38 protein-coding genes and 1 pseudogene are annotated in these 41,398 nt (G+C 67.5%); 20 read left to right on the top strand and 19 right to left on the bottom strand.

What is annotated here, in order from left to right:
- Positions 1 to 69: 69 nt before the first annotated feature.
- From JHD63_RS08560 to JHD63_RS08570, 3 genes and pseudogenes are all read left to right on the top strand, one after another.
- Positions 70 to 1,053: pseudogene (locus JHD63_RS08560) on the top strand (efflux RND transporter periplasmic adaptor subunit); the annotation flags it as partial.
- Positions 1,054 to 1,065: 12 nt separating this feature from the next.
- The gene (locus tag JHD63_RS08565; protein WP_198970329.1) at positions 1,066 to 4,167 is read left to right on the top strand and encodes an efflux RND transporter permease subunit; all 3,102 of its coding nucleotides are present in this window, start codon (positions 1,066 to 1,068) and stop codon (positions 4,165 to 4,167) included.
- A gap of 179 nt (positions 4,168 to 4,346) precedes the next feature.
- Positions 4,347 to 5,567 carry an HD-GYP domain-containing protein gene (locus JHD63_RS08570; protein WP_198970330.1) on the top strand — a complete coding sequence of 407 codons (1,221 nt, stop codon included), beginning with the start codon at positions 4,347 to 4,349 and terminating at the stop codon, positions 5,565 to 5,567.
- 18 nt (positions 5,568 to 5,585) lie between these two features.
- On the opposite strand, the gene JHD63_RS08575 is transcribed toward JHD63_RS08570, so the two are convergent.
- The gene (locus JHD63_RS08575) at positions 5,586 to 6,413 is read right to left on the bottom strand and encodes an acyl-ACP desaturase (protein WP_198970331.1); all 828 of its coding nucleotides are present in this window, start codon (positions 6,411 to 6,413) and stop codon (positions 5,586 to 5,588) included.
- Positions 6,414 to 6,598: 185 nt separating this feature from the next.
- Between JHD63_RS08575 and JHD63_RS08580 the strand changes: the two genes are divergently transcribed.
- The 5 genes from JHD63_RS08580 (at position 6,599) to JHD63_RS08600 (ending at position 11,810) form a co-directional block, all read left to right on the top strand.
- Entirely contained in the window at positions 6,599 to 7,177 is a 579-nt protein-coding gene (locus tag JHD63_RS08580; RefSeq protein WP_198970332.1) for a glutathione peroxidase, read from the top strand.
- A gap of 331 nt (positions 7,178 to 7,508) precedes the next feature.
- Positions 7,509 to 8,798: an NAD(P)/FAD-dependent oxidoreductase gene (locus tag JHD63_RS08585; RefSeq protein ID WP_198970333.1), complete on the top strand. Its 1,290-nt coding sequence runs from the start codon at positions 7,509 to 7,511 to the stop codon at positions 8,796 to 8,798.
- A complete protein-coding gene (locus JHD63_RS08590) occupies positions 8,795 to 9,589 on the top strand; it encodes a DUF1365 domain-containing protein (RefSeq protein ID WP_198970334.1) in 795 nt (264 codons plus the stop codon). Before JHD63_RS08585 ends, JHD63_RS08590 begins: the two co-directional genes overlap by 4 nt.
- A 70-nt stretch (positions 9,590 to 9,659) precedes the next feature.
- Positions 9,660 to 10,517 (top strand): UDP-2,3-diacylglucosamine diphosphatase, encoded by an 858-nt coding sequence (locus JHD63_RS08595; protein WP_198970335.1) that lies wholly within the window; start codon positions 9,660 to 9,662, stop codon positions 10,515 to 10,517.
- Between the two features lie 72 nt (positions 10,518 to 10,589).
- The gene (locus JHD63_RS08600; RefSeq protein ID WP_198970336.1) at positions 10,590 to 11,810 is read left to right on the top strand and encodes an SAM-dependent methyltransferase; all 1,221 of its coding nucleotides are present in this window, start codon (positions 10,590 to 10,592) and stop codon (positions 11,808 to 11,810) included.
- 9 nt (positions 11,811 to 11,819) lie between these two features.
- Here JHD63_RS08600 and JHD63_RS08605 read toward each other — a convergent pair whose 3' ends face one another.
- Positions 11,820 to 12,437, bottom strand: coding sequence for a glutathione S-transferase N-terminal domain-containing protein (locus JHD63_RS08605; protein ID WP_198970337.1), 618 nt, complete (start codon positions 12,435 to 12,437; stop codon positions 11,820 to 11,822).
- A gap of 114 nt (positions 12,438 to 12,551) precedes the next feature.
- On the opposite strand from JHD63_RS08605, the gene purB reads away from it, so the two are divergent.
- Both purB and JHD63_RS08615 read left to right on the top strand, forming a co-directional pair.
- On the top strand, positions 12,552 to 13,958 hold the full coding sequence (gene purB / locus JHD63_RS08610) for an adenylosuccinate lyase (RefSeq protein WP_198970338.1): 1,407 nt from the start codon (positions 12,552 to 12,554) through the stop codon (positions 13,956 to 13,958).
- Between the two features lie 71 nt (positions 13,959 to 14,029).
- Entirely contained in the window at positions 14,030 to 14,590 is a 561-nt protein-coding gene (locus tag JHD63_RS08615; RefSeq protein ID WP_198970339.1) for a YaeQ family protein, read from the top strand.
- A 22-nt stretch (positions 14,591 to 14,612) separates the two neighbouring features.
- On the opposite strand, the gene JHD63_RS08620 is transcribed toward JHD63_RS08615, so the two are convergent.
- Positions 14,613 to 15,065 carry a DUF3717 domain-containing protein gene (locus tag JHD63_RS08620; protein ID WP_198970340.1) on the bottom strand — a complete coding sequence of 151 codons (453 nt, stop codon included), beginning with the start codon at positions 15,063 to 15,065 and terminating at the stop codon, positions 14,613 to 14,615.
- Between the two features lie 504 nt (positions 15,066 to 15,569).
- On the opposite strand from JHD63_RS08620, the gene JHD63_RS08625 reads away from it, so the two are divergent.
- The 3 genes from JHD63_RS08625 (at position 15,570) to JHD63_RS08635 (ending at position 17,267) form a co-directional block, all read left to right on the top strand.
- Positions 15,570 to 16,313, top strand: a complete 744-nt coding sequence (locus JHD63_RS08625) for a TerC family protein (RefSeq protein ID WP_198970341.1) — start codon at positions 15,570 to 15,572, stop codon at positions 16,311 to 16,313.
- 56 nt (positions 16,314 to 16,369) lie between these two features.
- The gene (locus JHD63_RS08630; RefSeq protein ID WP_198970342.1) at positions 16,370 to 16,825 is read left to right on the top strand and encodes a hypothetical protein; all 456 of its coding nucleotides are present in this window, start codon (positions 16,370 to 16,372) and stop codon (positions 16,823 to 16,825) included.
- Between the two features lie 88 nt (positions 16,826 to 16,913).
- On the top strand, positions 16,914 to 17,267 hold the full coding sequence (locus tag JHD63_RS08635) for a phage holin family protein (RefSeq protein ID WP_198970343.1): 354 nt from the start codon (positions 16,914 to 16,916) through the stop codon (positions 17,265 to 17,267).
- Here JHD63_RS08635 and JHD63_RS08640 read toward each other — a convergent pair.
- Entirely contained in the window at positions 17,235 to 18,824 is a 1,590-nt protein-coding gene (locus JHD63_RS08640) for a M48 family metalloprotease (RefSeq protein ID WP_198970344.1), read from the bottom strand. The two genes, JHD63_RS08635 and JHD63_RS08640, sit on opposite strands and share 33 nt — an antisense overlap.
- Positions 18,825 to 18,877: 53 nt before the next feature.
- Between JHD63_RS08640 and moaC the strand changes: the two genes are divergently transcribed.
- Positions 18,878 to 19,387 carry a cyclic pyranopterin monophosphate synthase MoaC gene (gene moaC, locus JHD63_RS08645; protein ID WP_198970345.1) on the top strand — a complete coding sequence of 170 codons (510 nt, stop codon included), beginning with the start codon at positions 18,878 to 18,880 and terminating at the stop codon, positions 19,385 to 19,387.
- Positions 19,388 to 19,445: 58 nt separating this feature from the next.
- Here the strand turns inward: moaC and JHD63_RS08650 are convergent, their stop codons facing one another.
- The 12 genes from JHD63_RS08650 to sucC form a co-directional block, all read right to left on the bottom strand.
- The gene (locus tag JHD63_RS08650) at positions 19,446 to 20,030 is read right to left on the bottom strand and encodes a BPSL1445 family SYLF domain-containing lipoprotein (protein ID WP_198970346.1); all 585 of its coding nucleotides are present in this window, start codon (positions 20,028 to 20,030) and stop codon (positions 19,446 to 19,448) included.
- 299 nt (positions 20,031 to 20,329) lie between these two features.
- Positions 20,330 to 21,013 (bottom strand): class I SAM-dependent methyltransferase, encoded by a 684-nt coding sequence (locus JHD63_RS08655; protein ID WP_198970347.1) that lies wholly within the window; start codon positions 21,011 to 21,013, stop codon positions 20,330 to 20,332.
- A 163-nt stretch (positions 21,014 to 21,176) separates the two neighbouring features.
- On the bottom strand, positions 21,177 to 21,974 hold the full coding sequence (locus tag JHD63_RS08660) for a glycosyltransferase (RefSeq protein ID WP_198970348.1): 798 nt from the start codon (positions 21,972 to 21,974) through the stop codon (positions 21,177 to 21,179).
- Positions 21,974 to 24,973 carry an O-linked N-acetylglucosamine transferase, SPINDLY family protein gene (locus tag JHD63_RS08665; RefSeq protein WP_198970349.1) on the bottom strand — a complete coding sequence of 1,000 codons (3,000 nt, stop codon included), beginning with the start codon at positions 24,971 to 24,973 and terminating at the stop codon, positions 21,974 to 21,976. Before JHD63_RS08665 ends, JHD63_RS08660 begins: the two co-directional genes overlap by 1 nt.
- Before the next feature lie 17 nt (positions 24,974 to 24,990).
- Entirely contained in the window at positions 24,991 to 25,317 is a 327-nt protein-coding gene (locus JHD63_RS08670; RefSeq protein WP_198970350.1) for a hypothetical protein, read from the bottom strand.
- Positions 25,318 to 25,694: 377 nt separating this feature from the next.
- A complete protein-coding gene (locus JHD63_RS08675; RefSeq protein WP_198970351.1) occupies positions 25,695 to 26,132 on the bottom strand; it encodes a pilin in 438 nt (145 codons plus the stop codon).
- Positions 26,133 to 26,341: 209 nt separating this feature from the next.
- Positions 26,342 to 28,579, bottom strand: a complete 2,238-nt coding sequence (locus JHD63_RS08680) for a CHASE2 domain-containing protein (RefSeq protein ID WP_198970352.1) — start codon at positions 28,577 to 28,579, stop codon at positions 26,342 to 26,344.
- Positions 28,580 to 28,605: 26 nt separating this feature from the next.
- Positions 28,606 to 29,313 carry an FHA domain-containing protein gene (locus JHD63_RS08685; RefSeq protein ID WP_198970353.1) on the bottom strand — a complete coding sequence of 236 codons (708 nt, stop codon included), beginning with the start codon at positions 29,311 to 29,313 and terminating at the stop codon, positions 28,606 to 28,608.
- A gap of 42 nt (positions 29,314 to 29,355) precedes the next feature.
- Positions 29,356 to 30,141, bottom strand: a complete 786-nt coding sequence (locus tag JHD63_RS08690) for a PP2C family protein-serine/threonine phosphatase (RefSeq protein ID WP_198970354.1) — start codon at positions 30,139 to 30,141, stop codon at positions 29,356 to 29,358.
- A gap of 52 nt (positions 30,142 to 30,193) precedes the next feature.
- Positions 30,194 to 30,883, bottom strand: coding sequence for a TerC family protein (locus tag JHD63_RS08695; RefSeq protein ID WP_198970355.1), 690 nt, complete (start codon positions 30,881 to 30,883; stop codon positions 30,194 to 30,196).
- Positions 30,884 to 31,030: 147 nt separating this feature from the next.
- Positions 31,031 to 31,924 (bottom strand): succinate--CoA ligase subunit alpha, encoded by an 894-nt coding sequence (gene sucD / locus JHD63_RS08700; RefSeq protein WP_198970356.1) that lies wholly within the window; start codon positions 31,922 to 31,924, stop codon positions 31,031 to 31,033.
- Positions 31,925 to 31,933: 9 nt separating this feature from the next.
- Positions 31,934 to 33,094 carry an ADP-forming succinate--CoA ligase subunit beta gene (gene sucC / locus JHD63_RS08705; RefSeq protein ID WP_198970357.1) on the bottom strand — a complete coding sequence of 387 codons (1,161 nt, stop codon included), beginning with the start codon at positions 33,092 to 33,094 and terminating at the stop codon, positions 31,934 to 31,936.
- A gap of 197 nt (positions 33,095 to 33,291) precedes the next feature.
- Between sucC and argC the strand changes: the two genes are divergently transcribed.
- On the top strand, positions 33,292 to 34,215 hold the full coding sequence (gene argC / locus JHD63_RS08710; protein ID WP_198970358.1) for an N-acetyl-gamma-glutamyl-phosphate reductase: 924 nt from the start codon (positions 33,292 to 33,294) through the stop codon (positions 34,213 to 34,215).
- Positions 34,216 to 34,321: 106 nt separating this feature from the next.
- On the opposite strand, the gene JHD63_RS08715 is transcribed toward argC, so the two are convergent.
- The 3 genes from JHD63_RS08715 to recA form a co-directional block, all read right to left on the bottom strand.
- Entirely contained in the window at positions 34,322 to 35,263 is a 942-nt protein-coding gene (locus JHD63_RS08715) for a bestrophin family protein (RefSeq protein ID WP_198970359.1), read from the bottom strand.
- Positions 35,264 to 35,330: 67 nt separating this feature from the next.
- A complete protein-coding gene (gene recX, locus JHD63_RS08720; protein WP_198970360.1) occupies positions 35,331 to 35,783 on the bottom strand; it encodes a recombination regulator RecX in 453 nt (150 codons plus the stop codon).
- Between the two features lie 98 nt (positions 35,784 to 35,881).
- The gene (recA, locus tag JHD63_RS08725; RefSeq protein ID WP_198970361.1) at positions 35,882 to 36,943 is read right to left on the bottom strand and encodes a recombinase RecA; all 1,062 of its coding nucleotides are present in this window, start codon (positions 36,941 to 36,943) and stop codon (positions 35,882 to 35,884) included.
- A gap of 144 nt (positions 36,944 to 37,087) precedes the next feature.
- Between recA and JHD63_RS08730 the strand changes: the two genes are divergently transcribed.
- The 5 genes from JHD63_RS08730 to JHD63_RS08750 form a co-directional block, all read left to right on the top strand.
- Complete coding sequence (locus JHD63_RS08730) at positions 37,088 to 37,570, top strand: MarR family winged helix-turn-helix transcriptional regulator (protein ID WP_198970362.1); 483 nt, start codon at positions 37,088 to 37,090, stop codon at positions 37,568 to 37,570.
- A gap of 177 nt (positions 37,571 to 37,747) precedes the next feature.
- The gene (locus tag JHD63_RS08735) at positions 37,748 to 39,088 is read left to right on the top strand and encodes a GGDEF domain-containing protein (RefSeq protein ID WP_198970363.1); all 1,341 of its coding nucleotides are present in this window, start codon (positions 37,748 to 37,750) and stop codon (positions 39,086 to 39,088) included.
- Between the two features lie 245 nt (positions 39,089 to 39,333).
- Positions 39,334 to 40,149: a substrate-binding periplasmic protein gene (locus JHD63_RS08740; protein WP_198970364.1), complete on the top strand. Its 816-nt coding sequence runs from the start codon at positions 39,334 to 39,336 to the stop codon at positions 40,147 to 40,149.
- A 101-nt stretch (positions 40,150 to 40,250) separates the two neighbouring features.
- A complete protein-coding gene (locus JHD63_RS08745; protein ID WP_198970365.1) occupies positions 40,251 to 40,925 on the top strand; it encodes a response regulator in 675 nt (224 codons plus the stop codon).
- Between the two features lie 73 nt (positions 40,926 to 40,998).
- Positions 40,999 to 41,398 (top strand): sensor histidine kinase N-terminal domain-containing protein (locus tag JHD63_RS08750; protein ID WP_198970366.1); only part of this gene is annotated, 400 nt, incomplete at its 3' end.

Consider the following 41,398-nt stretch of genomic DNA (forward strand, 5'->3'; position numbering starts at 1 on the left):
CCCCCCCCCCCCCCCCCCCCCCCCCCCCCCCCCCCCCCCCCCCCCCCCCCCTTTTTTAGATGTGTATAAGAGACAGGCATCGGCGCGCAGGTCAACGGCCTGCGCCTGGCCGAAGTGCGGGTGAACGTGGGCGACGTGGTCCAGGCCGGCCAGGTGCTGGCCACCTTCGCGCCGGAGACGGTCAAGGCCGCGCTGGCCCAGGCCCGCGCCAGCCTGCTGGAGGCCGAGGCCAACGCCGCCGAGGCGCATGCCAACGCCGAGCGCGCGCGCACGCTGGCGACCACCGGCGCGCTCAGCGCGGCCCAGATCGCGCAGTACCAGACCAGCGCCCAGACCGCCGACGCGCGCGTGGCCGCCGCGCGCGCCAGCTATGACGCGCAGCGGCTGCAATTGGGCTTCACCGAGGTGCGCGCGCCCGACAGCGGCGTGATCTCCGCGCGCAGCGCCACCGTGGGCGCGGTGCTCGGCGCCGGCACCGAGCTGTTTCGCATGGTGCGGCGCGGCCGCCTGGAGTGGCGCGCCGAGGTGACCTCGGCCGAGCTGGGCCGCATCCAGCCCGGCGCCCGGGTCGAGGTCACGGCGGCCAGCGGCGCCCAACTCGAAGGCAAGGTGCGCATGGTCGGCCCCACGGTCGATCCGCAGACGCGCAACGGGCTGGTCTACGTCGATCTGCCGGCGACGGCCGGCAATGGCCTGCCGGCCAAGGCGGGCATGTTCGCCCGCGGCGAGTTCCTGCTCGGCAGCAGCCCGGCGCTGACCGTGCCGCAGCAGGCCGTGGTGGTGCGCGAGGCCTTCAGCTACGTCTTCGTGCCCGGCCCGCCCGAGGGCCCGGCCGGCGAGCGGCGCGTGGCCCAGCGCAAGGTGCAGACCGGCCGGCGCGTGGGCAACCAGGTGGAGATCACCGGCGGCCTGCAGCCCGGCGAGGCGGTGGTGGCGCAGGGCGCGGGCTTTCTCAACGACCGCGATCTCGTGCGCGTGGTGCCGGCTGCCGACGGTTCTGCACAAAAACCGCCTCAAGCCCAGGATTTACCTGGGCTTGCAGCTACGAAATAAGGAGCATTCGACATGAATGTCTCGTCCTGGTCGATCCGCAACCCGATTCCGGCGGTGATGCTGTTCGTGCTGCTGAGCTTTGCCGGCGCGCTGTCCTTCAACGCGATGAAGGTGCAGAACTTTCCCGACATGGACCTGCCCATGGTCACGGTCACCGCGCTGCTGCCGGGCGCCGCGCCGGGGCAACTGGAGACCGACGTGGCGCGCAAGATCGAGAACTCGATCGCCACGGTGCAGGGCCTGAAGCACATCCACAGCACGCTGCAGGACGGCTCGGCCACCATCACGGCCGAATTCCGCCTGGAGAAGCCGGTGCAGGAAGCGGTGGACGACGTGCGCTCGGCGGTCAACCGCGTGCGCGCGGACATGCCGGCCGACCTGCGCGACCCGATCATCACCAAGGTCGACCTGGCCGGCGCGCCGATGCTGGCCTTCGCCATCCAGTCCAGCGAGCTGGACGAGGAAGGTCTGTCCTGGTTCGTGGACGACACGCTGGCGCGCCGGCTGCTCGCGGTGCCGGGCGTGGGCGCGGTCAACCGGGTGGGCGGGGTGCAGCGCGAGGTGCGCGTGGCGCTCGACCCGCAGCGCATGCAGGCGCTGGGCGCGACCGCGGCCGAGGTCTCGCGCCAGTTGCGCCAAGTGCAGAACGAGAACGCCGGGGGCCGCGCCAACCTGGGCCAGAGCGAGCAGCCGGTGCGCACGCTGGCCACGGTGCGCTCGGCCGAGGAACTGGGCAACCTGCAGCTCTCCATCGGCGGACGCCGGGTGCGCCTGGCCGACCTCGCCAGCGTGACCGACACCGTGGCCGAGAAGCGCGCCGCCGCGCTGCTCGACGGCAAGCCGGTGGTGGGCTTCGAGGTCGCGCGCAGCCGCGGCGCGAGCGAGATCGAGGTCGGCGCGGGCGTGCACAAGGCGCTGGCCGAACTGAAGGCGCAGCACCCCGACATCGCGCTGACCGAGGCCTTCAACTTCGTGCAGCCGGTGGCCGAGGAATACGCGGGCTCGCTGCACCTGCTGTACGAGGGCGCCATCCTCGCGGTGGTGGTGGTGTGGCTGTTCCTGCGCGACTGGCGCGCCACCTTCGTCTCGGCCGTGGCGCTGCCGCTGTCGGTGATCCCGGCCTTCATCGGCATGTTTCTGCTGGGCTTCTCGGTCAACGTGATCACCCTGCTGGCGCTGTCGCTGGTGGTCGGCATCCTGGTGGACGACGCGATCGTCGAGGTGGAGAACATCGTGCGCCACCTGCGCATGGGCAAGACGCCCTACCAGGCCGCGATGGAGGCGGCCGACGAGATCGGGCTGGCGGTGGTCGCCACCACCTTCACGCTGATCGCGGTGTTCCTGCCCACGGCCTTCATGAGCGGCATCGCCGGGCGCTTCTTCAAGCAGTTCGGCTGGACCGCGGCGCTGGCGGTGTTCGCCTCGCTGGTGGTGGCGCGGATGCTCACGCCGATGATGGCGGCCTACCTGCTCAAGCCGGTCGCCGGCGCCGAGCGCGAGCCGCGCTGGATGCGGCTGTACCTGCGCTGCGCCGCCTGGAGCCTGCGCCACCGGCTGGCGACCATGGCGCTGGCCACGCTGTTCTTCTTCGGCTCGATCGCGCTGATCCCGCTGCTGCCCACCGGCTTCATTCCGCCCGACGACAACTCGCAGACCCAGGTCTACCTGGAGCTGCCCCCCGGCAGCACGCTGGCCGAGACCACGGCCAGCGCCGAGGAGGCGCGCCGCCGGCTGATGCGGGTGCCGCACGTGCGCAGCGTCTACACCACCATCGGCGGCGGCAGCGCGGGCAGCGACCCGTTCGCCGGCAGCGCGGCGCCCGAGCCGCGCCGCGCCACGCTCACGCTGCAACTGGACCGGCGCGGCGAACGGCCGCGCAAGCAGGGCATCGAGGCCGCCATCCGCACCGCGCTGGAGACGCTGCCCGGCGTGCGCATCAAGGTCGGCCTGGGCGGCAGCGGCGACAAGTACGTGCTGGTGCTCTCCGGCGACGACCCGCAGGCGCTGCTGCCGGCCGCGCGCGCCGTGGAGCGCGACCTGCGCACCCTCCCCGGCCTGGGCAACATCGCCTCCAGCGCCAGCCTGGTGCGCCCCGAGATCGCGGTGCGCCCGGACTTCGCGCGCGCGGCCGACCTGGGCGTGACCAGCGCGGCCATCGGCGAGACCCTGCGCGTAGCCACCGTGGGCGACTACGACGTGGCGCTGCCCAAGCTCAACCTGGCGCAGCGCCAGGTGCCGATCGTGGTGCGCCTGGACGACGCCGCGCGCGAGAACCTGGACACCCTGCGCCGCCTGGCCGTGCCCGGCACGCGCGGCCCGGTGATGCTGGGCGACGTCGCCACGCTGGAGGTGGCCGGCGGCCCGGCCGTCATCACCCGCTACGACCGCGCGCGCAACGTCAACTTCGACGTCGAGCTGGCCGGCCAGCAACTGGGCGACGTGGCCAAGCGGGTGAAGGACCTGCCGGCCGTGAAGAACCTGCCGCCCGGCGTGCGCGTGACCGAGGTCGGCGACGCCGAGGTGATGGGCGAGCTGTTCGCGAGCTTCGGCCTGGCCATGCTCACCGGCGTGCTGTGCATCTACATCGTGCTGGTGCTGCTGTTCAAGGACTTCCTGCACCCGGTCACGATCCTGGCGGCGCTGCCGCTGTCGCTGGGCGGCGCCTTCGTGGGCCTGCTGATCGCGCAGAAGAGCTTCTCGATGCCCTCGCTGATCGGGCTGATCATGCTCATGGGCATCGCCACCAAGAATTCCATCCTGCTGGTGGAATACGCGATCCTGGCGCGGCGCGAGCACGGCATGGGCCGCACCGAGGCGCTGCTCGACGCCTGCCACAAGCGCGCGCGCCCGATCGTCATGACCACCATCGCCATGGGCGCGGGCATGCTGCCGATCGCCACCGGCTTCGGCGCGGCCGACCCGAGCTTCCGCTCGCCGATGGCCGTGGCAGTGATCGGCGGGCTGATCACCTCCACCGTGCTGAGCCTGCTGGTGATCCCGGCGGTGTTCACCTACGTCGACGACCTGGAGCAGTGGCTGGTGCGGCAGTTGCGGCGCGGCAGGCCGGCCGCGCCGCAGCCGGCAGCCCGCGCGAAACCTCTTGATGCTACATAAAGTATAGCTACATGCCAAGGTGCACTCTTGGCTTCAGGCCTTTTTTCATCGATTCACCGGGGCGATTCCCTGGTCGACTTTCAGCCAGGCTCTGAGGTCCTTCCTGTGCTTGCCACCCCGTACCACACATTACGACGCCAAGCGCTTGCGAGCCTGCGCCGCGCAATAATGGCCGCGCCATGAATCTGGTACCGCTCAAGCCCGACACGCTGCGCCTCGGCCAGCCGCTGCCTTTCTCGCTGCGCACCGCCACCGGCACGCTGCTCGCGGCCCGCGGCATGGTCCTGGATTCGCGCAGCCAGCTCGACCAACTGCTGGAAGGGGGCGCCAGCCTGTACGTGGACATCGACGAATCGCCCGAGTACCAGCGCGCCTTCATGGGTCAGCTCGACCGGCTTCTGCGCACCGACCAGACCATCGGCCAGATCGCCTCCGCGCGCGTCAGCGCCGACGTGCCGCTGTCCGAGCCACGGGCGCGCACCGAGGGCGCGGCACGCGCAGAAAAGACCGACTGGCACGAACTGCAGCTCCGCGCCACCGCGCTGCTGCGCGCGCCCAAGGCGCATGACTTCATGGCCCGCCTGCAGCGCGTGCATGCGGACCTCGACGCGCAGGCGCGCCGCCAGCCCGACGCCACGCTGTTCACCCTGGTGCATTTCGCCGCCCGCGAACTGAATATGTACAGCGCCACGCACGGGCTGCTGGTCGCCGTGGTCTGCACCATGGCCGCGCGCGACATCCTGCGCTGGGACGCGCCCACGTGCGAGACGCTGGGCCGGGTGGCGCTGACCATGAACATCGCGATGACCGAACTGCAGGACATCCTGGCCCTGCAGCCCGGGCGGCCCCAGGCGGCGCAGATGGCGGCCATCGCGGTGCATGCCGACGCCTCGGCCGCGCTGCTGGAGCGCCTGGGCGTGTTCGACCCGCTGTGGCTGGAGGCGGTGCGCCTGCACCACGCCCCGCCCACCGGCGCGCTGGCGCAGATGACGCCGGCCGGGCGCATCGCGCGGCTGGTCGAGCGCGCCGACATCTTCACCGCCCGGCTGTCGCCGCGCGTCTCGCGCAAGGCCATGGGCGCGGCGATGGCCCTGCGCGGCAGCTACTACGACCAGGAGCAACGGGTGGACGAAGCCGGCGCGGCGCTGATCGCCGCACTCGGCGTCTATCCCCCGGGCTGCTTCGTCCGGCTGGCCAGCAACGAGACGGCCGTGGTGCTGCGGCGCGGCCGCAACGGCACCTCGCCGCGCGTCGCCGTGGTGCTCAACCGCCAGGGCCTGCCGGCCGGAGAACCGGTGGTGCGCGACACCAGCCAGTCCGCGTTCAAGATCGCGGCCGGCGTACCCCACCACGAGGTCAAGGTGAAGCTGCCGCTGGACAAGATGCTCGCGTTGGTGTGAACCCGCTGCGGCGGGGCACTACGCTGCCGCCAGTTCCTTGCGGTAGCGGTTGAGTTCCTGCACCGTCTTGAAGCTGCGCTCGAGCAGCAGGCTGAGGTTGTGCAGGATGCGCTCGCCGACCTTGCCCTCCCAGACGGCGTCGAACTTGATCTGGGTGTCGAGCCAGTGCTCCAGCCATTGCGGGTTGGGCAGGCGGCTCTGGATGGTGTCGCGCGGAAACAGCGCCTTGTTCACGTGAAGGTTGGTCGGGTGCAGCGCCTGGGCGGTGCGGCGCGCGCTGGCCATGAGCACGCCCACTTTGCTGAACGCCGCCCTGGCCTCGTTGCCGAACTTGCCGATGGCGCGCTTCATGTAACGCAGGTAGGCGCCGCCGTGGCGCGCCTCGTCCTGGGACAGCGTGGTGTAGATGTGCTTGATCACCGGCTCGGTATGCCACTCGGCGGCGCGGCGGTACCAGTGGTTCAGGCGGATCTCGCCGCAGAAGTGCAGCATCAGCGTCTCCAGCGGCGGCGCCGGGTCGAAGTCGAAGCGGATCTCGTGCAGTTCCTGCTCGGTCGGCACCAGCTCCGGCCGGAAGCGGCGCAGATACTCCATCAGCACCAGCGAGTGCTTCTGCTCCTCGAAGAACCAGATCGACATGAAGGCCGAGAAGTCGCTGTCGTCGCGGTTGTCGCGCAGGAACATCTCGGTGGCGGGCAGCGCCGCCCATTCGGTGATGGCGTTCATCTTCACCGTCTGCGCCTGCTCGTCGGTGAGCCGCGAGGCGTCGAAGCGGTCCCAGGGAATGTCCCGGTCCATGTCCCAGCGGACCGATTCGAGTTGCTTGAAGAGTTCTGGGTACAGCATTGGAAATCCTTGCAGGTTGCCTGAATCTTAAGCGTTGCCCATCAGGGGGCATGCCTCAAATCATCAAGGTTTTCAAGGCCATGCGTGTGACAGCCGGAACCGGATGCAGCCCTTCGCGCATCCAGGAAAAGGATTGGGACGTACTGTGTGCACGACGCCGGATTGGCAATACCATGACAAGCACCATGCGCACCTCCACCGTATTCCTTGTGCCCGCTCTGGCCATCGCCGCATTGCTGGGCCTTGCCCGGCCGGCGCTGGCGGCAGCGCCCGAGACCGGCGCCTGCCCGCCCACGCTGCAGCACACCTTCCTGCGGCTGCAGGACGAGAAGCCGCAGTCGCTCTGCCAGTACGCCGGCAAGGTGCTGCTGGTGGTGAATACCGCGAGCTTCTGCGGCTTCACCCCGCAGTACAAGGGGCTGGAGGCGCTGCACGCCAGGTACCGCGAACGCGGCCTGGTGGTGCTGGGATTTCCGTCCAACGACTTCTCCCAGGAGTCGGGCTCGAACAAGGAGATCGCCGACTTCTGCGAAAGCACCTTCGGCGTGAAGTTCCCGATGTTCGTCAAATCCTCGGTGCGCGGCCCGGACGCCAACCCGCTGTTCAAGCAGTTGGCGGCGGAGAGCGGCACGACGCCGAAGTGGAACTTCTACAAATACCTGATCAGCCGCGACGGCCGGGTGGTGGACAGCTACTCCAGCATGACCTCGCCCGACAACAAGAGCTTCCTGCGCGAACTCGAGAAACAACTGGGAACACCGTGAGCGCCCGGATCGTGTCCACTTCAATGCCAAGTGCTGGAGAGCCGCCGCGGTTACAAAGGTTTACCCCGATGGCGTTCCTGGCGCGGAACTGCTATTGGGCACGTCCGCTCCTAACCAGCACCGGTGAGCCCAGGTGCTCTCCGACGACCGTTTTCTTGCTGCGAAGTCTTTCGGTTCCTCGTGAACCGGATGCAATCCCGAGGCGACTCTCCTCCTCCCTCCCTCCCTCCTTCGTGTCGGGGCGCTTCGCAGCAATTTTGTCTTCCGCCCCCCCGGCCCGGCGCGCCGGCCGGGGCCATTCCCTTCCCCCCACCCGCATCGGGTACGCCCGGTGAGGGTCGCCGTGATCGGCGCCGGCATCACCGGCCTGGGCGCGGCCCATGCGCTGCGCAACGCGGCCCGGGTCACGCTGTTCGAGGCGGCGCCCAGCTTCGGCGGCCATGCGCACACCGTGGACGTCACGCTGCCCGGCCCCGACGGGCCGCTGACACATGGCGTGGATACCGGCTTCCTGGTCTACAACGAGCGCACCTATCCGCAGTTGATCCGCCTCTTCGGCGAACTCGGCGTGGCGACCGCCAAGGCGGAAATGTCGTTCTCGGTGCAGGCGCCCGGCGGTCCCGGCAACGCGCCGCTGGAGTGGAGCGGCACCAGCCTGGCCAGCGTCTTCGCCCAGCCGCGCAACCTGCTGCGCCCGGCCTTCCTGGGCATGCTGCGCGACCTGCTGAGATTCAACACGCTGGCGACGCGGCTGGCGCAGCACGGCAGCGCCGACGCCCTGGCCGCCCTGCCGCTGGGCGACTGGTTGCGCGAGCAGCACTTTGGCGAAGCCTTCCGCGACTGGTACCTGCTGCCCATGCTGGGCTGCATCTGGAGCTGCCCGACCGACCAGATGCTGCGCTTTCCGGTGGCCACCATGGTGCGCTTCTGCCACAACCACGGGCTGCTGCAGATCAGCGGGCGGCCGCAGTGGTACACCGTGGCCGGCGGCTCGCGGCACTACGTGCGCAAGATCGTCGCGCAGTTGGCCGACGCGCGCGCGGCCACGCCGGTGCTGCGGGTCGAGCGCGACGACGCCGGGGTGGGCGTGGTGACCGCCGCCGGCACCGAGCGCTTCGACAAGGTGCTGATCGCCACCCACAGCGACCAGGCCCTGGCGCTGCTGGCGGCGCCCACGCCCGCCGAAGCCGCCACTCTCGGCGCGATCCGCTACCAGGCCAACCGCGCGGTACTGCATACCGATACCCAACTGCTGCCGCGGCGCCGCATCGCCTGGGCCGCGTGGAACTACGAGGCGGCCGGCACCGGCCCGGCTTCACGCCAGGTATGCCTGCACTACCTGCTCAACCGGCTGCAGCCGCTGCCCTGGCGCCAGCCGGTGCTCGTCTCGCTCAATCCGCTGCGCGAACCCGCGCGTAGCCGGGTGATGGCCACCATCGACTACGCCCACCCGGTCTTCGACGCCGCCGCCCTCCGGGCGCAGGCGGGCCTCGCCGGGCTGCAGGGCCGGCAGCACAGCTACTTCGCCGGCGCCTGGGCCGGCTACGGCTTCCACGAAGACGGCCTCGCGGCCGGACTGGCTGCGGCGCAGCGGCTGCTGCAGGACGGCGGCTGCGCATGAGCACTCCGTCGGACGGCCCGGCACGCGCGCTGATCGGCTTCGGCCAGGTGCGGCACCGCCGGCTGCGGCCGACGGTCAACGCCTTTGCCTACCCGACCTACTTCCTGCTGCTGCCCATGCGCACGCTGCGGCGCGACCCGGCGGCCGCCGGCCCGCTGGCGTGGAACCGGCGCGGCGCGCTGGGCTTTCACGACCGCGACCATGGCGACGGCCGCGGCCCGGCCCAAGGCGGCGCGCTGGCCTGGCTGGACGAGCTGCTGGCGGCCGAGGGCATCGACGACGCCCAGGGCGAGGTCTGGCTGCACTGCTACCCGCGCGTGCTCGGCTTCACCTTCAAGCCGGTCAGCTTCTGGTACTGCCACCGCGCCGACGGCGGGCTGCGCGCCATCGTGGTGGAGGTCAACAACACCTTCGGCGAACGCCACTGCTACCTGCTCGACCAACCGGCCTGGGGCGCCGAACTGCGCGCGGCCAAGTGCTTCCACGTCTCGCCCTTCTGCCGGGTCGAGGGCGGCTACCGGTTCCGCTTCCTGCGCGCCCGCCACGGCGCCCGGGAGCACACCGTGGCCCGCGTGGACCACGACGATGCCGAGGGCCCGCTGCTGCGCACCAGCGTCAGCGGCCAGCTCGAACCCCTGACCCGCGCCAGCCAGCGCCGCGCGCTCTGGCGCTATCCGGCGATGACCCTGGGCGTGGTCGCGCGCATCCACTGGCAGGCGTTGCGCCTGTGGTGCAAGCGCGTGGACTTCTTCCGCAAGCCGGCGCCGCCCGACGCCCCGGTGTCGCGCTGAGTCGCTGCGCGTCACACAAACTTCACGGCGCTGCCGCGCCGTGGTCATGCGGGCCCAGCAGCATCGGGCCATGCAACGCGAAGAAGCCCTCTGGCGCGCCTGGACCGACGCTGCGGCGCGCCTGCCCGGCGAGCCGGCCGAGGCCGGCGCACGGCACTACCGCACGCTCTGGATATCGGACCTGCACCTGGGCACGCCCGGCTGCCAGGCGCAGGCGCTGCTCGACTTCCTGCGCCGCACCGAATGCGAGACCCTGTTCCTGGTCGGCGACATCATCGACGGCTGGCAACTGCGCCGGCACTGGTACTGGCCGCAGGCGCACAACGACGTGGTCCAGAAGCTGCTGCGCAAGGCGCGCAAGGGCACGCGGGTGATCTTCATCCCGGGCAATCACGACGAATTCGCGCGCCGCTACCTGCAGCACAATTTCGGCGGCATCGAGGTAGCGGAAGACTGGATCCACGAGACGGCCGACGGCCGCAGGCTCTGGATCATCCACGGCGACCTGTTCGACGGCGTGATCCAGTGCGCCAAGTGGCTGGCACACGTGGGCGACTCCCTCTACGAATTCACGCTGCGCCTGAACCGCCACCTGAATTCGCTGCGCGCGCGGCTGGGCCTGCCCTACTGGTCGCTCTCCAAGTACCTCAAGGGCAAGGTCAAGCGCGCGGTGAGCTATGTCGGCGACTTCGAGGCGGCCGTGGCGCGCGAAGCCCGGCGCCGCGGCGTGCAGGGCGTGGTCTGCGGCCACATCCACCATGCGGAGATGCGCATGATCGACGGCATCCTCTACGCCAACGACGGCGACTGGGTCGAGAGCCTGACCGCGCTGGCCGAGCACGCCGACGGCCGGCTGGAAATCCTGGACTGGTCGCCATCGGCGCGCCGGCCCGCGGCCACGTCGCTGCTGGAAACCACCCAGGCATAGGCCGCAGGGCCGGCGCAGCCCCCGGCAAACTACCGAAACCACCGGCCGCCTGGCTGCGTATAGTGCTGCACGATGGGTTCCGCCACCACCTCCACGCACTCCCTGCCCGACGGCGCCCCCGCCGCCGCCCGCACCGTTCTCACCCTGCTGCAGCGGCTGGCGCACGGCCAGCTCACGGTGCAGCTTCCCGACGGCAGCATGCGCCAGTTCGGCCGGGCCGACGGCCGGCCGCATGCCGCGCTGACGCTGCACCGCTGGGACGTCTGCGCCGCCAGCCTGGCGCGCGGCGACATCGGCTTCGCCGAGGGCTACATCGCCGGCGACTGGACCACGCCCCACCTGGGGGCGCTGCTTGAGCTGCTGCTGGCCAACCGGCGCGAAGTCGAGGACATGATCTACGGCAGCTGGGCCGGGCGCCTGTTCTACCGGATACGCCACCTGCTGCACCACAACTCCAAGGCCAACAGCCGCAGGAACGTGCACGCCCACTATGACCTGGGCAATGCCTTCTATGAACTCTGGCTCGACGGCACGATGAACTACTCGTCCGCCTGGTTCGAGGGCGACCGCACGCGGCCGATGCGCGAGGCCCAGCACGCCAAGGTGGAGCGCGCGCTGCGCATGGCGCAGGTGCAGCCCGGCGACCGGGTGCTGGAGATCGGCTGCGGCTGGGGCGCGCTGGCCGAGAAGGCCGCCACCGGCTTCGGCGCCCGCCTGACCGGCGTGACCCTGTCCACCGAGCAGCTCGCCTTCGCGCGGCGCCGCATGGAGCAGGCCGGCGTGGCCGGGCAGGTCGAGCTGCGGCTGCAGGACTACCGCGACATCGACGACGGCCCGTATGACGCCGTGTGCTCCATCGAGATGGTCGAGGCCGTGGGGCGCGCCTACTGGCCGGCGTACTTCGGCGCCATCGCCCGCCTGCTCAAGCCCGGCGGCCGCGCCTGCATCCAGAGCATCGTGATCGACGACGCGCTGTTCGAGCGCTACATGCGCTCCACCGACTTCATCCAGCAGTACATCTTCCCCGGCGGCTGCCTGCCCTGCCCGCGCGAGTTCCGCCGTGCGGCCGAGGCCGCGGGCCTGCGCGTGGTGGACGAGTTCGCCTTCGGCCAGGACTACGCCGAGACGCTCAGGCGCTGGCGCGAGAGCTTCGTCGCCGCGCATGCGCAGGTGCTGCAACTGGGCTTCGACGAACGCTTCCTGCGCACCTGGGAGTTCTACCTGGCCTACTGCGAAGCCGCCTTCGCGCAAGGCAGCACCGACCTGGTCCAGTACACGCTGCTCAGGCCGTAGCGGCGGCGGCTACTCGGGTTTCGTTTCCGCGAAGCTCGGGCGCAGCGACAGCTTGTCCACCAGCTTCGCCAGATTGGGGTGCTCCGCGCGCCAGGTGATGGCGGGAAAGCGGAACTCCAGCCACAGCAGCGCGCAGCCGACCGCGACGTCCGACAGGCTCAGGTGGATGCCGCTGCAATACGGCTTGTCGCCCAGGCCCTGCGCCATGGCCTTGAGGGTGGCCTGCACCTTGGCCATCTGGCGGTCGATCCAGGCCTGGCTGCGCTCGGCCTCGCTGCGGCCGGCAAAGCCGCCCTGCTCCAGGCGCGCGAGCACGGCCGCGTCCAGCAGGCCATCGGCCAGCGCCTCCCAGGTCTTGACCTCGGCACGTTCGCGGCCGGACGGCGGGATCAGCTTGCCCACGGGCGACAGGGTGTCGAGGTACTCGACGATGACGCGCGAGTCGAACACCGCCTCGCCGCCTTCCATCACCAGGCAGGGCACCTTGCCCAGCGGGTTGGAGGCCGGCACGGCGCTGCCCTCGCGCCACGGGTTTTCCTGCACCAGTTGGTAGTCCAGCTTCTTCTCCGCCATGACGACGCGCACCTTGCGAACGTAGGGGCTGGAGAGGGATCCGATCAGTTTCATGCAGAGGGATGTGGCAGCGGCCGGGCGTGCGGCGGAGGGCAGATTCTATCGGCTCGCCCTGGCGCCTGGCCGTCGGGCGCGGGGGCCATGGGCCGCCACCTACAATCCCGGCCCATGAGCCCTACCCCTGCTGCCGCCACCTCCGCCGCCTCCGCCGTCACCGCCCTCTCGCCGCTGGACGGCCGCTACGCCAACCGCCTGTCCGCCCTGCGCCCGCTGATGAGCGAACAGGGCTTGATGCACCGCCGGGTGCAGGTCGAGGTGGTCTGGTTCATCGCGCTGTCGGATGCGGGCTTTGCCGAATTCAAGCCGCTGACGCCCGGCGCGCGCACCTACCTGCTGGGCCTGGTGAAGAACTTCTCCGAGGCCGACGCGATCGCGATCAAGGAGATCGAGAAGACCACCAACCACGACGTGAAGGCGGTCGAGTACTGGATCAAGAGCAAGTTCGAGGCGCGCCCCGAGCTGCTCGCCGTGGCCGAGTTCGTGCACTTCGCCTGCACCAGCGAGGACATCAACAACACCAGCCACGCGGTGCAGCTCAAGGCCGCGCGCGAGCACGTGCTGCTGCCGGCCATGGACGCCATCATCGGCAAGCTGCGCGAGATGGCGCACCAGTACGCCGACGTGCCGCTGCTCTCGCGCACCCACGGCCAGACCGCCACCCCGAGCACCGTGGGCAAGGAGATCGCCAACGTCGTGGTGCGCCTGGCCGCCGCGCGCCAGAAGATCGCCGGCGTGCAGCTGCTGGCCAAGATGAACGGCGCCGTGGGCAACTACAACGCGCACCTCTCGGCCTGGCCCGACTTCGACTGGGAGGCCTTCAGCCGCAAGGTGGTGGAGACGCCCGAGCCGCTGGGCCTGGGCGTGAGCTTCCAGCCCTACAGCATCCAGATCGAGCCGCACGACTACATGGCCGAGCTGTTCGACGCCATCGCCCGCTTCAACACCATCCTGATCGACTGGTCGCGCGACGTCTGGGGCTACATCAGCCTGGGCTACTTCAAGCAGCGCCTGAAGGAGGGCGAAATCGGCTCCTCCACCATGCCGCACAAGGTCAACCCGATCGACTTCGAGAACGCCGAAGGCAACCTGGGCCTGGCCAACGCGCTGCTGCGCCACCTGGCCGAGAAGCTGCCGATCAGCCGCTGGCAGCGCGACCTGACCGACTCCACCGTGCTGCGCAACATGGGCGCGGCGCTGGGCTACGGCCAGCTCGCCTACCACGCCATGAGCGTCGGCCTGGGCAAGCTCGAACTCAACCGCGAAGCCCTCGACGCCGACCTGGACGCCTCCTGGGAAGTGCTGGCCGAGCCGATCCAGACCGTCATGCGCCGCTTCGGCGTGCAGGGCGCCTATGAAAAGCTCAAGGAAGTCACGCGCGGCAAGACCGTGCGCGCCGAGGACCTGCACGCGCTGATCCGCTCGCTGGAGATCCCCGAGGCCGAGAAGCAGCGCCTGCTGGCGCTGACGCCCGCCAGCTACACCGGCAAGGCGGCAGAACTCGCGCGCCGCGCCTGATTTCAAGCAAAAAAGGCCCGAAGCCCAGGTAAAACCTGGGCTTTATGCTATATAAAAAATAGCAAACCCGCATGGCATTGAAATCCACCATCTTCAAGGCGAACGTCGCGATTGCCGACATCGACCACGGCTACTACGCCGACCACGCGCTGACGCTGGCGCGCCACCCGAGCGAGACCGACGAGCGCATGATGATCCGCCTGGCCGCGCTGGCGCTGCAGGCGCACCGGCTGCAGGACGACGTCGGCGGCGACGGCACGCTCGCCTTCGGCGCGGGCCTCTCCAGCCCCGAGGACCCGGACCTGATCCTGCGCGACTTCACCGGCCGCGCGCGCCTGTGGGTGGAAGTCGGCCAGCCCGAGGACAAGCCGCTGGCCAAGGCCTGCGGCAAGGCCGACCTGGTGCTGGTCTACGCCTTCCACCACGCCGCCGAGGTATGGTGGCGCGGCATCGAGAACAAGCTCACGCGCCTGGACAAGCTGCAGGTCTGGCGCGTTCCGAGCGAGGCCTCGCAGGCGCTGGCAAAACTGGCCGAACGCAGCATGCAGCTGCAGGCCACCGTGCAGGAAGGCGTCCTCACCCTGGGCAGCGACAAGGGCGCGGTCGACCTGGAGTGCCTGCGCTGGAAATGAAACCGCCGCGCCGCGCCCGGCATCAGCGCGGGCCGAACACCGGCGCCGCCCGGGCCTGCGCATCCTCGGCGCCCTCGGCCGCGCGCTCGGCATAGCGGTTGAAGCGCCAGGAACTGCTCTCGCGCGTGATGCGGCGCCAGGCCGCGCGCTTCTCGACCGGGCCCATCGCGGGCCAGCGCTGCACCTCGTCGAAGGTTCGGCCACAGCCCTTGCACAGCTCGTCGCCCTGGCTGGTAGAGCAGATCGCGATGCACGGTGTGTCGGGCGTGGTCTGGTACCAGTCCAGCCACGCCGCCCAGGCCCCGGGCGGGAAGCCCTGCTCGTCCACCTCGTCCTCGTGGAAGTACACCATCAGCGCATAGACCTCGGCCAGCGCGCGCACCTCCGGCGCCAGCGTGACGCCGTCGGGCGAGGGCTTCTTCGCGCGCCAGTGGTTGATGGCGGCTTCGATGTCGGTGATGTGCAGGGCGGCCATGCGGCAAGGACGCGCGGCAGCCGCGCAAGAGAAGGAGGGCGATGATAGCGCCGCCCGGCGCCAGGCCAGGCGGCCGCCGTAACCGCTATGAAAAATATAGCATAAAGCCCGGATAAAAACTGGGCTTCCGTCGTATTTCCCTTGAAACCAGGCGAAAAATATCCTACGAAAACCAGGTAACGCCGCTTGCCGCGCACACACTGCCAATGCTCTAATGGCGCCACGAAGGGGAGTAGCTCCCGTCTCCTGCCGCACAGGGAGGTATCCACAGGATACTGCGGCAGGAGGTATCAGCAAGTCGTCAATACGAAGTCATAACTTCCGGCTTGCTGGGCATAAAAATCTGCATGACACCGTGCCGAGCAAGACCTTCGATTGGAATCTGTTGCAGGTTCGGTCGAAGCATGCCGGTTGCCGCCACCCCCGCCGTGGCGCGCCGCTCCGCACATTTCCGCCGCCCCCGCACCAGGTTGTTGATCGAAACGCAACTCGGAGCCTGTGCTCATGGAAATGTTCTCTACCGCGTGGTTCTCCGCGCTTCTCGCCATCATCCTGATCGACCTCGTCCTGGCGGGCGACAACGCGATCGTCATCGCCCTGGCCGCGCGCCGCCTGCCGGTGCACCTGCAGCGCAAGGCCATCGTCTGGGGCACGGTCGGCGCCATCGTCGTGCGCTCGGTCATGACCGTGGGCGTGGTCTGGCTGCTCAAGGTGCCCGGCCTGATGCTGGTCGGCGGCCTGGGCCTGCTCTGGATCGCCTACAAGCTTCTGGCCGACCAGGACCACGGCGACGACCATGCCGAAAGCGGCGGCGCCACCACCTTCTGGGGCGCCATGAAGACCATCGTGATCGCCGACGCGCTGATGGGCATCGACAACGTGCTGGGCGTGGCCGGCGCCGCGCACGGCGCGTTCGACCTGGTCGTGATCGGCCTTTTGATCAGCATCCCGATCGTGGTCTTCGGCAGCACCCTGGTGCTCAAGCTGGTGCAGCGCTTCCCCATCATCATCCAGCTCGGCGCTGCGGTGCTGGCCTTCACGGCCGCCAAGATGATCGTCAACGAGAAGCTGCTGGCCTCGTTCTACAAGGGCGATGCGCCCGCGCAGCAGATCGCCTACTGGAGCGTGTGCGCGCTCGCCGTAGCCGGTGTGCTGGGCGCAGGCTGGCTCAGGACCCGCCGCAGCGCCAGCGCCAAGGCGCAGGCCGTGGACACCGGCAAGCTCGCGACCCACAGCCAGCCGGACTGAGCAGCATGCAGCACGCCATTCTTCTGCCCCCGTTTCAACACCCCGAAGGAGCCGCCATGGACAAAATCATCGTGTATGTGGACGACGCAGCCTACGCGCAGCAGCAGCTCGCGCCCCTGCGCGGCAGCGCGGCGCATCCACAGAGCGCCCACTGGGTCGTGGTGGCCTGCGCGCCACGCATGACCCACCGCATCAGCAAGTGGGTCAGCCACAGCGCGCGCGAGAACTGGCGCGCCAAGTGGGCCGACAAGCTGTTCGGCCTGACCGTGCCCTGGCTGGCGTCGCGCGGCGACACGGTCCACACGGTGCTGGCCAAGGGCCCGCTGCCGGAGCTGACCGAGCGCCTGCTGGCCGAGCACCCCGGCGCGCGCGTGCTCGACGCGCGCCGCCCCAAGTTCGGCCAGGACCTGCCGCCGGTGACCGCCGAGCAGCCGAGCGCCTCGCCCAACCGCTGGTCGGTGCCCGGCGCCGTGGCCGGCATGGGCGCCATGCTGGTGCTGGCGGCGGAATAGCGCCGCCCGCCGCGCCAGCCGCAGACGAGGGAGGCCCGGCGCTTGCGCCGGCCTCCCTTTTTTCATGCGCGGTGCTATCCTGCCGCGCATGAAGCTGATCCTCAAATGGCTGCTGCATGCGGCCGCACTGTTGCTGGTGGCCTATATCTACAGCGGCGTGGAAGTGAAGAACTTCACCGCCGCGCTGATCGCCGCCGCCGTCATCGGCCTGCTCAACGCCGTGCTGCGGCCGGTGCTGGTGGTGCTGACGCTGCCGGTCACCGTCCTCACCCTCGGGCTGTTCCTGTTCGTCATCAACGCGCTGATGTTCTGGGCGGCCTCGGGCCTGCTGTCGGGCTTTCACGTGACCGGCTTCGGCGCGGCGCTGCTCGGCTCGCTGATCTATTCGGCGCTGGGCATCATCATCGACTCAGCGCTCGGCGGCGTCTTCCTTAAGGCGTGATTCGGCCTCGCGCAGGCGGGTGTCGATGATGGACGCCTCGATGTAGTCGCCGCCCTGCCTGCGCATGAGTTCCTGCCCGGCCTTGTAGCGGTCCACCGCGCCGGCCCAGTCCAGGTGCGCGACCTGCGCCTCGGCCTCGGCGCGCAGCGCGCGCAGCGGCTGGCCGATGGCCCGGTAGGCCACGGCCAGCAGTTGCCACGCCGTGGCGTCGCGCGGGTGGCCGGCGACCCAGGTCTGCAGCCGGTCGGCCACGTCGCGCGCGCCGCTGCCGTGCTGGCTGGCCTCGGCGTAGTAGATCAGCTCCGGCCGGCCCGAGGGCGCGCCCTGCACCACCAGCGCCGCGGCGCGCGCGCCAATGCCGGCGCGCAGGTCGATCTCGGCCGACAGCAGCCGCACCCCCCGTGCCGCCGGCGCATCGTCGGCCACCAACGGCGCCAGGCGCGCGGCCTGCGCGCGCGCGCGCTCGAAATCGCGCTGCTGCAGCAGGGCCAGCGCGCCCGCGTACAGCGCCACCTTCTGGCGGCGCGGCGGCTGCGCGGTGAAGCCGCCCTGATCCGGTTCCGCCGCCCAGGCGCGCAGCGCGTCCACGTCCGGCCGCGAAATGACCCGCGCGCGCGCGGCGACCAGCGCATGCTCCAGGCTGCCGAAGGCGGCGCTCACGGTGACCGTGGGCAGGCGGGCTTCGGCCGCGGCAGCGTCGGCCGCGGCGGCCGCGCCGCGCTCCTGGCGCTGCGGCGCGCCGCCCGAGGCCAGCGGCACGCGCGCGCGCATGTCGGCGATGCGCTCGGTGGTCAGCGGGTGGCTGCGCAGATACGGGAAGGCGCCGTTGTCGTTCAGCCGCGAGGCCTGCTGCAGCTTCTCGAACATCGCCGCAAAGCCCTGCCCGTCGAAGCCGGCCTGGGTCATCACGCCGTAGCCCACGCGGTCGGCCTCGCGCTCCATGGCGCGGGAGAAATTGAGCTGCACCTGCGAGGCCACCGCCGTGCCGCCCACGATCAGCGCGTTGGCGGCCTGCGGGCTCTTGCTCGCCGCCAGCGCCCCCAGCACCATCGCCGCCAGCATCAGCGGCGTGGTCCGGCTCTGCTGCGTAATCAGGCGCGAGATGTGGCGCTGCGTGACGTGGCTCAGTTCGTGCGCCAGCACCGAGGCCAGCTCGTCGCGCGAATCGGTCACGGCGATCAGCCCGGCATACACGCCCATGTAGCCGCCGGGCAGGGCGAAGGCGTTGACCATGCGGTCGCGGCCCAGCAGCAGCTCCCAGGCAAAGCGCTCCTGCAGCTCCTCGCTCATCTCGCCACGCGAGCGCGCCGCCGCCAGCAGCGGCTGCCAGATGCCCTGCAGGTACTCCACCAGCACCGGGTCGTCGAGGTAGTCCGGGTCGCGGTACAGCTCGCGCACGATCCGGTCGCCCAGGCGCCGCTCGGCGCCCGCGCCCATGTCGCTGCCGTCGCCCAGGCTGGGCAACTGGGCGTGGGACAGCACCGGGGCCAGACCCAGCAGCAGCGCCAGCACGGAACACAGAACGCGCCGCCCATGGCGGATAGAGAAAAAAGCCATCGCCGTATGATGCGCCACGCGGGGAAATGTTCGCCGCCCTCGCACCCCAACGCATGAGCCCCCTCACCCATTTCGATGCCGAAGGCCAGGCCCACATGGTCAACGTCGGCGCCAAGCCCGCCACCCGCCGTGTGGCCGTTGCCCGCGGCCGCATCACCATGCAGGCAGGGACGCTGGCCCTGATCCAGTCCGGAACCGCCAGGAAAGGCGACGTCCTGGGCGTGGCCCGCATCGCCGCCATCCAGGCCGCCAAGAAAACCAGCGACCTGATCCCACTGTGCCATCCGCTGGCGCTGACGCGCGTCGCTATTGATTTCGCAGCAAAAAGCCCAGATGGAAACTGGGCTGGCGCCATTATTTGCACCGCAACCGTGGAAACGACCGGCCCCACCGGCGTCGAAATGGAAGCCCTGACCGCCGTGCAGGTCGGCCTGCTCACCATCTACGACATGTGCAAGGCCGTGGACCGGGGCATGGTCATGACCGACGTGCGGGTGCTGGAGAAGCACGGCGGCACGTCGGGCAGCTACCTCGCCCCTGCAGGCGAACCGCCCGCCCCATGAAAAAAGCCGGCGGCCGTCAAGGCCACCGGCTCGGTGCGGGAGTCGGAACAGGCGCGGTCTACAGCTGGATGCGCGTGATCTTCGCGCCTTGCAGCGACACACCCGCCTCCAGCCCCACGTTGGTCAACACGAAGCCGACCACCGGCTGCTGGACGGTGTTGGTGTCCACGCTGCCGTTGGCGCCCACGTTGGCCACGGCCACCGTCGCATCCGCGCCCGCCGTCCAGCCGCTGCTGTTGCGGAACTTGTCCAGCGCATCCTGCGTGGTGAACAGGTAGATCACCGCCTTGGACTGCGCCCCGGCCTGGAAGCCGATCGAGCCGGCCGTCGTGCTGTAGTAGGCCTCGGTACGCCCGCCCACGCGCAGCGCGCCGCGCCCATACTCCGCCCCGATGCCGAAGCTGGCCCCCACCACCGCCGGGAACACCAGCACCCCGCGCGACTTGGCCACCAGTTCACGCGAACCGGGCACGGTGTCATAGAGCTTGGACAGCGAGGCATTCACCTGCGCATCGAGCGCCGTGCGCGCGGAAGTGCCGCTGGCCTTGTCGTCCGGCCGGGTGGTGGTGCAGCCGACGAAGGCCAGGCTGCAGGCCGTCATGGCCGCGATGAGGCCGAGGGAACGGAAGGTGGGGGATTTCATGGATGGACTCCTCTGGATAGAGCTGGCGAAAGAGAAACAGGCATGCCCGCGGGGTATGCAGTGCATTGCGGAGCCATAGTAATGCGGCGGCAAGGGGGTTTGGGCAACTAGCGAAGATGGCCTACGAGAAGTCGGGATGGGGAGGAAGCACGGACTCAAGCTTTGAGTGCTGCGCCGCAGGATTCAATTTCAACTTGTGCCGATGCGAAGTTGCCAGCGCAACACTGCACGCAGTAGTGAAGACTGTCAGCAGATCTTTCTCACCCGCAAGTGAGTGAAACGAAAATGCAACTCTGGATTCACATCCGCTTCACTCGAAAAACATACTGTAAAGGCAGCATTACCTCCGACAAATATTTAGGATCTACGCCTTGATACAAGGCCAGCGGCTCCAAGAATTCCGCTACTTCCCGGCCCTCTTCTTGCTGAAAAACCCTCGGAACAACGGCGTCAACGGACAGCAAAGGATGGTCAAACAGTGCATGCATATCATGCAACGCGAACCACCGAATATGCGTCCTATCAAATATGCCGGAATCCTGCCTGGGCCAACTCCCGCGTACAAGCTGAAGGAACACACTCCAGTGCTGAACGTTCGGAATGGATGCAATCAAGGACCCGCCAGGCCTCAACCACCTTGCCGCCTGGTCTACCGCCGTCTCCGGCGAATACAGATGTTCGAGCACATCTCCGAAAATTATGCAATCGAACCCTTCGGCAGGCCGGCTCGCCAGCAGCTGGGGGCTGTCCTCCCAGAATGGACAAGCGTCAATATTCAAATTTATCGAATAATCCAGGATATGTTGCGCCTTACTCAACTCTGTCGCAGCAATGTCCACCCCGGCATACCGGATAAGAGGATTTCGCTCCTTGATGGCGCGCGCAAGCGCCCCCGCACCACAACCGAACTCGCAGAAGGTGAGATTTTCAGCATCGATGAGTTCAAGAATTGTAGGATTGAAATTACTGTAATAGTCGCTCATGCAGAAATCAATCTCCCACAAAAATTAATAACCCCGACATTTTCCTTGTTATTATTATTTTTAAATCGCACTTTTTTGCAATGAAATATTGATAGCAAAAATTAAGCACTCAACGGCTAAGAATTTCAAGCGACAGGCTAACACAAGAACTCCAACCCACACCTCAATCACCCCATTTTACGGTATAACGCTCAAGATTGGATCTCCATCGCGGATCTTCTAGATTACCTTTACTCGCGTGCAGCAGATGAATAGGCCAAGTTCCAATCTTGAGCCCATACTGACGTGCAGTTCTGGAGAAATCCAGGTCATAAAAATGGAAATCAAACCGCTCGTCAAAGCGAAGGCCTGTACGTCGTAACACGGCGACGCGCGCAGCCATTAACACACCGTCCAGCAATTCACATTCAGCAGGCCAGGGGCCAAATTGATGTAGCTCGGTTTTAAATACCTCGCCATAGTGCACAGCCCCCGAGAGATGGGGTAGATCCAGCACCGGGCCGCCTTCCGCAAGTTGCCGCAAATACCATGCGTACTGCCGAGGAGCTCTGCGCGTGTTGCCGGCGATACCTACAATATCGAACCGACGAAGCGCGCGCCATATATCTGTCAACGCCTCCTCGTGCAGCAGCCAGGCATCGTCGTGGATGAAGACCAGCACATCCGACACATCCGCTTCGGCGATAGCCTCGTTGTAAACCTTCGACAAGCCCTGGTGATTATCGAAAGTTATTCGAATCTTGACACCCGATATGTTACGCCAGCTTTTCAACCTCTTGCCCAGTAGCGACTTCTTCCAGAACTCCACTTCGCTCAGGCGCGTGGCCGCAACAAAACAGATGGCACCTTGCTTCTCACGACGACCAAAATAGGCTTGAGTCAAAACCCTGCCAATTAGAGACTTTTCCAGCAAAGCTAGAAGGCAATGGGCAATTCGGTGGGAAAAAATTCCCGCTCGCATCAGTGACTCGAATTAGTCGATATAATGAAACGATCAGCAACGTCGCCTGCGTTAAAGGCGCACAGGGTAGCCGCAGCCTGCTCAGCAGAAGGAAGTGACACTGACCACAGCCTATTTTCTTCATCCGGAAATAGCCATGGGTCTATTTTCAGCGCCTCAGCAATTACCAAGCGCGCCGGGCCCAAATAACGATCACTAAGCGGAATACGCCAATCCAACGAAACCCCCAAGCGCGCGCAGGCCCCTACGCGCAATCCAGCGCGCGCCGCGCAATAGCTGAAATACTCTTCCAGCAAAGGCCCCGCCTCCTCTAAATCAGCGACAAACTCAAGATTTTCGACGCGACGCAAGGAATGCAAATCGATAGCTAACAGGCATCCGTCTACCACACCCAAACCCACCCCAACACCATCGCGATCCCGGCTTAGGGCATAGGCCTCCCAGTATCCAGCCTTCTCGCCAGATGGAATTAGATAGCCGCCGCATCTTTCATCTTGTGCGCAGGTTCGCCAATCCAGTCGATCCCATTTTTTGGCTCCATGACAACCCACAATATCGCACTTCTCTAATGCCGTGCTCAATTGCCACCAAAAATCCGATCGCCAGAAGTTGACATTCGCATGCACGCATAGCAATATGTCAACATCACCATCCTGCGCGATTTTCTGGTAGATCCGTGATTTTTCATTGGAATGGCAATGTATGAAGCGCACGTTAGCGCTTGGTAGAGGATCAAGTTGACTCAAGCGTCGCGATAGCGTTTCGAATACCGACGCATCTTCCGTCACGATGCACACCGCTATATGCCGCGGTAACATTTCCACAGGGGCAACGCTAGCCGAGGCTTCATTGAACGAAGCATTTAGCACCATACTGGCGCAATGTAGTAGATACCTTTGGCAAACCGCTGAATGATCGAGATCCTGCCGCGCATACAGGGTCTCTAAGGTGCCGTGGGCGACCTCCAATTGGCCATCGACGAAGAGAAAGCGCGCTTCGTTGATTAAGGCTTTTATTTGGTCTACAGCATCGTTGAATTTTGGCCGATGCCGCCGTAAATAGTCTGCAGCGTCGCCAAAACAACCCTGACTAGTCAAGCGTTCCGTCCACAGCACATGCGCAGCGCCACAGTGCGGGTACAAGGCCAAACAGTAGTCCACGATGCGCCGCGCCGCCGCAAACTGTCCGTGTCGCAGCGTAATCAAGGCACGGCGCACCAACTCTTGCGCCGGCAAGACGTAGGAAGCTGATTCGTTAATGGGCGGCGGAGGGTTTTCTAGCCAATTTCGATAGAATGCCTCAACGTCGCGTGCGAACATCTGTCCGTTGCCAAGTGAGGTCGTTTCGAACCTCTGGCGGGCCTCGCGCCGAAATCGCGAAAGTTCATCAATGTCCTGTGCGCCATGGACAGCCCGCTCCACGTAGGCCTCCGCGCCATCGACTACCCAAGACTCGGCGCCTAGGTTCTTGAGGATCGATTCGCCCATGCGGGAAGCCAGCGCCCTACCCTTACGCGAGACCACAGGTACGCCAGAATAGGCGGCGAAGCAGGTGGTCGTGCCGCCGTTAAACGGATAGGTATCCAGCACAATATCTATGTCGTCGTAGGCCGTGAACAGATCGCGCGGAGATGTTGGCGGCAGAAGATCGAAGCGATCCTCTGGAATGCCTGCAGCAAGTAACAATTGCGCGAAGGTCGATTTGCGTAGCGGATCTCCAAAATTCACGGCCCGGAGCAGAAGCCGGCTATCAGGGACGCGCGCGAGCACCTGCCCCCAACAATCCAAGATCTCCGTCGAGATCTTGCCAATATTTCCAAAGCATCCAAATGTGATGTACCCATTGGCCAATACAGGTGGCGCCACAGGTGGAGCGATTTCAGCCTTTGGATCGAAACACCAGAAGGACTGGGGCAACACAGCAGGTGCTTCGCTGTAGAGCGCCGGCATATTAGAATCCATCACGTGGCGGTCCAGCAGCTTGGCATCGATGCTGGCAAGGCCGGTGGTTGGGGGATACCCTAGTCCTGTAACCTGAAGAGATGCAAACCGGTAGCGTAGCATGTCAAGGCGGTTGGAGGAAGTATGCCCTGCCAACTCGACTAACACATCCAACCCATGACCGTGCAGCAACTCGGCCAAATGATCGTCGCTCAGCGACGCGACCTCGAAGAATCGGTCTGCGTGTGCCTCAATCAACGCCGTCTGTTCATCGCGCCCATAGTGATCGTAGTAGATATATATCTCGTGCCGACTACGGTCATGTCCTTCCAGCAACGGCCGGAAGAAATAACGCACCGAATGTTCACGCAGATCGGGGGACCAATAGCCCACCCTCAGCCTTCGCTCTTGCTGTAGTAGCGCCAGCCTTGGAGGCTTAGCGGGAGCAGGGGGCCCGGTCTCGTGCGGGCGGGGAGGAAGTGTGTTGGCCCAAAACCGGTGCTCTGCCGCCAAACGCACTTCGTCCTGCTCGACATACGTGGCAGTAAAAAGATAGAGATCTCCCCCGCGCGGACTGTCGAAATCACCCAGCCAAGCGTGCAGTGTGTGTTCGATGGCCGCGGCCGCCTCACCAAACGAGAAAAGCAGAGAGGCGTAATTGGCCCGAATTCCAGGCAGCGATGGCGCCTGGATACGCGCCTGGGCCAGCAACTCCATTGCCTCGCTGGAACGGTTGCGACTCTTCAGCACGTTGGCGTAGTTGGCAATCGATGGCAGATGGCTGTCGTCGAGCGAATATGCCAGATCGAAATAGCGTATGGACTCATCCTCTTGGCCAATGGTTGCCAGCGCAGCCCCCAGGTTGTTCAGAGCATTCACGTCGTGCGGACGGTGCTCGAGATAAGCTTTCCATACATCGATGGATTCACGGAGGCGACGCTCCTTGGAAAGTTCCTCCACTTTTCGGAGCAGTGCCTCTATTTCCGGAGTCGAAGAAGAAAGAGATTCGAAAACACGAGGAGCACGTCGCAACAGGCGCTTGGCAAAGTCCAACAGCATGGCAAGAACGTAACAAATCAGTGCGGCGTAAATCTGCGGCGGGACGCCTCGACAATAAGGCCCTCTACGGCGATATCGATAAATGCCTTGGGATAACCGGCATCCTTCAAACCCCAGCGGAAATTGTTCGCCAGCACGGAGCGGCCCACAAAACCGCGGCCCGTTGCTGTATCCTTGGCAAGCTTGCCAAATGCCTGTTCAAGCACACGTGTTATCCGGTTGGCGGAAAGCGTGTGAATGCGCTCGCTCATTATCTTGGGAGGCAGGCTTTTGACGAAATGATCCACCAGATCGGCAGCCACCTTCTTTTCGCGCTGGAAGTAAAATCTCTGAAAAATGGACATCTGGAACGAGGTAGATAGTTATCTCTGTATCGTGCAAGCTCTTGCAATAACTTGGTCACCAGCATCCCGGCATTTAAGAGCACACTCAAGCAATAACTCTATTGCCCGCCCGCAGAGTGGCAAACAATAACTGCCCCGAAGCACCGGCGCGAACAGCGTGGCTTATATACAGACAAAGCGGTGGCTGCGAATAATTGAACGATTGAGCAACGCCAATCAGTTCTACGATAGGTATGTTTCCTTTAGCAGCCACCATCGAGGCGCTCGCGAAGACTGAGCAAGGGCACGTCGACAATGCAAAAACCTGGCCAGATAGAAGCCAGGCTGCCACTCTAATTAAATAAGATAATTCCTGCGCGTGAAGTGCTTTCTCAGCATCAGCCGCGGCAGGAAGAAGGCAGGTACTTGGTAGGGCTACCGCTGCAGACCCAGGTAATCGTTCCGTTTGTGGTCGTACCGTTGAGTTGCACGGTGACCGCGGAGGGACTACCAAGAGCGGAAGTAGCACCGACTACGGAGATGACGGCGCCGTTCGCCGCAGAGGCTACGCTTGCAGCGGAAACTTTGCCAACCACGGCAATAGAACAGTCCGAACCAATTCCGCCAGGAACTACGCCATTTGCCTGAAACGCCTCAGTTACGCAAGTACGAGCAGAACTTGCAGCCAACACCAGTTCTGAAACCTTGGCACGCACCGTGTAATCCTGATAAGCCGGCAGCGCCACAGCCGCCAAAATACCAATGATCGCCACGACGATCATCAGTTCAATGAGGGTAAAACCCTTCTGTACGCCACGCGAGATGGAACGCTTCATGGAAAACTCCTGGAGATGTTGGAAGTGGGAGCGCCTAGCGCAGCAGCTTCCATGCCAAGCCGCTTGCACTTCGTTTCACATCCATACACGTGGATTCCGACAAGTCCGGCACGTCGCAGCTGCCACCTTTTGCCAATCGCGGGGCGCGGCTTGACAATTTTGTCACCCCCTCGACATGGCGAGGCCAGCGGCACGCTTCAAGGCAAGCGTTACTTTGCATCGAAGCGAGCCGCGCCGTCCCAATCCGCTGGCGGGGGCGATTGCCGGGCGGCGGCGATGCGTTCCAGATAGAGCGCATGGAGCGCCTCCCGCGCCGGCGCGGGAGGGTGGCGCTGCAGCAGATTCAGGGCCCGGTCCCAATCGCAGCGGCGGTAGGCGTCGAGCATGGCGGACCAGGCCGTTTCGGCTTCGGACGTTGCGGGCGCATCCTGCGGGGTGAAGACGGCGACGGCCTGCTGCTTGCCCTGGACCCGCACCAGATCGAGTTCGCGCCAGCCAAAGCCCTCGCCGGCCTGGCGGCGCGTGCTGTCGCTGGCGACGATGGCCACGCCATAGAGCTTGGACAGGCCTTCGAGCCGCGCGCCCAGGTTGACCGCGTCGCCCACCACCGTGTAGCTGCGCCGCAGGTCCGAGCCCATGTCTCCCACGCACATGCTGCCGGTGTTGAGGCCGATGCCGACGCCGATCTCCGGCAGGCCGCGGACGCGGTGCTCGGTGTTGAGCCGCTGCACGGTGTCGACCAGCGCCAGCGCCGCCTCCACGGCCAGGCGCGCGTGCGCGGGCTCTGGCACCGGTGCGCCCCAGAAGGCCATGACGCAGTCGCCCATGTACTTGTCGATGGTGCCGCGGTGGGCGCGGATGGTCTCGGTGAGCCGGCTGAAGACGCTGTTGAGCAGCGCCTGCAGCGCCAGCGGCCCCATGCGTTCCGACAGGGCGGTGAAGCCGCGCATGTCGCAGAACATCACGGTCATCTCGAGGCTGGCGGCCTGCATGCTGTAACGGCCGGGCTGCTTGAGCATCTCCTGCACCAGTTCGCGCGGAACGTAGGTGCCGAACAGCCTGGCCAACTGGCGCTTGGAGCGGGTTTCGACGAAGTAGCCATAGGCGATGTCGAGGCTGAAGGCGAAGCCGACCGCCAGCAGTTGCGCGGCCAGCGGCAGCACCCATGCCGCCGTGCGGTAGAGCCAGAAGTTGAGCCCGGCCAGCGCCGCCGCGAGGGCCAGCGCCAGCGCCGCGCCTGCCGGCACCGACAGCAGCGGCAGCGCCCAGGCGAGCAGCAGACCGGCCGCGAGCAGGGCCAGTACCTCGTACCCGAGCGCATAGTCGGGCCGCACCGGGCTGCGGCCGTCGAGCAGGCCCGAGATCACGTTGGCATGCGTTTCCACCCCGGGATAGGTTTCGCCGACCGGCGTCACGCGCAGGTCCTGCAGCCCCGGCGCGGTGCTGCCCACCAGCACGATCTTTCCGGCGAGTTCGCCGGGCGGCAGGCGCCCGGCCAGCAGGCCCGAGGCCGATACGTAGCGGAACGAGCCCCCCTGCGCGCCGCCCGGTCCCCGGTAGGCCACCAGTATGGCGGCGCGCCGGTCCACGGGCACGGAGTGCAGGCGCTCGCCCTGGTGCAGCAGCACGCGTTCCAGCACCTGGGGCTGGTCCGGCCGCGGCCCAGGCGCGAGGACCGGCAGCACCTCGGGCCCGCCGAGCCAGAGGCGGAACACGGCCAGCGCCAGCGATTCGTAGTAGTCGCCCTGGTATTGTGCCAGCACCGGCAGGGCGCGCACCACGCCGTCGGCATCGGCGATGGCATTGAAAAAGCCGGCGTGCGGCGCGGCCACGCCCAGGCTGGCGAGGTTGGCGCCATAGCCGTCCCACGACAGCGCCCGGATGCGCGGCGGCGCCGCATGGCCTTCGCCGCGCAGAACCGGCGCCGGCAACGTGCCCTTGGTGTGGCCCTCGCGGTCGCTGGTGAAGTAGTAGCCCAGGGCTACCGGCCGCTGCGCCAGGGCGCGGGCAAAGCGGCGGTCATGGTCGAGTTGCGGCTCCAGTTGCCGCAATTGCCCGGCAAATCCCGGCTGCTGGCGCAGGGGTCCATGGGCCAGTTGCTGCAGGCTGCGCAGCCCGGAGCTGTCGTCGGCTTCGGCGAACAGCACGTCGAAGCCGAGCACCGCCACCTGCTGCCGCTCGAACAGTTCATCCACGAGCCGCGCAAGCTTGTCCCGCCCCCAGGGCCAGTGGCCCAGCGCGTCGAGGCTCTTCTCGTCGATGTCGACGATGACGATGCGCTCGTCGCGCGTGCGCGGCATGGTGGCGCGCACGCGCAGGTCGTACAGCGCCTCGTCGAGCCGGCGCACAGGAGGCAGTTCCACCATGCCCAGGGCATGCAGCAGCCCGATACCCATGGGCAGGAGCGCGATGCCCATGCGCAGCCAATGGCAGGACAGCGCTCCCATGGAGGCGGTGCCGGCACGGAAAGACGTCAGCCGAGCGCGTGCCTGAACTGCATGCGTACGCCGGCCATTTCCAGCAGATCGCCGTTCTGCAGCGCCACAGGACCGGACTGCAGGGGCGCGCCGTTGATGGACGGCACGGCGCCGCCTTCGACGCAACTCAGGATGAAGCCACGCCCCCGACGCGTGATGGCGGCGATGCCGATGCCGGACTTGCCGATGGTCGTGACAACCTTGTGGAGGGCCAGCTTGCGGCCCGCCGCGGCGCCGCTCAGCACCTCGATGGTGGGTGTCCGGGAAGCCGTTGCCAATGCCTCATCCGCCAAGGCGGTTTCGGCAAAGAGCGACGGCTGGCCGCCTTCGGGCTCGGTCGCCGCAGGCACGCCGGCGGGCGCCGCGGCCTTGGCAGGCGCAGGCGCGGCCGCCACGTCGGCCGGCGGCAGCCGCGCGTCGTGCTCGAAACGGAGCTGGTACTGGCCGATGCCGATGATGTCGCCGTGGCGCAGCACCTGGCGCTCGACGCGCGCGCCGTTGACGAAGGTGCCATTGGTGCTGCGCAGGTCCTCGATCGCAAGCTCTCCGTCTGCTCCCAGATGCAGGGCGGCGTGCTGGCCGCTGACGGCGAGGTTGTCGATCACGACGTCGCTGTAGGGCCTTCGGCCGAGGGTGGTGCGCTTCTTGACCAATACCACTTCCCGAAGGGCCACGCCTTCGAGCGACAACAACAGCTTGGCCATGCCCGACTCCTGATCCGGTTGCTTGCGTGGCCCGGGCGCCGCCTAGATGCCCAGCCAGCGGGCGATGCGTCCAGGCGTGCGGGGCGGCCCCTCCGCCTGCACCAGCACCACGCTGACATTATCGCGCCCGCCCGCGGCATTCGCGGCCCGCACCAGCGCCTCGGCGCTGCCGTCCATCGGAAGACCGGCGGCCAGCAGGCGGCCGATGGCGCCGTCGTCGAGCATGTCGGTCAGCCCGTCGGAGCACAGCAGATAGCGGTCACCAGGCTCCACCGCGTGCGCGGACAGCTCCAGCCGGATACCGGCGTCGACCCCGAGCGCACGCGTCACCAGGTTGCGGAAGGCCGCGTCCGCCGCATCCTCGCGGCGGATGCGTCCGGCGTCCAGTTCCTCCTGCAGCACCGAATGGTCGTGGGTGAGCTGGCGCAGGCGTCCGCCGCGCAGGCGGTAGCAGCGCGAATCCCCGATGTGGCCGACCAGCATGCGGCGGTCCAGGAACACGCCCAGCACCAGGGTCGTACCCATGCCCTGGTACCCGGGGTGGCTGCGCGCGGCCTCCATGATCGCGCCGTTGGCCTGCGCCACGCAGCGCCGCAGGACGCGGCGCAGTTCCCACACCGTCGGCTTGCCGGGCCTAGTCTGGCGCCAGAGACCGAAGGCCGCATGGACGGTGCGGACGGCGATGCCGCTGGCGATTTCGCCCGCGTTGTAGCCACCGATGCCATCGGCCAGCAGCGCCAGACCGAGCGACGCATCGTGCAGCACGGCGTCTTCGTTGTTCTGCCGGACGCGGCCGGTATCGGAGAGTGCGTGGAACTGGTAGTGCATCGCGGCAGACCGGTCGTGCGCCGCAGCCGACAAGCCGGTCCGCCTGGTGTGCTCAGGCGCCGGCGGCCGATCGTGCGCCGCGCGCCTGCAGCGTCTTGCCTATGAGCACCACGAATGCGGCGCCCGCGGCGGCGGCCGCATAGTGCAGCCAGTGCCGGCCTTCCATCACGCCGCCGAGCGCGCTGTCGCCCACGATGGTTTCGCCGCCGACCCAGCCGATCAACGCCGCGCCGAGCAGCACGATGATGGGGAAGCGCTCCATCAGCTTGATCATCAGCGTGCTGCCGAAGATCACCAGCGGGATGCTGATCGCCAGGCCCAGCACCAGCAGCAGCATGCTGCCCTGCGCGGCCGCGGCCACGGCGATGACGTTGTCCAGGCTCATGACCAGATCGGCGATCAGGATGGTGCGTACCGCGGTCATCAGGTTGCCGTATTCCTTGGATTCGCCCTCACCCTCGTCCTCGTCGCCGAGCAGTTGCACGCCGATCCAGAGCAGCAGGCAGCCGCCGACGATCTGCAGGTAGGGCAGGGCGAGCAGCTTGGCCGCCACCACGGTGAGCGCGATGCGCAGCACCACGGCGGCGCCCGAGCCCCAGAACACCGCCAGCTTCTGCTGGTGCGGCGGCAGCGAGCGCGCGGCCAGGGCGATCACCACGGCGTTGTCGCCAGAGAGAATGATGTTGATCCAGACGATCTTGAGCAGACCGATCCAGAAGTCGGGACTATTGAGGATATCCATCCGTTGCTCCTGTTATGAATGAAGAAGCGCTCCGGGCCAGTGTGCCCCGGAGCGCTTCTTTCTTGTAGAGCGGAGTGTAGAAGCCCCCCGGGCCGATGCAGATGCGTAATTCTGCTTACGGCCCGGTCAGGAAAGGCTTTCGGCGTCTCAGAGCATGGCCTTGAGCAGCTTGGCCATTTCCGACGGGTTGCGCGTGACCTTGAAGCCGCACTCCTCCATCACGGCGAGCTTGGCGTCGGCCGTGTCGGCGCCGCCGGAGATCAGCGCGCCGGCGTGGCCCATGCGCTTGCCCGGAGGCGCGGTGACGCCGGCGATGAAGCCGACGATCGGCTTCTTCATGTGGTCCTTGCACCAGCGGGCCGCCTCAGCCTCGTCCGGGCCGCCGATTTCGCCGATCATGATGACCGCGTCGGTCTCCGGATCGTCGTTGAAGGCCTTCATCACGTCGATGTGCTTCAGGCCATTGATCGGGTCGCCGCCGATGCCCACGGCCGTGGACTGGCCCAGGCCGATCTCGGTCAGTTGCGCCACGGCTTCATAGGTCAGCGTGCCGGAGCGGCTGACCACGCCGATGCGGCCCTTGCGGTGGATGTGGCCGGGCATGATGCCGATCTTGATCTCGTCGGGCGTGATCAAGCCGGGGCAGTTGGGGCCCAGCAGCAGGGTCTTCTTGCCGCCGGCGGCTTCCTTGGCCTTCATCCTGTTGCGCACCTCGAGCATGTCGCGCACGGGGATGCCTTCGGTGATGCAGATCGCCATGTCCAGGTCGGCCTCGACGGCTTCCCAGATGGCGGCCGCCGCGCCCGCGGGCGGCACGTAGATCACCGAGACGGTGGCGCCGGTCTGCGTGGCGGCTTCCTTGACCGAGGCGTAGATCGGGATGTTGAAGATCGACTCGCCGGCCTTCTTCGGGTTCACGCCGGCGACGAAGCAGTTCTTGCCGTTGGCGTATTCCTGGCACTTTTCCGTGTGGAACTGGCCGGTCTTGCCGGTGATGCCCTGGGTGATGACCTTGGTGTCTTTGTTGATGTAGATCGACATGACTGTTCCTTACTTGACCGCCGCCACGACCTTCTGGGCCGCTTCCGCCATGGTGTCCGCGCTGATGATGGGCAGGCCGGATTCGGCCAGCATCTTCTTGCCGAGTTCTTCGTTCGTGCCCTTCATGCGCACGACCAGGGGCACCTGCAGGTTCACGGCCTTGCAGGCGGTGATGACGCCGGTGGCGATGGTGTCGCACTTCATGATGCCGCCGAAGATGTTGACCAGGATGGCCTTGACCTTGGGGTTCTTGAGCATGATCTTGAAGGCTTCGGTGACCTTCTCGGGGGTGGCGCCGCCGCCCACGTCCAGGAAGTTGGCCGGCTCCGCGCCGAACAGCTTGATGGTGTCCATGGTGGCCATGGCCAAGCCCGCGCCGTTGACCAGGCAGCCGATGTCGCCATCGAGGCTGATGTAGGCCAGGTCGAACTTGGAGGCTTCGATTTCCGCCGGGTCCTCCTCGTCCAGATCGCGGTAGGCGACGATTTCCGGGTGGCGGAACAGGGCGTTGGAGTCGAAGTTGAACTTGGCGTCCAGCGCGGTGAGCCTGTTCTTGCTGTCGCGGTTCAGGGGGTTGATTTCCACCAGCGACGCGTCGGTCTCCATGTAGCACTTGTAGAGCTTCTGGAAGATGTCCACGGCCTGCTCTGCGGACTCGGCGGGCAGGCCGATGCCGGCGGCGACCTTGCGCGCCTGCTCGGCGGTGAAGCCCACCAGCGGGTCGATGAACTCGGTGATGATCTTCTCGGGCGTCGCGTGCGCCACTTCCTCGATGTCCATGCCGCCTTCGCTGGAGGCGATGAACGCCAGCTTCTGCGTGGCGCGGTCGGTCACGATGGAGACGTAGTACTCCTTCTGGATGTCGGCGCCGTCTTCGATGTAGAGGCGGCGCACCTTCTGGCCTTCGGGGCCGGTCTGGTGGGTCTTGAGCTGCATGCCCAGGATCTCGCCGGCGATGCGCTTGACGTCCTCGATGCTCTTGGCGACCTTCACGCCGCCGCCCTTGCCGCGGCCGCCCGCATGGATCTGGGCCTTGACGACCCAGACCGGGCCGCCGAGTTTCTGGGCGGCCTCGACCGCCTCCTGGACCGTGAACGCAGCGATGCCGCGCGGCACGGGCACACCGAAGTTGCGCAAGATTTCCTTGCCTTGGTATTCGTGAATCTTCATGAGGGCTCTCTCAGGAGAAAGGATGGACGGCGGACCCGGCGGCCGGAGAAGCAGATGGGAGATGCGTTGAGCAAGAAACCTGTGCTGGCAGCGGGCATGGGGCACAGCAGCCGCGAACTGTATCATGGGCGACTCCACGCCCCCGGCCGCTCCGGCCCCCGTGTCCACGGCGTGGAACTGCGCAGGAACCCACAGGAATGTCCAAGGTCTTCATCGATGGCGAAGCCGGCACCACCGGCTTGCAGATCCGCGAGCGGCTCCAGCAGATGCCGCAGGTCGAACTGGTGAGCATCGCGCCCGAGCGACGCAAGGATCCGGCGGCCAAGCGCGAACTGATCGCCGGCGTGGACCTGGTGGTGCTGTGCCTGCACGACGACGCGGCGCGCGACACCGTGGCCATGGTCGACGCGCTGCCCGGCCGCCGCCCGAAGATCATCGACGCCTCGACCGCGCACCGCGTGGCGCCGGGCTGGGTGTTCGGCTTTCCCGAGCTGGTCGCGGGCCAGCAGGAGGCCGTGGCCGCCGCCGAGCGCGTGGCCAACCCGGGCTGCTACGCCACCGGCGCCATCGCCATCCTGCGCCCGCTGGTGGACGCCGGCCTGCTGCCGCCGGATTTCCCCGTGGCGCTGCCGTCGGTCAGCGGCTACTCGGGCGGCGGGCGCGCCATGATCGAAGCCTACGAGGCAGGCCACGCGCCGGCCTTCGAGGCCTATGCGCTGGGCCTCTCGCACAAGCACATCCCCGAGATCATGCGCTACACCGGGCTCACGCGCCGGCCGGTGTTCGTCCCCTCGGTCGGCAACTTCCGGCAGGGCATGCTGGTGCAGTTGCCGCTGCACCTGGACCTGCTGCCGGGCAAGCCCAAAGCCAGCGACCTGCACGACGCGCTGGCCGCGCACTATGCCCGGAGCAATACGCCCGAGCAGTTCGTACGGGTGCTGCCGCCGACCGAAGACGGCAAGCTCGACGCGCTGGCGCTCAACGACACCAACCGGCTGGAGCTGCGCGTGTTCCCGAACGAGGGCCACCGCCACGCCGTGGTGATCGCCCGGCTCGACAACCTGGGCAAGGGCGCCAGCGGCGCGGCGGTGCAGAACCTGCGCCTCATGCTCGGGGTTTGAGCCCTCCCCCAGGCGTCGCACGGCGTGTCTTCGCCGCCCCCCTTCCGGGGGCGGTGCCTGCGGCCCGGCGGAGCCGGTTGCGCGGCATCCCGCGCATGGCGGCGGCTCAGGCCAGGTAGTAGCCGACCGGCTTGAGCGGCGGCGGCGGGTCGGGGTCGCCCAGGGACTCGCGCAGGTCGATCTCCAGCGTGCGGCACAGCGCCGTCAGCGGCAGGTCGTTGGCCTCGGTGCCGAAGGGCTCCTCGATCTCGTCGCCCAGCGCATCCAGGCCGAAGAAGGTGTAGGCGATGATGGCCACCACGAAGGGCGTCATGAAGCCGATCGAGTCCACCAGCCCGAAGGGCAGCAGGTAGCAGTACAGGTAGGCGGTGCGGTGCAGCAGCAGGCTGTACGAGAACGGCACCGGCGTGCCGTGGATGCGCTCGCAGGAGGCGGCGGCGCCGGCCAGCGCCGAGAGCGTCGCGTCCACGCTGGCGGCCAGGCAGGCATCGATGCGCCGGCCGCGCAGCGCCTCCTGCAGGTCGTCGCCCATGCGCATCAGCAGGTAGTGCGGCCGGTTGGCGCAGGACTGCGCGCCGCGCCATTCGGCCTCGCGCAGCAGCCGCCGCACGTCGTCGGCGGCGTCGGTGCCGCGCAACTGGTGGCGCAGCACGTGGGCGAACGCGGCGGCGCGCAGCGTCATGCGCACCCGCAGGTCGCCCAGGCCCTGGCGCAGTTCGGCCGGGCCGTCGCCGGCGATCAGGCTCTGGCACTGCCGCGCCAGGCTGCGGCTGCGCAGGATCACCTCGCCCCAGAGCTTGCGCGCCTCCCAGAAGCGGTCGTAGGCGGCGTTGTTGCGAAACCCGAGGAAGATCGCCAGCGGCAGGCCGATCAGGGTGAAGGGCACGGTGCCGATCGGGATCTTCAGCTGGCCGAGGCTGCCGTGCGCCACGGTCACCAGCACGGCCACCAGCAGGTTGAGCAGCAGGGCTGGCGCAATGCGCGGCAGCACCGAACCGCGCAGCAGCAGGAACATCTTCAGCCCGGAGGGGCGATTGCGGACAATCATGGGAACGAGGCCATCGCGCGGTCAGGCATGGGCCACCAGGAAAAACCCGCGATTGTCCCGCATATGCTCAGTCCTCGCCCCCGCCGCCGGCCAGCACGCGACGCACCGCCTCGGGCGCGAAACCGCGCGCCACCAGAAAGCGCGTCTGCCGGGCGCGCTCGGCCGCATCCGCCGGCGGCGCGCCGAAACGGCGCTGCCAGAGGGCGCGGGCGCGCGCCAGTTCCGAGTCCTGGAGGCCCGCCAGCGCCGCGGCCATGGCCTCGGGCGCGATGCCTTTTTGCTGCAGTTCCTGGCGGATGCGCGCGGCGCCCAGGCGCTGGGCCCGCCGGTGCACCACCGACTCGACCAGGCGCGCCTCGCTCAGAAAGCCCTTGGCCGTGAGTTCGTCCAGCACGCGCTCGATGGCGCCGGGCTCTTCTTCATGGGGCGCGAGCTTGCGCCGCAGTTCGGCGCGCGAATGTTCGCGCGCCGAGAGGTAGCGCAGGGCACGGCCCTTGAGGGATAGCTGACCGAAGGCCATGGCGGCTCGCTTGCGGCAGGCGGATGCTATATAAAATATAGCTGAATGCCCAGGTACTACCTGGGCTACAGCCACTTTTTCCTTGGAAAACGCAGTCCTTATTCGGCTGCGGCGGCCGCCGGCACCAGGTCGGCGGGCAGCAGCGCGATGCCCAGGCTCTCGCGCACCTTGTTCTCGATTTCGCGCGCCAACGCGGGGTTCTCGCGCAGGAACTCGCGGGCGTTGTCGCGGCCCTGGCCGATCTTCTCGCCCTGGTAGGCGTACCAGGCGCCGGACTTCTCGATGATCTTGGCCTCCACGCCCATGTCGATGATCTCGCCCTCGCGGCTGATGCCCTCGCCGAACAGGATGTCGAACTCGGCCGTCTTGAAGGGTGGGCTGACCTTGTTCTTGACCACCTTGACCTTGGTCTCGTTGCCGATCACCTCGTCGCCCTTCTTGATCGAGCCGATGCGGCGGATGTCCAGGCGCACCGAGGCGTAGAACTTCAACGCATTGCCGCCGGTGGTGGTCTCGGGGCTGCCGAACATCACGCCGATCTTCATGCGGATCTGGTTGATGAAGATGACCATGCAGTTGGTCTTCTTGATGGTGGCGGTGAGCTTGCGCAGCGCCTGGCTCATCAGGCGCGCCTGCAGGCCGGGCAGGCTGTCGCCCATGTCGCCCTCGATTTCGGCCTTGGGCGTGAGCGCGGCGACCGAGTCGATGACGATCAGGTCCACCGCGCCCGAGCGCACCAGGCTGTCGACGATCTCCAGCGCCTGCTCGCCGGTGTCGGGCTGGGAGATCAGCAGTTCCTGCAGGTTCACGCCGAGCTTCTGGGCGTACTGCGTGTCGAGCGCGTGCTCGGCATCGACGAAGGCGCAGGTGCCGGCCTGGCGCTGCATCTCGGCGATCACCTGCAGGGTGAGGGTGGTCTTGCCGGAGGATTCCGGGCCGTAGATCTCGACCACGCGGCCGCGCGGCAGGCCGCCCACGCCCAGCGCCACGTCCAGGCCGAGCGAGCCGGTGGAGACGACCTGGATGTCCTGCACCACCTCGCCCTCGCCGAGCCGCATGATGGTGCCCTTGCCGAACTGCTTCTCGATCTGGGCCAGCGCGGCCTGCAGGGCCTTGGCTTTCTCGGCAGCGGCGGCGGCATTCTTGACGGGAGCGTCCATGTGAAAAATCTCCTGGAGGATCAACGGCTTGCAGAAACCCAGGCCACTGACTCAATGCACAGCCTGGATGCTTGAACAGTAGTGTAGACAGGACGTACCTTCCCGTAAACCCATTTTTTGATCAGTTTGCCTTACCATTTGCGCATGAACGAAACGAGCAGATCCACGCCGGACGACGGCTGGCGGCAGGGCCACCTGGGGCGCCTGCTCGGCGAGGCGCTGCGCCGCTTCGACGCGCGCGTGCTGGAGCGCATGGCGCATGACGAGGCGGTGCCGCTGGCGCTGTCCCACCTGGCGGCGCACGCGCAGGTGAGCGCGGCCCACGTGCACATCACGCGCCACCTGGCGCTGCAGGGCTCGCGCCTGACCGACCTGGCCGCCGCCGCCGGCATGAGCAAGCAGGCCATGGGCGACCTGGTCGACCAGTGCGAGGCCTGGGGCCTGGTGGAGCGCGGGCCCGACGCGCGCGACGCACGGGCGCGGCTGGTGCGCTTCACGCCGGCCGGACTGGACTGGCTGGCCGGTTTCCGCCGCGCGGTGGAGCAGGCCGAGGCCGAATTCCGCGCCGAGGTCGGGCCCGAGGTCGCCACCGTGGTGCGGCTCGGGCTGGAGGTGTATGCACGCTAGGAGGCTGCCGGGCTTGTCATCCGTCATCTCACCCCCCGAAAGGGAACACGGCGGCCGCCCCACGGGTTACCCTTTGGACAGCACCATCGTCGCTCGCATGGCCCTTTTGACGCTCTCTCCCCTCCCCCTCGCGGCGGCGCTGCCTCGCCGCCGCGCCCGCGGGGCACCGCACCGGCAATGACGGGTGTCGCGCATGCCCCTTCTCCCGCGCGCGGCGCCACGGCGCGGCTGGCGCTGGGCACCCGGCTGATGCTCGCCACGCTGGGCTTCTGCCTGGCGTTCACGCTGGTGACCGTGGCGGCGCGCACCTGGTCCGCCTGGCGCGGCGGCATCGCCTCGATGGCGGCCGACCTGAGCCTGCTGGAGCAGGTGTTCCAGCCGGCGCTGGAGCGCTCGGTCTGGGACATGGACCGCGAGGCGCTGCAGGTGCACGTGGGCAGCCTGGCGAGCGCGGAGCCGGTGGGCCGGGTGGAACTGGTGGTCACCTCGGACAACCGGCCGACCGAGACCTTCAGCCGCCAGCGCGAGGGCTGGGAGTCGTCGCGGATGGCGCCGACGCGGCGTGTCGAGCTGGTGCACGTTCCATTCGCCGGAAGGCAGGAGACCGTGGGCCTGCTCACGCTGTATGGCGACGAGCGCGTGCTCTGGTCGCGCCTGCAGCGCGAGGCGCTCGCGATCGGGCTGACCCAGTTGATCCAGTCGCTGCTGCTGGCCAGCCTGGTGGTGCTGGTGTTCAGCCGGCTGGTGACGCAGCACGTGCGGCGCATCGCCGAACACCTGGAGCAGCTCAGCGCCGAGACTCTCGATCGCCCGCTGGTGCTGCAGCGCCCTGCCGGACGCCGCGACGAGCTGAGCCAGCTGGAGGCCGGCGTCAACCACCTGCAGGCCAACCTGTCGGACCACCTGCGGCGCCAGCAACGCTACGAGCACGAGTTGGCGGGCCACCGCGACCGACTGGCCGAGCTGGTGCAGGCCCGCACCGTCGAGCTGGAAGCCGCCAACCACCAGCTCCAGACCCTGTCGCGCACCGACCCGCTGACCGGCCTGGCCAACCGCCGCCATTTCGACGAGGCCGCCGCCACGGAATTCAAGCGCGCGCGGCGCAGCGGGCGGCCGCTGTGCCTGCTGCTGGCCGACCTCGACTACTTCAAGCGCTACAACGACCGCCATGGCCATGCCGCGGGCGACGCCAGCCTGGTGCGCATCGCCGGCACCCTGCGGGATTGCGCCAGCCGCGCCGGCGAGCTGGTCGCGCGCATCGGCGGCGAGGAGTTCGCCGTGCTGCTGCCCGACACCCAGGCCGCGCAGGGCAGGGCGCTGGCGCAGCGCATCTGCGATGCGGTGGCCCGGCTCGACATCGCCCACGGAGCCTCCGAGGTGGCGCCGCATATCACGCTGAGCGTGGGCGTGGCGCAGTACGACCCTCAGGGCACGCCGGACTTCGCCGCTCTGTTCCAGGAGGCCGACGCGGCCCTCTACCGCTCCAAGCACCGGGGCCGCAACCAGGCCAGTGGGTGACATGAACCACCCCCAGGCTGCGCGCTGCGCGTCTTCGCCTTCCCCCTGCGAGGGGGCTGAGCCCGTACACGAAAGGTCCGGTGGACCTTTCGTGACTGGCGAAGGGCCGGGCCGCTGGCCCGGCGCGGTCTGCAAGACCTCTCCTGCGGACCGGCGCAGCCGGTTCCGCGGATGCCCTGGCATGGCCTGCCGCGCGGCCTTTGGCACCTTTGTGCGCCTGATGCGCAGCGCCTTGGAGGACTGACATGCCGGATGCATACCGCCTTCGATTCCTGCGGCGCGCCGCCTGCGGACTGCTGCTGGCCGGCATCGGCGGGGCTGCGGGCGCGCAGGCCCTGCGCGTGGTGACCGAGGCCACGGCCTATACCTTCGACGAGAACGGCACCACGCCCGGCCCGGCCACCGCCCTGGTGCGCGCGACCCTGGAGCGCGCCGACATCCACGACTACCGGCTCGACCTCTACCCTTGGGCGCGCGCCTACGACAAGGCCTTGAACGAGCCCAACGTGCTGATCTACCTGATCGCCCGCACGCCGGAGCGCGAGCCGCTGTTCCTCTGGACGGCCGAGGTGCTGCGCATACAGTACCACCTGTACCGTCTGGCCGAGCGCAGCGACATCCGCGTCGCCAGCCTGGCCGACGCGCAGCGCTACGTGGTGGGCGTGGTGCGCGACGACCTGCGCCACGAGTACCTGCGCAAGCGCGGCTTCACGCGCCTGACGGTATCGGCCCAGGAGCCGGAAAGCATGCGCCGGCTGCTGGCGCGACAGGTGGACCTGCTGCCGCTGGCGGAGATCGACGCCGAGCAACTGTGCCGCGACACGCGGCCGCGCTGCACCGGCCTGGTCCGCGTGCTCACGCTCGATGAGCTGACCGGCGGGCTCTACATGGCGTACAGCCGCGGCACCGCCCCCGCGCTGGTGGAGCGCACGCGAGAGGCCTTCGCGCAGTTGAGCGCCGAAGGCGCCGTGCAGCGCGCCTTCGCGGGCCTGCCCGGCAGCGCCGTGCCGGAGCCGGATGCGCCGCACGCAGTGCCCGCTCCGCCCAAGAGCAAACCCTGAGCATGGGGCGTGTCATCCTTCATTTCGCGGGGGCGGAATGAAGGATGACACGCCCTAGAATTTGCCCCGGCGCGCGCCCGGTGCAGCCAAGGAGACAAGACATGCGGATCCTCATCGCCGAAGACGACCAGGTGCTGGCCGATGGCCTGCTGCGCACGCTGCGGGCCTCGGGCGCGGCGGTGGACCACGTGGCCAACGGCAGCGAAGCCGACGCCGCGCTGATGACCACGGACGAGTTCGACCTGCTGATCCTCGACCTGGGCCTGCCCCGGCTGCACGGGCTGGAGGTGCTGCGCAAGCTGCGCGGCCGCGGCTCCAGCCTGCCGGTGCTGATCCTGACCGCGGCCGACAGCGTGGAGGAGCGCGTCAAGGGCCTGGACCTCGGCGCCGACGACTACATGGCCAAGCCCTTCAGCCTGCAGGAACTCGAGGCGCGGGTGCGCGCGCTGACCCGGCGCGGCATGGGCGCCACCAGCAACACCATCAGGCACGGCCCGCTGCAGTACGACCAGGCCGGCCGCGTCGCCACCATCGACGGGCGCATGGTCGAACTGTCGGCGCGCGAGCTGGGCCTGCTGGAGGTGCTGCTGCAGCGCGCCGGGCGCCTGGTGAGCAAGGACCAGTTGGTCGACCGCCTGTGCGAGTGGGGCGAGGAGGTCAGCAACAACGCCATCGAGGTCTACATCCACCGCCTGCGCAAGAAGATCGAGAAGGGCCCGATCCGCATCGCCACGGTGCGCGGCCTGGGCTATTGCCTGGAAAAGATCCCGGGTTGAAATGCTACATAAAACGTAGCATAAAGCCTAGAATCTACCTTGGCTTCAGGCATATTTCCCTCAAGAAACCATCTTGAAACTGTTCCAGCGCCAGCAGCGCTCGCTCTTTGGCGAGATCCTCGACTGGATGCTCACGCCCCTGCTGCTGCTGTGGCCGGTGAGCCTGGCGCTGACCTGGCTGGTGGCGCAGGGCATCGCCAACAAGCCGTTCGACCGGGCGCTCGAATACAACGCCCATGCGCTGGCCCAGTTCGTCAGTTGGCAGGACGGCCGGGTGCAGTTCAACCTGCCGCAGCCGGCCAGCGAGCTGCTGCGCGCGGACGATGCCGACACGGTCTACTACCAGGCTGTCTCTTATACACATCTAAAAAGGGGGGGGGGGGGGGGGGGGGGGGGGGGGGGGGGGGGGGGGGGGGGGGGGGGGGGGGGGGGGGGGGGGGGGGGGGGGGGGGGGGGGGGGGGGGGGGGGGGGG

Origin of the sequence: Xylophilus sp. ASV27, from assembly GCF_016428875.1 — a bacterium.
GTDB lineage: Bacteria > Pseudomonadota > Gammaproteobacteria > Burkholderiales > Burkholderiaceae_C > Xylophilus.

What these genes read in the sequence shown, in the direction of transcription:
- JHD63_RS08565 (WP_198970329.1), top strand. Translation starts at nt 1,066, where the DNA reads ATGAATGTCTCGTCCTGGTCGATCCGCAACCCGATTCCGGCGGTGATG.
- JHD63_RS08570 (WP_198970330.1), top strand. Translation starts at nt 4,347, where the DNA reads ATGAATCTGGTACCGCTCAAGCCCGACACGCTGCGCCTCGGCCAGCCG.
- JHD63_RS08575 (WP_198970331.1), bottom strand. Translation starts at nt 6,413, where the DNA reads ATGCTGTACCCAGAACTCTTCAAGCAACTCGAATCGGTCCGCTGGGAC.
- JHD63_RS08580 (WP_198970332.1), top strand. Translation starts at nt 6,599, where the DNA reads ATGCGCACCTCCACCGTATTCCTTGTGCCCGCTCTGGCCATCGCCGCA.
- JHD63_RS08590 (WP_198970334.1), top strand. Translation starts at nt 8,795, where the DNA reads ATGAGCACTCCGTCGGACGGCCCGGCACGCGCGCTGATCGGCTTCGGC.
- JHD63_RS08595 (WP_198970335.1), top strand. Translation starts at nt 9,660, where the DNA reads ATGCAACGCGAAGAAGCCCTCTGGCGCGCCTGGACCGACGCTGCGGCG.
- JHD63_RS08600 (WP_198970336.1), top strand. Translation starts at nt 10,590, where the DNA reads ATGGGTTCCGCCACCACCTCCACGCACTCCCTGCCCGACGGCGCCCCC.
- JHD63_RS08605 (WP_198970337.1), bottom strand. Translation starts at nt 12,437, where the DNA reads ATGAAACTGATCGGATCCCTCTCCAGCCCCTACGTTCGCAAGGTGCGC.
- purB (WP_198970338.1), top strand. Translation starts at nt 12,552, where the DNA reads ATGAGCCCTACCCCTGCTGCCGCCACCTCCGCCGCCTCCGCCGTCACC.
- JHD63_RS08615 (WP_198970339.1), top strand. Translation starts at nt 14,030, where the DNA reads ATGGCATTGAAATCCACCATCTTCAAGGCGAACGTCGCGATTGCCGAC.
- JHD63_RS08620 (WP_198970340.1), bottom strand. Translation starts at nt 15,065, where the DNA reads ATGGCCGCCCTGCACATCACCGACATCGAAGCCGCCATCAACCACTGG.
- JHD63_RS08625 (WP_198970341.1), top strand. Translation starts at nt 15,570, where the DNA reads ATGGAAATGTTCTCTACCGCGTGGTTCTCCGCGCTTCTCGCCATCATC.
- JHD63_RS08630 (WP_198970342.1), top strand. Translation starts at nt 16,370, where the DNA reads ATGGACAAAATCATCGTGTATGTGGACGACGCAGCCTACGCGCAGCAG.
- JHD63_RS08635 (WP_198970343.1), top strand. Translation starts at nt 16,914, where the DNA reads ATGAAGCTGATCCTCAAATGGCTGCTGCATGCGGCCGCACTGTTGCTG.
- JHD63_RS08640 (WP_198970344.1), bottom strand. Translation starts at nt 18,824, where the DNA reads ATGGCTTTTTTCTCTATCCGCCATGGGCGGCGCGTTCTGTGTTCCGTG.
- moaC (WP_198970345.1), top strand. Translation starts at nt 18,878, where the DNA reads ATGAGCCCCCTCACCCATTTCGATGCCGAAGGCCAGGCCCACATGGTC.
- JHD63_RS08650 (WP_198970346.1), bottom strand. Translation starts at nt 20,030, where the DNA reads ATGAAATCCCCCACCTTCCGTTCCCTCGGCCTCATCGCGGCCATGACG.
- JHD63_RS08655 (WP_198970347.1), bottom strand. Translation starts at nt 21,013, where the DNA reads ATGAGCGACTATTACAGTAATTTCAATCCTACAATTCTTGAACTCATC.
- JHD63_RS08660 (WP_198970348.1), bottom strand. Translation starts at nt 21,974, where the DNA reads ATGCGAGCGGGAATTTTTTCCCACCGAATTGCCCATTGCCTTCTAGCT.
- JHD63_RS08665 (WP_198970349.1), bottom strand. Translation starts at nt 24,973, where the DNA reads ATGCTGTTGGACTTTGCCAAGCGCCTGTTGCGACGTGCTCCTCGTGTT.
- JHD63_RS08670 (WP_198970350.1), bottom strand. Translation starts at nt 25,317, where the DNA reads ATGTCCATTTTTCAGAGATTTTACTTCCAGCGCGAAAAGAAGGTGGCT.
- JHD63_RS08675 (WP_198970351.1), bottom strand. Translation starts at nt 26,132, where the DNA reads ATGAAGCGTTCCATCTCGCGTGGCGTACAGAAGGGTTTTACCCTCATT.
- JHD63_RS08680 (WP_198970352.1), bottom strand. Translation starts at nt 28,579, where the DNA reads ATGGGAGCGCTGTCCTGCCATTGGCTGCGCATGGGCATCGCGCTCCTG.
- JHD63_RS08685 (WP_198970353.1), bottom strand. Translation starts at nt 29,313, where the DNA reads ATGGCCAAGCTGTTGTTGTCGCTCGAAGGCGTGGCCCTTCGGGAAGTG.
- JHD63_RS08690 (WP_198970354.1), bottom strand. Translation starts at nt 30,141, where the DNA reads ATGCACTACCAGTTCCACGCACTCTCCGATACCGGCCGCGTCCGGCAG.
- JHD63_RS08695 (WP_198970355.1), bottom strand. Translation starts at nt 30,883, where the DNA reads ATGGATATCCTCAATAGTCCCGACTTCTGGATCGGTCTGCTCAAGATC.
- sucD (WP_198970356.1), bottom strand. Translation starts at nt 31,924, where the DNA reads ATGTCGATCTACATCAACAAAGACACCAAGGTCATCACCCAGGGCATC.
- sucC (WP_198970357.1), bottom strand. Translation starts at nt 33,094, where the DNA reads ATGAAGATTCACGAATACCAAGGCAAGGAAATCTTGCGCAACTTCGGT.
- argC (WP_198970358.1), top strand. Translation starts at nt 33,292, where the DNA reads ATGTCCAAGGTCTTCATCGATGGCGAAGCCGGCACCACCGGCTTGCAG.
- JHD63_RS08715 (WP_198970359.1), bottom strand. Translation starts at nt 35,263, where the DNA reads ATGATTGTCCGCAATCGCCCCTCCGGGCTGAAGATGTTCCTGCTGCTG.
- recX (WP_198970360.1), bottom strand. Translation starts at nt 35,783, where the DNA reads ATGGCCTTCGGTCAGCTATCCCTCAAGGGCCGTGCCCTGCGCTACCTC.
- recA (WP_198970361.1), bottom strand. Translation starts at nt 36,943, where the DNA reads ATGGACGCTCCCGTCAAGAATGCCGCCGCCGCTGCCGAGAAAGCCAAG.
- JHD63_RS08730 (WP_198970362.1), top strand. Translation starts at nt 37,088, where the DNA reads ATGAACGAAACGAGCAGATCCACGCCGGACGACGGCTGGCGGCAGGGC.
- JHD63_RS08735 (WP_198970363.1), top strand. Translation starts at nt 37,748, where the DNA reads ATGACGGGTGTCGCGCATGCCCCTTCTCCCGCGCGCGGCGCCACGGCG.
- JHD63_RS08740 (WP_198970364.1), top strand. Translation starts at nt 39,334, where the DNA reads ATGCCGGATGCATACCGCCTTCGATTCCTGCGGCGCGCCGCCTGCGGA.
- JHD63_RS08745 (WP_198970365.1), top strand. Translation starts at nt 40,251, where the DNA reads ATGCGGATCCTCATCGCCGAAGACGACCAGGTGCTGGCCGATGGCCTG.